51 protein-coding genes (2 of these 51 running past the window's edge) are annotated in these 57,671 nt (G+C 59.7%); 15 read left to right on the top strand and 36 right to left on the bottom strand.

What is annotated here, in order from left to right; translation table 11 throughout:
• On the top strand, nt 1-281 hold the 3' portion of the coding sequence (locus tag ACUTQW_RS13695; protein WP_020438411.1) for an MFS transporter. 913 nt of this gene lie to the left of the window's left edge; only the last 281 of its 1,194 coding nucleotides appear in the window; its start codon lies beyond the left edge, outside the window; its stop codon occupies nt 279-281.
• Nucleotides 282-326: 45 nt separating this feature from the next.
• Here the strand turns inward: ACUTQW_RS13695 and fucP are convergent, their stop codons facing one another.
• From fucP to ACUTQW_RS13660, 7 genes are read right to left on the bottom strand one after another with little or no spacing between them, the layout of a single operon-like run.
• Nucleotides 327-1,556 carry an L-fucose:H+ symporter permease gene (gene fucP, locus ACUTQW_RS13690; protein ID WP_006323480.1) on the bottom strand — a complete coding sequence of 410 codons (1,230 nt, stop codon included), beginning with the start codon at nt 1,554-1,556 and terminating at the stop codon, nt 327-329.
• Nucleotides 1,557-1,589: 33 nt separating this feature from the next.
• Complete coding sequence (locus ACUTQW_RS13685) at nt 1,590-1,949, bottom strand: L-rhamnose mutarotase (protein WP_020438410.1); 360 nt, start codon at nt 1,947-1,949, stop codon at nt 1,590-1,592.
• Nucleotides 1,946-2,722, bottom strand: a complete 777-nt coding sequence (locus tag ACUTQW_RS13680; protein WP_004949885.1) for an SDR family oxidoreductase — start codon at nt 2,720-2,722, stop codon at nt 1,946-1,948. The genes ACUTQW_RS13685 and ACUTQW_RS13680 overlap by 4 nt, the downstream gene beginning before the upstream one ends.
• A 23-nt stretch (nt 2,723-2,745) precedes the next feature.
• On the bottom strand, nt 2,746-3,585 hold the full coding sequence (locus tag ACUTQW_RS13675; RefSeq protein WP_020438409.1) for an amidohydrolase family protein: 840 nt from the start codon (nt 3,583-3,585) through the stop codon (nt 2,746-2,748).
• Between the two features lie 14 nt (nt 3,586-3,599).
• A complete protein-coding gene (locus ACUTQW_RS13670) occupies nt 3,600-4,877 on the bottom strand; it encodes an L-fuconate dehydratase (protein ID WP_006323477.1) in 1,278 nt (425 codons plus the stop codon).
• A 14-nt stretch (nt 4,878-4,891) separates the two neighbouring features.
• Nucleotides 4,892-5,737 (bottom strand): fumarylacetoacetate hydrolase family protein, encoded by an 846-nt coding sequence (locus ACUTQW_RS13665; protein WP_006323476.1) that lies wholly within the window; start codon nt 5,735-5,737, stop codon nt 4,892-4,894.
• Between the two features lie 54 nt (nt 5,738-5,791).
• Nucleotides 5,792-6,532, bottom strand: a complete 741-nt coding sequence (locus tag ACUTQW_RS13660; RefSeq protein WP_006323475.1) for an SDR family oxidoreductase — start codon at nt 6,530-6,532, stop codon at nt 5,792-5,794.
• A 236-nt stretch (nt 6,533-6,768) separates the two neighbouring features.
• Between ACUTQW_RS13660 and ACUTQW_RS13655 the strand changes: the two genes are divergently transcribed.
• Complete coding sequence (locus ACUTQW_RS13655) at nt 6,769-7,527, top strand: FadR/GntR family transcriptional regulator (protein ID WP_004949875.1); 759 nt, start codon at nt 6,769-6,771, stop codon at nt 7,525-7,527.
• Nucleotides 7,528-7,757: 230 nt separating this feature from the next.
• Nucleotides 7,758-8,900, top strand: coding sequence for a D-alanyl-D-alanine-carboxypeptidase/endopeptidase AmpH (ampH, locus tag ACUTQW_RS13650; RefSeq protein ID WP_020438408.1), 1,143 nt, complete (start codon nt 7,758-7,760; stop codon nt 8,898-8,900).
• 46 nt (nt 8,901-8,946) lie between these two features.
• On the opposite strand, the gene hpaC is transcribed toward ampH, so the two are convergent.
• The 11 genes from hpaC to ACUTQW_RS13595 form a co-directional block, all read right to left on the bottom strand.
• A complete protein-coding gene (gene hpaC / locus ACUTQW_RS13645) occupies nt 8,947-9,459 on the bottom strand; it encodes a 4-hydroxyphenylacetate 3-monooxygenase, reductase component (protein WP_004949872.1) in 513 nt (170 codons plus the stop codon).
• A 17-nt stretch (nt 9,460-9,476) separates the two neighbouring features.
• Entirely contained in the window at nt 9,477-11,039 is a 1,563-nt protein-coding gene (gene hpaB / locus ACUTQW_RS13640) for a 4-hydroxyphenylacetate 3-monooxygenase, oxygenase component (RefSeq protein WP_004949871.1), read from the bottom strand.
• Nucleotides 11,040-11,218: 179 nt separating this feature from the next.
• Nucleotides 11,219-12,115 carry a 4-hydroxyphenylacetate catabolism regulatory protein HpaA gene (gene hpaA / locus ACUTQW_RS13635; protein WP_197912181.1) on the bottom strand — a complete coding sequence of 299 codons (897 nt, stop codon included), beginning with the start codon at nt 12,113-12,115 and terminating at the stop codon, nt 11,219-11,221.
• Nucleotides 12,116-12,162: 47 nt separating this feature from the next.
• Nucleotides 12,163-13,533: a 4-hydroxyphenylacetate permease gene (gene hpaX / locus ACUTQW_RS13630; protein ID WP_020438407.1), complete on the bottom strand. Its 1,371-nt coding sequence runs from the start codon at nt 13,531-13,533 to the stop codon at nt 12,163-12,165.
• Between the two features lie 11 nt (nt 13,534-13,544).
• Nucleotides 13,545-14,345, bottom strand: coding sequence for a 4-hydroxy-2-oxoheptanedioate aldolase (gene hpaI / locus ACUTQW_RS13625; RefSeq protein WP_020438406.1), 801 nt, complete (start codon nt 14,343-14,345; stop codon nt 13,545-13,547).
• A 9-nt stretch (nt 14,346-14,354) separates the two neighbouring features.
• Nucleotides 14,355-15,158 (bottom strand): 2-oxo-hept-4-ene-1,7-dioate hydratase, encoded by an 804-nt coding sequence (gene hpaH / locus ACUTQW_RS13620; protein WP_004949866.1) that lies wholly within the window; start codon nt 15,156-15,158, stop codon nt 14,355-14,357.
• Between the two features lie 10 nt (nt 15,159-15,168).
• The gene (locus tag ACUTQW_RS13615; RefSeq protein ID WP_004949865.1) at nt 15,169-15,555 is read right to left on the bottom strand and encodes a 5-carboxymethyl-2-hydroxymuconate Delta-isomerase; all 387 of its coding nucleotides are present in this window, start codon (nt 15,553-15,555) and stop codon (nt 15,169-15,171) included.
• Nucleotides 15,556-15,607: 52 nt separating this feature from the next.
• Complete coding sequence (gene hpaD, locus ACUTQW_RS13610; protein ID WP_100220742.1) at nt 15,608-16,681, bottom strand: 3,4-dihydroxyphenylacetate 2,3-dioxygenase; 1,074 nt, start codon at nt 16,679-16,681, stop codon at nt 15,608-15,610.
• A 37-nt stretch (nt 16,682-16,718) separates the two neighbouring features.
• Nucleotides 16,719-18,173, bottom strand: coding sequence for a 5-carboxymethyl-2-hydroxymuconate semialdehyde dehydrogenase (gene hpaE, locus ACUTQW_RS13605; protein ID WP_064798649.1), 1,455 nt, complete (start codon nt 18,171-18,173; stop codon nt 16,719-16,721).
• A complete protein-coding gene (locus tag ACUTQW_RS13600; RefSeq protein WP_006323467.1) occupies nt 18,170-18,934 on the bottom strand; it encodes a fumarylacetoacetate hydrolase family protein in 765 nt (254 codons plus the stop codon). The genes hpaE and ACUTQW_RS13600 overlap by 4 nt, the downstream gene beginning before the upstream one ends.
• Entirely contained in the window at nt 18,931-19,563 is a 633-nt protein-coding gene (locus ACUTQW_RS13595; RefSeq protein WP_006323466.1) for a fumarylacetoacetate hydrolase family protein, read from the bottom strand. The genes ACUTQW_RS13600 and ACUTQW_RS13595 overlap by 4 nt, the downstream gene beginning before the upstream one ends.
• Before the next feature lie 357 nt (nt 19,564-19,920).
• Here ACUTQW_RS13595 and hpaR point away from each other — a divergent pair, with 357 nt between their 5' ends.
• On the top strand, nt 19,921-20,373 hold the full coding sequence (hpaR, locus tag ACUTQW_RS13590; protein ID WP_006323464.1) for a homoprotocatechuate degradation operon regulator HpaR: 453 nt from the start codon (nt 19,921-19,923) through the stop codon (nt 20,371-20,373).
• Nucleotides 20,374-20,613: 240 nt separating this feature from the next.
• Here hpaR and ACUTQW_RS13585 read toward each other — a convergent pair whose 3' ends face one another.
• The 5 genes from ACUTQW_RS13585 to ACUTQW_RS13565 are packed head-to-tail and all read right to left on the bottom strand — an operon-like array spanning nt 20,614 to nt 25,044.
• A complete protein-coding gene (locus ACUTQW_RS13585) occupies nt 20,614-21,402 on the bottom strand; it encodes an SDR family oxidoreductase (RefSeq protein ID WP_064798648.1) in 789 nt (262 codons plus the stop codon).
• A gap of 3 nt (nt 21,403-21,405) precedes the next feature.
• Nucleotides 21,406-22,203, bottom strand: a complete 798-nt coding sequence (locus ACUTQW_RS13580; RefSeq protein WP_006323462.1) for a MoaF C-terminal domain-containing protein — start codon at nt 22,201-22,203, stop codon at nt 21,406-21,408.
• Nucleotides 22,204-22,213: 10 nt separating this feature from the next.
• Nucleotides 22,214-22,996 (bottom strand): SDR family NAD(P)-dependent oxidoreductase, encoded by a 783-nt coding sequence (locus tag ACUTQW_RS13575; RefSeq protein WP_006323456.1) that lies wholly within the window; start codon nt 22,994-22,996, stop codon nt 22,214-22,216.
• Nucleotides 22,989-23,576 (bottom strand): DUF3156 family protein, encoded by a 588-nt coding sequence (locus tag ACUTQW_RS13570; RefSeq protein WP_006323454.1) that lies wholly within the window; start codon nt 23,574-23,576, stop codon nt 22,989-22,991. The genes ACUTQW_RS13575 and ACUTQW_RS13570 overlap by 8 nt, the downstream gene beginning before the upstream one ends.
• Complete coding sequence (locus ACUTQW_RS13565; protein ID WP_006323453.1) at nt 23,551-25,044, bottom strand: APC family permease; 1,494 nt, start codon at nt 25,042-25,044, stop codon at nt 23,551-23,553. Before ACUTQW_RS13565 ends, ACUTQW_RS13570 begins: the two co-directional genes overlap by 26 nt.
• 563 nt (nt 25,045-25,607) lie before the next feature.
• Here ACUTQW_RS13565 and ACUTQW_RS13560 point away from each other — a divergent pair.
• The 4 genes from ACUTQW_RS13560 to ACUTQW_RS13545 all read left to right on the top strand — a co-directional run bounded on the left by ACUTQW_RS13560 (nt 25,608) and on the right by ACUTQW_RS13545 (nt 29,589).
• Nucleotides 25,608-26,255 (top strand): response regulator transcription factor, encoded by a 648-nt coding sequence (locus ACUTQW_RS13560; protein WP_006323452.1) that lies wholly within the window; start codon nt 25,608-25,610, stop codon nt 26,253-26,255.
• Between the two features lie 141 nt (nt 26,256-26,396).
• Complete coding sequence (locus ACUTQW_RS13555; protein WP_006323451.1) at nt 26,397-27,566, top strand: MFS transporter; 1,170 nt, start codon at nt 26,397-26,399, stop codon at nt 27,564-27,566.
• 14 nt (nt 27,567-27,580) lie between these two features.
• Nucleotides 27,581-28,693: a class II histone deacetylase gene (locus ACUTQW_RS13550; protein WP_006323450.1), complete on the top strand. Its 1,113-nt coding sequence runs from the start codon at nt 27,581-27,583 to the stop codon at nt 28,691-28,693.
• Between the two features lie 89 nt (nt 28,694-28,782).
• A complete protein-coding gene (locus ACUTQW_RS13545; protein ID WP_006323449.1) occupies nt 28,783-29,589 on the top strand; it encodes an alpha/beta hydrolase in 807 nt (268 codons plus the stop codon).
• Nucleotides 29,590-29,630: 41 nt separating this feature from the next.
• Here ACUTQW_RS13545 and ACUTQW_RS13540 read toward each other — a convergent pair whose 3' ends face one another.
• From ACUTQW_RS13540 to ACUTQW_RS13530, 3 genes are all read right to left on the bottom strand, one after another.
• On the bottom strand, nt 29,631-29,996 hold the full coding sequence (locus tag ACUTQW_RS13540; protein WP_006323448.1) for a cupin domain-containing protein: 366 nt from the start codon (nt 29,994-29,996) through the stop codon (nt 29,631-29,633).
• Between the two features lie 21 nt (nt 29,997-30,017).
• Nucleotides 30,018-31,319 (bottom strand): NAD(P)/FAD-dependent oxidoreductase, encoded by a 1,302-nt coding sequence (locus tag ACUTQW_RS13535; RefSeq protein WP_006323447.1) that lies wholly within the window; start codon nt 31,317-31,319, stop codon nt 30,018-30,020.
• 100 nt (nt 31,320-31,419) lie between these two features.
• On the bottom strand, nt 31,420-32,178 hold the full coding sequence (locus ACUTQW_RS13530; RefSeq protein WP_006323446.1) for a response regulator transcription factor: 759 nt from the start codon (nt 32,176-32,178) through the stop codon (nt 31,420-31,422).
• Between the two features lie 276 nt (nt 32,179-32,454).
• Between ACUTQW_RS13530 and ACUTQW_RS13525 the strand changes: the two genes are divergently transcribed.
• Nucleotides 32,455-33,582, top strand: coding sequence for an iron-containing alcohol dehydrogenase (locus tag ACUTQW_RS13525; protein WP_006323445.1), 1,128 nt, complete (start codon nt 32,455-32,457; stop codon nt 33,580-33,582).
• A gap of 258 nt (nt 33,583-33,840) precedes the next feature.
• Here the strand turns inward: ACUTQW_RS13525 and ACUTQW_RS13520 are convergent, their stop codons facing one another.
• Complete coding sequence (locus ACUTQW_RS13520; RefSeq protein ID WP_445654877.1) at nt 33,841-34,770, bottom strand: LysR family transcriptional regulator; 930 nt, start codon at nt 34,768-34,770, stop codon at nt 33,841-33,843.
• Nucleotides 34,771-35,029: 259 nt separating this feature from the next.
• On the opposite strand from ACUTQW_RS13520, the gene ACUTQW_RS13515 reads away from it, so the two are divergent.
• The 4 genes from ACUTQW_RS13515 (at nt 35,030) to ACUTQW_RS13500 (ending at nt 40,540) form a co-directional block, all read left to right on the top strand.
• Complete coding sequence (locus ACUTQW_RS13515; protein ID WP_006323443.1) at nt 35,030-36,370, top strand: aspartate aminotransferase family protein; 1,341 nt, start codon at nt 35,030-35,032, stop codon at nt 36,368-36,370.
• A gap of 12 nt (nt 36,371-36,382) precedes the next feature.
• On the top strand, nt 36,383-37,891 hold the full coding sequence (locus ACUTQW_RS13510; protein ID WP_006323442.1) for a CoA-acylating methylmalonate-semialdehyde dehydrogenase: 1,509 nt from the start codon (nt 36,383-36,385) through the stop codon (nt 37,889-37,891).
• Between the two features lie 160 nt (nt 37,892-38,051).
• The gene (locus ACUTQW_RS13505) at nt 38,052-39,428 is read left to right on the top strand and encodes an APC family permease (RefSeq protein ID WP_006323441.1); all 1,377 of its coding nucleotides are present in this window, start codon (nt 38,052-38,054) and stop codon (nt 39,426-39,428) included.
• 2 nt (nt 39,429-39,430) lie between these two features.
• Entirely contained in the window at nt 39,431-40,540 is a 1,110-nt protein-coding gene (locus tag ACUTQW_RS13500; protein ID WP_006323440.1) for a DmpA family aminopeptidase, read from the top strand.
• 40 nt (nt 40,541-40,580) lie between these two features.
• Here ACUTQW_RS13500 and ACUTQW_RS13495 read toward each other — a convergent pair whose 3' ends face one another.
• The 9 genes from ACUTQW_RS13495 to ACUTQW_RS13455 form a co-directional block, all read right to left on the bottom strand.
• Nucleotides 40,581-41,831, bottom strand: coding sequence for a phospholipase D-like domain-containing protein (locus ACUTQW_RS13495; RefSeq protein ID WP_020438398.1), 1,251 nt, complete (start codon nt 41,829-41,831; stop codon nt 40,581-40,583).
• Nucleotides 41,824-42,474: a MotA/TolQ/ExbB proton channel family protein gene (locus tag ACUTQW_RS13490; RefSeq protein WP_004949824.1), complete on the bottom strand. Its 651-nt coding sequence runs from the start codon at nt 42,472-42,474 to the stop codon at nt 41,824-41,826. Before ACUTQW_RS13490 ends, ACUTQW_RS13495 begins: the two co-directional genes overlap by 8 nt.
• 19 nt (nt 42,475-42,493) lie before the next feature.
• The gene (locus tag ACUTQW_RS13485; protein WP_006323436.1) at nt 42,494-44,737 is read right to left on the bottom strand and encodes a TonB-dependent receptor family protein; all 2,244 of its coding nucleotides are present in this window, start codon (nt 44,735-44,737) and stop codon (nt 42,494-42,496) included.
• Nucleotides 44,738-44,778: 41 nt separating this feature from the next.
• On the bottom strand, nt 44,779-45,525 hold the full coding sequence (locus ACUTQW_RS13480) for a biopolymer transporter TonB (RefSeq protein WP_020438397.1): 747 nt from the start codon (nt 45,523-45,525) through the stop codon (nt 44,779-44,781).
• A gap of 1 nt (nt 45,526) precedes the next feature.
• Nucleotides 45,527-45,934, bottom strand: a complete 408-nt coding sequence (locus ACUTQW_RS13475) for an ExbD/TolR family protein (protein ID WP_004949818.1) — start codon at nt 45,932-45,934, stop codon at nt 45,527-45,529.
• Nucleotides 45,935-46,168: 234 nt separating this feature from the next.
• Nucleotides 46,169-46,492, bottom strand: coding sequence for a helix-turn-helix domain-containing protein (locus ACUTQW_RS13470; RefSeq protein WP_006323433.1), 324 nt, complete (start codon nt 46,490-46,492; stop codon nt 46,169-46,171).
• Nucleotides 46,476-46,835 carry a type II toxin-antitoxin system RelE/ParE family toxin gene (locus ACUTQW_RS13465; protein ID WP_006323431.1) on the bottom strand — a complete coding sequence of 120 codons (360 nt, stop codon included), beginning with the start codon at nt 46,833-46,835 and terminating at the stop codon, nt 46,476-46,478. The genes ACUTQW_RS13470 and ACUTQW_RS13465 overlap by 17 nt, the downstream gene beginning before the upstream one ends.
• A gap of 246 nt (nt 46,836-47,081) precedes the next feature.
• Entirely contained in the window at nt 47,082-48,002 is a 921-nt protein-coding gene (locus tag ACUTQW_RS13460; RefSeq protein WP_006323429.1) for a L,D-transpeptidase family protein, read from the bottom strand.
• 174 nt (nt 48,003-48,176) lie between these two features.
• Entirely contained in the window at nt 48,177-49,055 is an 879-nt protein-coding gene (locus ACUTQW_RS13455) for a helix-turn-helix domain-containing protein (protein ID WP_006323427.1), read from the bottom strand.
• Nucleotides 49,056-49,169: 114 nt separating this feature from the next.
• Between ACUTQW_RS13455 and ACUTQW_RS13450 the strand changes: the two genes are divergently transcribed.
• Together ACUTQW_RS13450 and ACUTQW_RS13445 are read left to right on the top strand one after the other, a co-directional pair.
• Nucleotides 49,170-49,988, top strand: coding sequence for an AraC family transcriptional regulator (locus ACUTQW_RS13450; protein WP_193378396.1), 819 nt, complete (start codon nt 49,170-49,172; stop codon nt 49,986-49,988).
• A gap of 753 nt (nt 49,989-50,741) precedes the next feature.
• Nucleotides 50,742-57,671, top strand: the 5' portion of a protein-coding gene (locus ACUTQW_RS13445) for an amino acid adenylation domain-containing protein (RefSeq protein ID WP_445654876.1). Its footprint extends 1,266 nt past the window's final position; the window shows 6,930 of its 8,196 coding nt (coding positions 1-6,930); the start codon lies at nt 50,742-50,744; its stop codon lies beyond the right edge, outside the window.

Below are 57,671 nucleotides of genomic sequence, written 5' to 3'. Positions count from 1 at the left end.
TAAGCGGCGGTCTTATTACCCTGCTGTGGGGGCTTGCCTATGGCGGGGTTTCCGTATCGTTGATGACCTGGATGATGATCGCAGCCCCCCGGTCAATCGAGGTCGCCACCTCTCTCTATATCGCCACCTTTAATATCGGTATTTCTCTCGGCGCCGTAACAGGAGGGCAACTTGTCGATAAATATGGTCTGGTAACCAACGCCCTGATGGCCGGCGCCGCCACAGGTCTGGCATTGCTGGTTATCGCGAGGGTAAAAATCAGGGCTGAACCTACACCCTGATGGCAACCTGCGGCCCGCCGCTGCCCGAGCCGGCGGGCCGTGGGTCTAGCGGCGGCGCTGCTGCATGCCGTAGACAAACACCACGGCAAAGCACAGCAACGGCAGCAGGTACGACAGCGCCGTACTGTACCTGTCCGCCAGCGCCCCCATAAAGTAAGGCATGATGGCGCCGCCGACGATCGCCATGATCATAAAGGAACTGGCGCGCTTGGTGTGTTTACCCATATTTTTCACCCCCAGGGCGAAAATGGTCGGGAACATGATCGACATAAAGAAGAACACGCCAATCAGCGCCACCACCGAGATCCCGTCGATACTGAGCATCACCACGCCGCACAGCAGAATATTGATCAGCGAGTAAAGCATCAGCAACGTAGCGGGTTTCACTCTGCCCATCAGCCAGGTGCTGAAGAAGCGCCCGATCATAAAACAAATCATGGCGATGGAGAGCAGGTAGGAAGCGCTCTGGTTGGAAACGTCGCTCCAGTGTTCGGTGGCGTAGTTAATAAAGAACGCCCCCACGCCGACCTGCGCCGCCACGTAGAAGAACTGGGTAATCACCCCGCCGACAAAGTGTTTGTGCTGCCACAAGCCTTGCGCGATTTCGCCCTGTTCCGGCCGCTCTTCCTCACGGATATCCGGCAGCCGGGTGCGGCTGAACAGCAAGGCAATCAGCAGCACCAGCGCGGCGATCGCCACATAAGTCACCTTCACCGCGCTCTGGTCACCGCCGCTTGCCCCCTGGGTTGCGGAGAAAAACAGCGTACCGCCGATCATCGGCCCGATGAACTGTCCCAGGCCGTTAAAAGACTGGGCGAGGTTGAGCCGCCGTTCCGCGCCCTGCGTATCGCCCAGCACCGTAGCGTAAGGGTTGGCCGCGGTTTCCAGGCAACCCAGGCCGCAGGCAATGACAAACAGCGCAAACAGGAAGGCGCCGAAGCTATTGGCGGAGGCCGCCGGCACAAACAACAGCGCCCCCAGCGCATACAGGCACAGCCCCACCAGAATGCCGGCCTTGTAACCTTTCCTATCCATAAAATAGCCGGCGGGCAGCGCTACCAGGAAATAAGCGCCGAAATACGCCGCCTGCAATAACCCCGACTGCGCCTTGGTCACGTGCAGGGTTTCCTGAAAATGTTTATTCAATACGTCCAACAGGCCATACGACAGCCCCCACATAAAGAACAGGCTGGTGACCAGGATAAAGGCCCAGCGTAAATTGGAGGTCGCCTTGACGCCCAGTTGTGGCGGGGCCGCACTTTTTTCAGCAAGCATTGATATATCCTCGGGTAGGGTAGTGAGATGTTGTTATTGCTGTTGCAAAGAGAATATCCGCTCCATCGCCACCCATTTTTCGCCCTGCGACGTCCAGGGGGTGGCCACCTGGTATTTCCACATCAGGGCTTCCCAGCGCTGCACATGGGGATTGCTCAGACCGGCGGCGTCAAACTGCCCGGCATCGAACGCCGGGCTGACCTCGACGATCATGAACAGCCGGGTGCCCAGCCGGTAAATCTCCATATCCAGGATGCCGTGCTCACGCAGATGTTCGGCAATTTCCGGCCAGATGCGTTGGTGGTGGCGCTGATACTCCTCAATCAGCGCCGGTGAATCGACCAGATCGAGCGCCTGGCAAAAGCGCCGCGGCAAACCCGCAGAGCCCTTCATGTGAGCGCCCGATCAAGGTGCAGGTAGCCGCCGTCCACCGACAGCCACTGCCCGGTGGTGTGCGACGACCGCGATGAGATCAAAAACACCACGGTGTCGGCGATTTCCTGCGGCGTGGTCATCCGCTGTTCGAACGGAATGCGCGCGGTAATTTTCTCAAGCTGCTGCTCCGGCTGTTCGAAGGTATTGATCCAGCGCTGATACTGCGGCGTGATCACTTCCGCCGGTACTACGGCATTCACTCGCACCCCGTCATGGCGCAGCGATACCGCCCACTCGCGCGTCAACGCCAGTACCGCCCCCTTGGCGGCGGTATAACCGCTGGTGCCGCCCTGCCCGCTGAGCGCAGTTTTGGAGGCGATGTTGACGATGGCCCCCTTGCTGCGTTGCAACGCCTGCTGGCACAGGTGCGCCATCAGATAGTAATGAATCAGGTTTTTCTCCAGCGATCCGACAAACGCCTCTCGCCCCGCCTCCAGCCCGACGCCATCGTTCACTCCGGCGTTATTCACCAATCCGTCGAGGCGGCCGAAGGTTGCCAGAGTTTGCGCCACCGCTCGCCGGCAGTCGTTTTCTTCACAGAGATCGGTGATGATCACTTCGCTCTGCGGCTGCAACCGGCGCAGTGCCGTCAGGAAATCCGCCTCCGGCTCCGCGTTGGTGACAATCACCGGAATCGCCCCTTCTTCCGCCAGCAGGCGGGAAATGGCCGCGCCGATGCCGGAACCGCCGCCGGTGACAATCACCACTTTCTCTTTCAGATACAAATCCATCACTCAACTCCGTTAATCCGTAGCTAGCCCATAGCCAGGCTGTAAACGCGGCTGGCTGTCCCGCCCCAAATTGCCGCCTGCTGTGCGGGGCTCAGCGCGGCGACGGCCTGTTCGCACAGGCGATAAACCTGGCCGTAATCGCCGGCCAGCAGGCACACCGGCCAGTCGGAGCCGAACATCAGCCGCTGCGGGCCGAACGCCTCCAGCGCCGCCTCAAAAAACGGCAACAGCTGCTGCGCCTGCCAACCGCCGCCTGGCACTTCGGTAATCAACCCGGACAGCTTGCAGGCCACGTGGGGCAACGCCGCCAGCGGCTTGATTTGCTGCGCCCAATGTTGCGCGCCCCGGGCGATATCCGGCTTGCCGAGATGATCCAGCACCAGCCAGTAATCGTCGTGCCGGGCGGCAAACTGCGCCGCGGCCGCCAGATCCCGGTGAGTGACCAGAATGTCGTAGACATAACCGTGCCGCTGCAGTGCCTGCATGCCGCACCGCACCGCCTGTCGCTCCAGCCAGGCCGCCGGTTGCGGCTCATCCTGAACCAGATGGCGCAGACCGCGCAGCAGCGGCTGTTGGCGCAGTTCATCAAGCCGTTGCGGCAACCGTGGCGAAGCAATATCCAGCCAGCCCACCACGCCGGATACGCCACGGCTTTGCTGCACCTGCGCCAGCAGCGTCCGGGTTTCCTGCTCGCACTGGCGGGCCTGCACCACCAGCGCGCCGTCGAAACCGTGGCGTTCCAGCAGCGGTTCGAGCTGCGCCGGGCCGTAGTCCTGGCGCAGCACCGCCATCTGTTCGCTAATCCACGGATACTCTTGCGGCCGGTAGCGCCAATAGTGTTGGTGAGCGTCGATGCGCAACATGCCGTGCTCCCGCTTCAACCGCGGAACCGATACTGTTCGATCGACGCAGGATGCATCTCGATCGAATACCCAGGGTGTTGCGGCGGCATGTAGGCCGCGCCCCGGATATCGCAAGGATGAATAAAATGCTCATGCAGGTGGTCAACGTATTCGATCACTCGCCCATCGTGGGTGCCGGCGATGCACAGGTAATCGATCATCGACAGATGCTGCACGTATTCGCACAGCCCTACGCCACCGGCATGCGGGCACACCGGCAAGTTGTATTTCGCCGCCATCAGCATCACCGCCAACACCTCGTTGACCCCGCCAAGGCGGCAGGCGTCGATCTGCACCACGTCAATCGCCCCGCGCATGATGAACTGCTTGAACATAATGCGGTTCTGGCACATCTCGCCGGTGGCGACCTTGACCGGATGGATCCCTTCGCGGATGCGGCGATGCCCCTCAACGTCGTCCGGGCTGGTCGGTTCTTCGATAAACCAGGGTTTGGCGAATGCCAGGTGCTTCACCCACGGAATGGCGTCGTTGACTTCCCACACCTGGTTGGCGTCGATCATCAGTTGGCGGTCGGGGCCAATCACTTCGCGAGCGATGCGCACGCGGCGGATATCGTCTTCCAGGTCACGGCCCACTTTCAGCTTCAGGTAGGAGAAACCGGCGTCGACCGCTTCCTGACACAGCCGACGCAGCTTGTCGTCCGGGTAACCCAGCCAGCCGGCGGAGGTGGTGTAGCACGGATAGCCTTCCTCCAGCAGCCGCGCCAGACGCTGTTCTTTACCCTCGGCCCGCTGGTTCAGCAGGTTGAGCGCCTCCTGCGGCGTAATGCAGTCGGTGATGTAACGGAAATCGATGCAGCGCACCAGTTCCTCCGGCGACATCTCCGCCACCAGCCGCCACACCGGTTTGCCCACGGATTTGGCCCACAGATCCCATACCGCGTTCACCACCGCCCCGGTCGCCAGGTGGATAGCGCCCTTGTCCGGCCCAATCCAGCGCAGTTGGCTGTCGCCGGTAAAACGCCGCCAAAACGCGCCCATGTCGGCGGCGATCTCCTCAAGCCGAACGCCGACAATCTGATGCTCCAGCGCGCGGATCGCCGCGCAGCAGATCTCGTTGCCGCGGCCGATGGTAAAGGTCAGCCCGTGGCCGCGCAGATCGGCGTGGTCGGTCTCCAGGATCACGTACGCCGCCGAATAGTCCGGATCCGGGTTCATCGCGTCGGATCCGTCCAGCCCCAGCGAAGTGGGGAAACGAATATCTTCAACCCGCAGTGCGGTAATCGTCGTCATGGTGCGGCTCCCCATCAGGCCTGTACGGTTGTTTGACGCTGTTCACCCAATCCCTCGATACCCAGACGCATCGTCTGCCCGGCCTTCAGGTAGATGGGTTGCGGCTTCTGCCCCATACCCACGCCCGGTGGCGTGCCGGTGGAGATCACGTCGCCCGGCTGCAGGCTCATAAAGCGGCTCAGGTAGCTGATGATGTGCGGAATGCGGAAGATCATGGTGCCGGTGTTGCCGTCCTGATAGCGTTTGCCGTCCACCTCCAGCCACAGGTTCAGGCGGTGAGGGTCGGCAATTTCATCGGCGGTTACCAGCCAGGGGCCGGTGGGGCCGAAGGTGTCGCAGCCTTTGCCCTTGTCCCAGGTGCCGCCGCGCTCAATCTGGAATTCACGCTCGGAAACGTCGTTAATCACGCAATAACCGGCGACGTGGCGCAGGGCATCCTGCTCACTGATATAACGCCCGCCCTGGCCGATGATCACGCCCAGCTCCACTTCCCAGTCGGTTTTGACCGAATCGCGCGGAATTTGCACGTCGTCGTTTGGCCCCACCACCGCGCTGGTCCATTTGCTGAACACCACAGGTTCGCCGGGGATCGCCGCACCGGTCTCCGCCGCGTGATCGGCGTAATTGAGGCCAATGCAGATAAACTTGCCGATCTGGCCGACGCACGGCCCCAGGCGCGGTTGCCCCTCGACCAGGGGCAGTTGGTTGATATCCAAGGCACGCAGCTTTTCCAGTGATGCCGGCAGCAGCGCTTCACCGCTGACATCGGCGATATGCTGCGAAAGGTCGCGGATCTGGCCGTTATTGTCCAACACCCCCGGCCGCTCTTGCCCCGGTGCGCCATAGCGTAAAAGTTTCATAGATTCCTCAATCCTCCGTAGAAGCGCCTTCGACGACGCCGCAAAACGTAAAAATCAGTTGCTCCAGCCGCCGTCGATAATCTGCACCGTGCCGGTGGTATAAGAGCTGGCGTCCGAGGCCAGATACAGCGCCAACTGGGCAATCTCGGCGGTAGTGCCGATGCGGCCAATCGGCTGGCGGGCGACAAACGCCTGATACACCTCTTCTTCGCTGCGCCCCTGTTCACGCGCCTGCTCGGCAATGCGCTGACGCAGCGACGGCGATTCCACCGTGCCGGGACAGATGGCGTTACAGCGGATGCCCTGGGTAACGTAATCCGCCGCCACCGAACGCGTCAGGCCGATCACCGCCGCCTTGGTGGTGCTGTAAGCAAAGCGGTTCGGCACCCCTTTCACGCTTGAGGCGACCGAAGACATATTGATAATCGAGCCGTTTTTACGCGCCAGCATGCCGGGCAGGAAGGCGCGGATCATACGGAACATCGCCGTCACGTTCAGCTCGGTGGCGAACGCCCACTGCGCTTCGCTGCACGTCAAAATCGACCCGCTGTGCACCACGCCTGCGCAGTTAAACAACACGTCGACGGGTCCGAGGGTTTCCGCCGCCGCGGCTATCGCGGCCGGGTCGGTCACGTCAAGCGTCAGCGCCTGGATGCCGGGCAGCCCCTGCAGTTGGCCGGTGTCGATATCGGTGGCGATCACTTCCGCGCCCGCCTCGGCGAACAGCCTGGCGGTGCTGAAACCGATCCCCTGTCCGGCGGCGGTGATCAGTACGCGTTTCCCGGTTAAATTCATTTTCGCTCCCTTGGCCTAAAGGTCCAATGGTCAGGCCATTAAAGGCGGTTAAAGGTCAGGCCTTTAACATGACAAAAGACGCTTTACGCGTTATCGTTTGGTGAGAATGTTATGAGACACAGTTAAAACAGCATTTTTGATTAACCAACTTTTTACACTTGATTAACCATTACTCAAGCGAGTTGACTAATAACTGTGCGCTGAATCACTTATCGCTAAACAGCTCAAGGTAACCCATGCCCATTACCCGACTGGAAAATCCTCGTATTTACAGACAGATAGCCGATCAATTAAAGCGGCTCATCGAAAACAACGAATTCCCCCCGGGCAGCCGCCTGCCGTCCGAGCGGGATCTGGCCCAGCAGTTACAGGTCAGCCGCGCCTCGGTACGCGAGGCGCTGATTGCGCTGGAAGTGATTGGTCTGGTCGACGTAAAAGTCGGTAACGGGGTGATCGTTCGGGCACAGGCGCCGATTTTGGCCTCGCAGGAACCGGTAATGGCGCAGGCCGGGCGCGACCAATGGGCGGAAATCGATGACGAACTGAATATCGAGCTGGATTTTAACGCCGAGTTGCCGCCGTTCTCGCTGCTGCAAACCCGTTTGTTGATCGAACCGGAAACCGCCGCACTGGCGGCACGCCATGCCACCGACGAAGAGCTGGCGGGCATTCGGGCTGCCTATGAGCAAAACTGCCGCGATAACCGCGCCGGATCGGCCACCCACCCCGGCGACCGGCTGTTCCATATCCGCATTGCCCAGGCCAGCGGCAACCCGGCCTACGCGTTCGTTATCGGCCACCTGCTCGGCCACCGCTACGGCAGCATGTTCCGCGTGCTGCAACGTCACTATACGCCGGACGATATGCCGCACCGTTCAGAACAGGAACATAGGGCGATCCTGGAGGCGATCGAGGCGCGTGACGTGCGCGGCGCACGCAAGGCGATGAAAGCGCATCTGGATGAAGTGATCGCCATCTTTACCCGCGCGCAATAGGCCGTTTCGGTACGGCGGGGGCAAGGGTAAAAATTTTTGACGGACCGCTCTTTTTTCCACATGCAGCAGGGGCCAAGGCACATTACACTGGCAGCATATTGCACCCAATGGCTTTCAAGTTGCAGCGAGCGCAGGTAACAACGCCGCAGCGCGAAAGACGACGGGTATAGGCCGTGTCACGCCACGGCCCGGGCCCTTTCCCTGCAGCCTTTTAACATGGATAACGATCGTTGAAGAACTCTTTCCGCGCTTCATTGCTGGCGCTGAGCCTGTGCGCCGCGCCACTGGCCGCTCAAGCCGCCGACCCGCAACTGGCCTCGCAAATCGTCGACCAGTATGCCGAACACATTTTCTTCAACAGCGGCGCCACCGGCATGGCGCTGGTGGTAATTGATAACAATCAGGTGGTTAACCGCAGCTTTGGCGATACCAAGCCGGGCAACGATCTGCGCCCGCGCCCGGATTCGCTGATCCGCATCGCCTCGATCACCAAGCTGATGACCAGCGAAGTGATGGTCAAAATGGCGGCGGAAGGCCGGGTCAAGCTGACCGATCCGCTGCGAAAATACGCCCCGCCGGGCGCCTTCGTGCCGGCTTATAATTCGCGCCAACCCATTACCCTGCTGAACCTGGCGACCCACACCAGCTCGCTGCCGCGCGAGCAACCGGGTCAAAAACCGGCGAAAACGCCGGTGTTCACCTGGCCGACCAAGGCACAGCGCTGGCAGTGGCTCAAACACGCCAACGTCACAGTGCCGCCGGGCGTGCGCGCCGCCTATTCCAACCTGGCCTATGATCTGCTGGCAGACGCTTTGTCGCGAGCGGCAAACAAACCTTATAGCGCTCTGCTGCGCGAAAAAATCACCGCGCCGCTGGGCATGGTCGACACCACCCTGACCCCCAGCGCCGAACAGTGCTCGCGCCTGATGGTGGCGGCCGCCGGGCCAAGCGCCTGTCGCGATACCACCGCAGCAGCCGGCAGCGGCGGGGTTTATTCCACCCCGCGCGACATGCAGCGCTGGATGCAACAGTTCCTTTCTTCCAACACCGCCGGCGCGCGCAAATCGACGGCGGCCAGCGAACAAACCATGTACTTCCAGCGCAACGATCTGGTGTCGCTGAAAGGCATGGACGTGCCGGGTGAAGCAAGCGCGTTGGGATTGGGTTGGGTGTATATGGCGCCGAAGGACGGCCTGCCGGGCATTATTCAGAAAACCGGCGGCGGCGGCGGCTTTATTACCTATATGGCGATGATCCCGCAGAAAAATATCGGCGTCTTCGTGGTGGTAACCCGTTCAGAACTGACCAAATTCACCAATATGAGCGATCCGGTTAACCGGCTGGTGGGGGATTTGGCGGCCAACAAAAGCTAGCGCCGCGGCGTGAATGTCGGGGCGAGCAGGCTCGCCCCGACAACACTCAGGCCAAAGTCATTTCGTGCATCACCGGATGGAAGTTGCGTTTGAAGTAGATCAGGCCGTTACCGGCGGCGCTCACCAGGATCTGGCGGATCTGCACCAGATACACCTGATGGGTGCCGATGCTCTGGATCTGCGCGATCTCCCCTTCCAGGCTGGCCAGCGCATTGCGCAGGGCCGGCTGGCCCAATGGGCCGCTTTGCCATTCCTCCAGCCGGAAGCGATCCTCCATGCTGACGTCGGTCATGCCGGCGAAATGGCGCGCCATCAGCTCCTGCTCGTGGTTCAGCACGTTGACGCACAGCCGCTGATTCTCCTGGAAGACCGGGTTCATCGCGCTGTTGCGGTTAATGCATACCAGCAGCGTCGGCGGCGTATCGGTCACCGAGCAGACCGCCGTGGCGGTGATGCCGCAGCGCCCCGCCGGGCCGTCGGTAGTCACAATATTCACCGCCGCAGACAGGCTGGCCATGGCGTCGCGAAACCGCAGACGGTGTTCATTTTCCTGAGACATACAACCCTCCTCCTGAATTACTTCAGCAGATTATCCAGCTGATTAATATCGCCATTGTTATGCAGGTGCGGCACTTTCCAGCCGTGCTGATCGTAATCGGACAGGCACTTGTCGACCATCTGCATCATCTGATCCATGGTGCCGGATCCCTGCGCGTGGCGCAGACACTGCAGGCGGATCTCATCCTGGCTGCCGGCATAGTTGATCTCATACAGCTCATGACGGCCGCCGAACTCGCTGCCGATCGCATCCCACATCAGCTTGAGGATCTTGATCCGCTCGACGTGATCCATACCGTCCGATCCGCGCACATAACGCGCCAGGTATTTGTCGATCTCCGGATTGTTCATGTCGCGCACGCTGGACGGCAGATAAATCAGCCCGCTGGTGACGTTCTTTTCGATGATGTGCTTCACCTTGGTGTAGGCCATCGGCGCCATCACTCGGTAGGTCTGCAACGCGGCGGAATCCGGCAGATAGGCGCCGTTTTCCCATTTTGTGGACTCCGCGCACATCGCATCGCTCAGCGACCAGAACAGGTTGCGCCAGGCCACCACTTCGCCGAGATCGGCCTGCACGCCGCGAAACTCCAGCACGCCGGTGCAGGACAGGCTCTTTTGCAGCAACGCGGTGATAAAGTCCATCTTCACTGCCAGGCGCACGCAGGCCTGCAGCGGGAACAGCCGGGCGAAACCGCCCTGGGTGCTCCAACGGCGACAACGATCGAAATCGCGGTAGATCAGCACGTTTTCCCAGGGGATCAATACGTGATCCATAATCAGGATCGCATCGTTCTCGTCAAAACGGCTCGAGAGCGGGTAATCGAACGGCGATCCGGTCGCGCCGGCCACCAGCTCATAGGAGGCGCGGGAGATAAGCTTCACCCCTTCGGCATCCATAGGCGCCACAAACATCAGCGCAAAGTCCGGGTTATCGCCCATCACCTGGGCGGAGCCGAAGCCGATAAAGTTGTAGTGGGTCAGCGCCGAGTTGGTCGCCACCACCTTGGCGCCGCTGACGATAATGCCGGCGTCGGTCTCTTTCTCCACCTGGATATAAACGTCTTTCACTTCGTTGACCGGCTTGTGGCGGTCAATCGGCGGGTTGACGATGGCGTGGTTAAAGTACAGGCCGGTTTCCTGAATGCGCTTGTACCAATGGCGGGCGTTATCGGCGAACTGACCGTAAAACTCCGGGTAAGCCCCCAAAGCGCAACCGAAGGCCGCCTTGTAATCCGGGGTGCGCCCCATCCAGCCGTAGGTCTGGCGCGACCAGTCGGCGATGGCGTCACGCTGCTGGCGCATTTCTTCCGGGCTGCGGGCGTAGCGGAAGAACTTGTGGGTGTAACCGCCGTTGCCGGTGTCGGTATTCCAGCACAGGCGATCCTGGCTGACCGGATCGTGCAGCGCGTCGTACAGTTGGCCGACCGAAGCCGCCGCATTGCGGAACGCCGGGTGGGTGGTGACGTCCTTCACCCGCTCGCCGTAAATATAGATTTCGCGGCCATCCTGCAGGCTTTTCAGGTATTCGGCGCCGGTGAACGGGCGTTTGCTGTCGGCACGAAAGTCTTCTGGTTTCATTTAAGTCTTCCTCGTAATCGGCATTTTCCAGACCCTGGATTTGGTCGTCTGTTAAATATATGTTTCTTTTTGGTTGCTTAATTGAAGCTGCCAACGCCGGTTTCGAGAAGAGACTTTTGCGGCAATCGCCGGTACTTTTCAGGCGGATTGGCCGCAATGGCTGCGAATTGTGATCCAGGTTACGAAAGGGGATGTTGTGCGGCGCGGTAGGTCGAAGGCGAGCAGCCTTCCAGGCGATTGAAAAAACGGGCGAAGTAGGCCGGGTCCTTGAACCCGAGGCTGTAAGCGGTCTCATGCACGGTACAGGCGCTGAACAGCAGCATACGCTTGGCCTCGCGCAGCAGCCTGTCGAAGATCAGCCGTTTGGGGGGCTGGTTGGCGAAGCGGCGGCACAGATCGTTCAGCCGTGATTCGGTCACCCCCAGCGCCCGCGCATAGTCCGGTACCGACAGGTGATCGCGGAAGCGTTCATCCACCATTTTGTTGAAACGCTGGAACAATTTCAGCTCGCCGCGCACCCCGCCGGTGGCGGTATCCTCCAACGCGGCATTGCGCAGCAGCAGGGTAAACACCGCCTGCGCCAGCAGCCCCAGCGTCTGCTCGCGGCCGGCCAGCTGCTGGCCGAATTCACGGCGGATCAGTGCCCAGTAATGGCTCAGCGCCGCCAGCTCCTGCGGGGCGTCCGCCATCGACAGACAGATGCCCGGCATATCGAGCGCCAGATTGCTGCCGGGATACAGCCGCTCCAGCAGCGGCCAGATCAGCTCTTGGCGCACCGTCAGCACGTGGCCGTCACTGATCGGCTCGGTGAAGAACGCATGCGGTACCGAGGGCGGCGTCAGGATAAACAGCGGCGCCTGCACCGAATAGTGCTGGCTGTCCAGCTGCAACTCAATCTTGCCGGTCTCCAGAAAATGCACCTGGAAGAAACGGTCGTGCCAATGCACCTGCATGTCGCGGCCAAAAAACGCCGCCAGCCCGGCGAAGGTTTCGTAATGCACCTCATCGGCGGCGTAGCGCGCATCGTACTCTTTGCAGATGTCGATATTGGCGATAAAGCCGGTACTTTTCTGCACATCCTCCTCCCTCAGCGATGAGATCAGTGATAAGCCTGATATCAGGCTTATGGCGTGGCCCGCGGACGCGAGCCCTGCATCGGAATGCGCCAGACGATCAACGCCCCGATGACCAACAGCGCCGCCACGAAATACAGCCCGGCGTTAAAGCTGCCGGTCAGATCCTTAAACCAACCGATCAACAGCGGGCTGAGCGCCGATCCTATATTGCCGGTGGCGTTGATCACCGCGATCCCTATCGCGCGCGCCTCCAGGCTGATGGATTGATCCGGCGTGGTCCAGAAGATCGCCATCGCGGTGAAGGACCCCACCGAAGCCATGACGATCCCCAGCAGTTGGATCAAGCTGTGATCGGTGGCCGAGGCCAGCAACCAGCCGGCGGCGGCAAACAGGTAGGGCAGCGCGGTATGCCGCTTGCGCTCCTGCAGGCGATCCGATCGCTTGCTCCACCACATCATGCCGGCGATGGTGCAGATCTGCGGGATCGCCGCCAGAATGCCGATCACGATATTGCTGCTGCCCTGGTTGAAGCTCTGCAGGATCTGCGGCGTCCAGATGTTGATGGCGCTCAGGGTGTTGGTCAGGCAAAAATAGGCCAGCGTGTACATCAGTACGATCGGAGTGAACACCTCACGCCACAGGCTGCGCTGCTGCATCGCCCGGTGGCTGCGCGGCCCGTTCGGCTGCACCAGTTGCAGCTTGTCGGCGTCCATCATCGCCCTCAGGCTGGTTTTTTCTTCGTCGGTCAGCCATTTGGCCTTGGCCGGCGTATCGTCGAGATAGAACCACACCACCACGCCCAGCAACACCGAAGGAATGCCTTCCAGCAGGAACAGCCATTGCCAGCCCTTGAGGTTCATCACCCCGTCCAGCGCCAGAATGTAGCCCGATACCAGGGAACCGATCGCCATGGTCACCGGCATGGCGATCATAAACAGCGCGTTGGCGCGGGCGCGGTAAAAGGCCGGGAACCAGTAGGTGAGATACACCAGAATGCCGGGCAGGAAACCGGCCTCGGTGATGCCGACGATCATGCGCAACACGTACAGGCTGGTCGGGCCGGTGGCGAACAACGTGCAGGTCGAGGCAATGCCCCACAGCACCATGATGGTAGCGATCCAGCGCCGCGCGCCGACGATCCCGAGCATGATATTGCTGGGAATGCCGAAGATCACATAGGTGACGTAAAACAGCGTCGCCGCCAGGCCAAACATGGTCGAACTGAGGCCGAGATCCTTGCCCATCGTCAGCCCGGCGAAACCGATGTTGATGCGGTCGAGGAAAGAGAAAACAAACAGCACGAACAGGAAAATAATCAGTCGCCGAAACAGCTTTTTAATCACCGATTGCTCGGCGGCGGTTAACGCTTTATGTTGCTGCGCCGGGTTGGCCGGCGGCAGCGAATCGACGTTGCTCATGGTAGCTCCGATTAATAAACGCCCGGGGATTGCGGTTGCGCCGGCGGCAGATCCTGTTTAAAACGGCTCGCCAGGGATTCCGCCGCACGCGCCAGCAAGGTGGTGTCCACCCCAACGGCGACAAACAGCGCGCCGGAGGCCAGGTAATGCTGCGCCAACTGCGGATTGGCCATCAGGATGCCCGGCGCTTTGCCGGCCGCGCTGATGCGCGCGATGGCGTCGTCAATGGTGCGTTGCACTTCGGGGTGCTGCGGGTTGCCGGCAAACCCCATGTCGGCGCTCAGATCCGCCGGGCCGATAAACACCCCGTCGACGCCTTCCACCTGCAAAATGGCGTCCAGATTTTTCACCGCCTCGCGGGTTTCGATCTGCACCAGCACGCACATCTGCGCATCGGCCTGCTGCAGATAATCCGGCACCCGATTCCAGCGAGAAGCTCGCGCCAGCGCACTGCCGACGCCACGTACGCCGTGCGGCGGATAACGGGTGGCTCGCACCGCCTCGCGCGCTTGTTCGGCATTCTGAATCATCGGGATTAGCAGGGTCTGCGCACCGACGTCCAGCAGTTGCTTGATGATCACCGCATCGTTCCAGGGCGGGCGCACCACCGGGTGGCTCGGGTAAGGTGCTATCGCCTGCAACTGGCCCAGCACCGTCTGCACGTTATTGGGCGCGTGTTCACCGTCGATCAGCAACCAGTCGAAACCGGCGCCGGCCAACAGTTCCGCGCTGTAACTGCTGCACAGACCCAGCCACAGGCCAATCTGCGGGCGCTTTTCCTGCAATGCCCGTTTGAAATGGTTGGTTAACATTGAACCCCCTTAAACGAACCGGCAGCTGATACAACCCATCGGGCCATAATCAACGTGGAAGGTATCGCCGCGCCGCGCGGGCACCGGCCGGGTAAAGGAACCGCCGAGGATCACCTGTCCGGCCTCCAGCTCTACGTCATACGGGAACAGCTTGTTGGCCAGCCAGGCGACGCCGTTGGCCGGGTGGTTGAGCACCGCCGCCGCCACCCCGGACTCTTCGATCACCCCGTTGCGGTACAGCAACGCACTGATCCAACGCAGGTCCAGCGCGTCCGGTTTGATCGGCCGGCCGCCCATCACCACCCCGGCGTTGGCGGCATTATCGGAAATGGTGTCGAACACCTTGCGCGGCCGCTGGGTCTGCGGATCGACGTTATGGCTGCGCGCATCGATGATCTCCAGCGCCGGAATGACGTAATCGGTGGCGTTGTACACGTCGAACAGCGTGCAGTTCGGCCCGCGCAGCGGTTTGGCCAACACGAACGCCAGCTCCACCTCGACGCGCGGCACGATAAAACGATCGACTGGAATGTCGCTGCCGTCGTTGAAGAACATGTCGTCCAGCAGCGCGCCGAAATCCGGTTCGGTGATCTGCGAGCTGACCTGCATGGCGCGCGAGGTCAGGCCGATCTTATGGCCCTTCAGCGTACGGCCTTCGGCGATCTTCAGCGCCACCCACTGCCGCTGAATGGCATAAGCGTCTTCAAGGGTGATCTCGGGATGATCCAGCGACAGCGCGCGGATCTGTTCGCGGCTCTGTTCCGCCTGGTGCAAGCGCTGCACGGCGCGGCTAATCAGCTCTTTATCCAACATTTACGGCCCCTTACTCTTTGCGAAATAGCGCATGGACATTGTTCTGCTTATAATTCAGCACCGGATCCAGCTCTTCAAGGGTGAAGGACAGCGCCAGATAACGGCTGGCCATCAACGCGGCAAAGTGTTCCTTGATCAGCGCAAACAGCATCTCGCCGACCTGCTCGCGGCTTTCCAGACTGCGGCCGTGTCCGATCTTCAGCGTCATATGCACGAAGGCGTAATCCTGCTTGCCGTCGGCCATCTGCCAGGTGTCCAGCCAGAGGGCGCGGCTGCGTACCCCGGCCAGCGGGAAGATGCCGGTGTCCGCCAGCGCCTGATTGACCTTGGCGAACAAGGCGGGAAGATCGGCCTCTTCGCGGATGTTGTTGGTGCATTCAGCATAAAAATGCGGCATAGCAATCTCCGAACGGCGAATTTGCGCGGGCAAGCTGCCCGCGCGGCGGTGGTTACAGGGTGTTGCCGAGCTTGAAGCCTTTTTCCGTATCGCCCTCGCGGGTGTAGGAAAAACCGTCTGCGCCGATGGTGACGGCCATTTCGCTTGGCGCACTGCGTTCGATGACCGGCTGCGGCCGGCCGTCGAGATCCAACACTTGCGATCCTTCGGTGTACCAGCTCGGCACCACCGGGTTACCCCACCAGTCGCGGCGCTGGTTGTCGTGCACATCCCAGGTCACGGTCGGGTTATCCGGATCGCCGGTGTAGTAGTCCTGGGTATAGATCTCCACCCGGTGTCCATCGGGATCGCGCAGATAGAGATAGAAGGCGTTGGAGACGCCGTGGCGGCCGGGGCCGCGTTCGATCAAATCGGATTTACGCAGCGCGCCGAGCTTGTCGCAGATGGCCAGAATGTTGTGCTTTTCATGGGTGGCGAAGGCGATATGGTGCATGCGCGGCCCGGCACCGCCGGTCATCGCGGTATCGTGCACCGTGGCTTTGCGGCGCATCCAGGCGGCGTAAACCACGCCGTTTTCATCGCGGATATCTTCCGTCACGCGGAAACCCAGCCCCTGGATGTACTCCACTGCTCGCGGGACGTCGGGCGTAATTTGGTTAAAGTGATCGAGGCGCACCAGCGCACCCGGCGTGTAGAGATCGTAACGCCAGGCCAGGCGTTCGACGTGCTGCACGTCGTAGAAAAACTCGTACGGAAAGCCGAGCGGATCTTCAACCCGCACCGCATCGCCGATGCCTTTGACGAAGCCCTTCACCCGGCGCTCGGTGCGGCAGCCCAAGGCGTTGAAATAGGCTTCGGCGCGGTCGACGTCTTCCGGCGTGCGCACGCGGAAAGCAAAGGCCGCAACGGCGGCCACCGGGCCTTCGCGCAGCACCAGGTTATGGTGAATAAACTCTTCCATCGAACGCAGGTACAGGGTTTTCTCATCCTCGGCGGTGACCACCAGGCCAAGGATGTCGACGTAGAATTCGCGCGCCGCTTTAAGGTTGGTTACCTGAATTTCCATATAGGCACAGCGCACAACGTCGGGAGCAGGGACAGCATGGGTGGTAAGTTTTATCGTCATCGTTCTCATCTCTTTCGTTTTTGTTGTGGCCTGAGGCTTAGACGCCCCATTTCGGGATTGGGTGGTCCCCCATGGAAATACAGACGTTCTTCATCTCGGCGAACACCTCAAAGCTGTATTCGCCACCCTCGCGGCCGGTGCCGGAGGATTTCACGCCACCGAACGGCTGGCGCAGATCGCGTACGTTTTGGGTGTTGACGAACACCATGCCCGCTTCAATATTGCGGGCCAGACGCAGAACCTTGCTCACATCCTGCGTCCAGATGTAGGACGCCAGGCCGTACTCCACGTCGTTGGCCATGCGCAGGCCGTCTTCTTCCGATTTGAACGGCAGCAGACAGGCCACCGGCCCGAAGATCTCCTCCTGCGCGACGCGCATCCGGTTGTCGACATCCGCCAGCACCGTCGGGCGCAGGAAGTTGCCGTGGCTCAGCCCGGCCGGTTTTTCCGGGCCGCCGGCCAACAGGGTCGCCCCTTCTTCCATCCCCAAGCGGATATAGCCGGAGACTTTTTCCCAGTGCTGCGGGCTGATCAGCGCCCCCACCTGGGTGTTGGGATCCTGCGGATCGCCCACGCGCAGGCGGTTGGCGCGTTCGGCGAAACGTTTGACGAATTCCGGGTAAATGCTTTCCTGAATGAAAATGCGCGAACCGGCAGTGCAGCGTTCGCCGTTGATCGAGAAGATGGTGAACAGCGCGGCGTCCAGCGCGCGTTCGATGTCCGCATCCTCAAAAATCAGCACCGGCGATTTGCCGCCCAGCTCCATGGAAAATTTCTTCAACCCCGCGCTCTCGATGATGCGGCGGCCGGTGGCGGTGCCGCCGGTGAAGGACACCGCCCGCACGTCTTTATGGCGCACCAGCGCGTCGCCGGCGGTAGCGCCGTAGCCCTGCACCACGTTGAGCACCCCGGCCGGGATGCCGGCTTCCAGCGCCAGTTCACCCAGGCGATCGGCGGTCAACGGCGACAACTCGGACATTTTCAACACCGCAGTATTGCCCAGCGCCAGGCAGGGCGCGGTTTTCCAGGTGGCGGTCATGAAGGGCACGTTCCACGGCGACACCAGCGCGCACACCCCGACCGGCTGGATCAGCGTGTAGTTGAGCATTTTGTCGTCCACCGGGTAGGTGCGGCCGTTCATCTGCTGGCAGATTTCGGCGAAGAACTCGAAGTTATGCGAGGCTCGCGGGATCAGCACGTTTTTGGTCTGGTGGATCGGCAGGCCGGTATCGGCGGTTTCCATCTCGGCGATCTGCGGCACGTTCTCGTCAATCAGCTCGCCCAGACGGCGCATCAGACGCGCACGCTCTTTCATCGGCATATTGGCCCATTTCGGGAACGCGGCCTTGGCGGCGGCCACCGCCTGGTCGATCTCCCGTTGCCCGCCGGACGCCACCTCCGCCAGCACCTCGCCGTTGGCCGGGTTGCTGGTGGTGAAATACTCTTTGCTGGCGACGTTCTTGCCGTTGATCCAATGGTTGATGGTTTTCATCTCAGGCTTTCCTCGTAATCTTTTTCACTGATGATGTGGTTAACCAGACGGCCGATGCCCTCGATTTCCACCACCACCTCGTCGCCCGGCTGCACGTCGGCCAGCCCTTTCGGCGTGCCGGTGGCGATCATGTCGCCCGGTTGCAACGTCATAAATTCGCTCAGGTAGGCGATCAGGAACGGGATATCGAAAATCATGTCGGCGGTGCTGCCACGCTGGCGCAGCTCGCCGTTGACGTAGGTGCTGAGCGCCAGGCGGTGCGGATCGGCGATATCATCGCGATCGACGATGTACGGTCCAATGGGCGTCAGGGTGTCGCGGCTTTTCACCCGCAGGTTCGGTCGATAGTAATTTTCCAGATAGTCGCGGATGGCGTAGTCGTTGCACAGCGTATAACCCGCCACGTACTCCATTGCCCGTTCGCGGCTGACGTTGCGGGCGGTTTTACCGATCACTACCACCAGCTCGGCTTCGTAGTGCATATACGCCACGCCGGCCGGGCGTACCGACACCTGGCGGTGGCCGGTCAGGGTGTTCGGCGCCTTGAGGAACACCAGCGGTTCTTCCGGAGCCTTGAATTCCAGCTCGCTGGCGTGGTCGGCATAGTTGAGGCCCAGGGCAAACACCGTGCCCTGCGCCGGGGGCAGCCACTCGGCGTCCCGTTCCTGCAACACAGTGCCGTCCGGCAGGGTAACGTGCAGCTGCTCATCCACGCGGGCGTTAACAATCTGGCCATGATGGCGAATACGGGCGTGTCTCATGATAATTCTCCTGCCTGCGTCACGCGGTTGGTCAAAGTGGGCAGACCGGCGGCGCGCACCGTCACTTCATCCCCAGGTTTGATCTCCACCCGCTGGTGCGGGGTGCCAATCAGCACCGCATCGCCCGGTTGCAGGGTAATGAAATCGCTGATGGCGGCGATCAGTTCCGGCACCGAGCGCACCAGATCGGCGGTCGACCAACGATCCTGCTCCACGCCGTTGATTTCGGTGACGATCTCCAGCCTATCGGTCGCCGCCAGCTGGCCGATATCCCCCAGCGGGCAAAAACCGTCGCGACACTTGGCCTTGATCGCCGGGCGGTAGAAGCTGCTTTCCGGCAGGCTGACGTCGTTGGCCAGCGCATAGCCCGCCAGATAGTCCGCCACCCGCTCGGCCGGTACCTTGCGGGCGATATCGCCGATCACCACCGCCAGCGTAGCGCCGCTTTGCACCTTCTCACCGGCCGGGAACGGGATCGCCCCGCCGTTGGCGAGGTGGGTATTGCGCGGTTTGATAAACCACACCGGGGTCTTGGGCGGGGTGTTATAGGGCGGCTGATGGAACGCCTGATCCCAGGCGTCAATCTGGCTGCGGTGGTTCAACGCGACGGAAAATACGGTGCCTTTCATGCAAACTCCTCTCGTGACAGAACATGACAACCGGCATTCATTAATATATTAACGATTAGTTTTATACGCTGTTTACGATTTACGCAACGCGGTTGGATTGATTTGTGATCCTGATAACAAAATATTCACAACTGCGGAACATTGGCGTTATTATTCAAAGAATTAATCATTTTTTGGCGTATTTTTACCCGCAAGCCGCTTTTTCGCTTTATACGTTGGGGTAAATCTGGCTATTATTAAGTTATTAATAAATCAGGCCTGGCAGGGGCGTACTCTATTGCGCTCGTGGTCCCAGCATGCTGGGGCCCCAGAATCAGGGCCGACATACCGAACACCTTGACAGTAAAGGCCAAATCTATGCATGAATCCTTAACCATTGCCCTGTTGCAGGCGCGTGAAACCGCCATGGGGTTTTTCCGCCCGATCCTGAAAAGCCACAATCTGACGGAACAGCAGTGGCGCATCATCCGCGTGCTGGCCGACAGCCGTTCGATTGAATTCCACGAACTGGCGGCGGAGACCTGCATCCTGCGCCCCAGCCTGACCGGCATTTTGTCGCGCATGGAGCGCGATAAGCTGATTTTCCGCCTGAAGCCGGTCAACGATCAGCGCAAGCTGTACGTTTCGCTGACCCAGCCGGGCCAGGAGTTGTACGACGTGGCACGCCATCAGGTGGAACAGGGTTACCGCGAGATTGAAGCCGCGTTTTCGCAGCAGAAGATGGATCAACTGATGACGTTGCTGGACGAGCTGATCACCCTGGGCGACAAACTGCCGGCCAACGTGACGGCCCATCCCACCAAGAAATGATTCAATGAATCGGCATCCTCAAATGAACGGGCGTTGCAGCTAAATAGCTGTGTTTAATACCGCTACACCCTAAGCTTGAGGTGGGTGGGCGTCATGGCAGGTTAGCCGAGCGTTGAGCGCAGGGATGCACGATACGAGCCCCCAGGGACGGGTTCACGGCGCGTCGGCGTTCTGCATGACCCCCACCTGTAGCACTATTCGGCGCAGCTAGTTACGCCTGCAGCCAACCACGCTGCAGCGTCAAGTAAGAAGAGAATTCGCTTCCGGCAGCAGTGCGCCGCCGTCCACCACCAGCGTCTGGCCGGTGATATAAGCCGCCGCCGGCGAGGCGAGAAACACCATCGCCGCAGCGATGTCTTCCGGCTCCCCCAGCCGCCCAAGCGGGACGGCGGCGGCAATCGCCTGATTGACTGCCGCGCCGCCCAAATTGGCCATCGCCGGCGTGCGGATCATCCCCGGCTCCACGCCGTTAACCCGAATGCCCACCGGTGCCAACTCCAGCGCCGCCGCGCGAATAAACCCGTTCACGCCCGCCTTTGAAGCGGCGTAGTGTGCCAGCCCCGGATAAGCCACCCGCGGCCCGGTCACCGACGAGGTCACCAGCATGCAGCCGCCCAGGCGGCGCATCCACGGCAGCGCCGCCTGGGCCAGAAAGAACGGCGCCATCAGATTAACGCTCAGCGTGCGTTGCAACAGCGGGGCGTCAATGTCGGCAAACGGCGTCAGCGGGAAGTAGGCCGCATTGTGGACAACCACGTCCAGCCGCCGATACTGCTCCCCCACTGCCGCGACCCGTTCGGCAATCTGCGTCGCATCGGCCACATCGCAGGCCACGGCCTGCACCCGCCAACCTTGCCGCTGCAAGCTCTCCGCCGCGTCCTGCGCCTTGCGCAGTTGCAGATCGGCCATCACCACCGTCGCGCCCAGGCGGGCAAAAGCTTCGACAATCGCCAGCCCGATGCCCTGAGCGCCACCGGTCACCAACACCACCTGGCCACTGAAGGCATCGGCCGCATAGGTTGCGTTCATCGGCTACCCCCTGGGATGACGGGTGGTATTCAGCACCTGCGCATGAGCGCCCACCGCAAAATTGCTCAGCGCGCTGAAGTCGCTGCCCTGATAGCCGAGGATCTTGCCGTCGGTCCGCATCGCCTGCAGATCGATCATCACCACGCCCAGTGTCGGCACGATCTTCTCGCGCCACACGAACAGGTAAAGCTGCTCGGCGACTTTCACGTAATGACAACGATCGACGTCCGCCAGCCCTTTCTCGACGCCGTCCAGACACTGCCAGGCGTAAAAATTGTCGTTCAGGTAGATGTGCTCGTAACGTTCGGTCGGGCTGTAGGTGTACATATTGCGCATGCCGATCAATTCGTCGGTGAAATGCGGCAATGCGGCCGCCGCATTATCCAGCGTGCCGAAGCGGAATTCGGCGTTGACCGCCGTGAGCGGCAAGCCTTGTTCAACGCGGCTGAAAGCATCCAGCCGGGTTTGCCGTTCATCCGGCAATTGGCCGTACACCAGGGTGAAATTGCCCTGATTGCGATCGCACACCAGCGTCATGCTGGCGTTGTCTTGCGAGGGATCGAGAAAATCGATAAACAAAATGCCGGAGCGAATGCTGGTGGCGCGATAAGCAATACCTGCGCGCGCGCCCCAGCTCAGCGTTTGATCATCGGTAAAATGGCACTTCAGCGTTTCGCCCTCGGCAAAATGCAATGTCAGCGTGCTGCCGCTCAGCCCGAGCTGCCGTTCCAGCGTGTTGCTGTGCGGCGCAAAGCCTTCCGCCAGTGCGCCAACCTGAATAAATACCGCCTCTGTACTCATCTGATTCTCCTTAAAGGGAAGTAAAAGCCAACGTCGGCACGTCGACGATGGTAGAGCCGCCATCGGCCACCAGCGCCGCACCGGTAATGATTGACGCCTCGGCCGAGCAGAGAAAACGGCAGACGCCGGCAATGTCTTCCGCGCTGGCCGGGCGACGCAGCGGCACGTCGCGGCACACCATCCGGTAAGCCTGCTCCAGCGAGATCTGATGGGCGTCCATCAGCGGCTGCATCTCCTCGTCCGCCATCGGCGTAGTCACCCAACCGGGGCACACCGCATTGGCGCGTACCCCGAGCGGGCCATAATCGCGGGCGATGGAACGCATCAGCCCGATCAGCGCGTGCTTGGCGGTGACGTAACCGCACACCTCCGGTCCGGCGGCCAGCGAGGCGATAGAGGCGACGAACAGCAGGTTGCCGCCGGTTTTCACCAGTTCCGGCAGGCAGGCGCGCGCACTGGCGAAAGCGCTGTTGAGATTGCTGTCCAGCGCGCCTTGCCACTGCGCGTCACTCATGTCGGCAATGCGCCCAACCCCCATGCCGCCGGCGCAGCCGATCAGGCAATCGATGCGCCCGCCCTGCCGCAAAATGGCCGGCAGCAGGGTGGTGTTCCAGCTTTCGCCGCTCGACGCGTCGCCCACCAGCGCCACGGCGCCGATTTCCTCGGCCAGCAGCGCCAGCGGTTCGCGGCGACGGCCGATGATAAACACCCTGTCGCCCTGGGCGGCCAGCTGCCGGGCACAGGCGGCCCCCACGCCGGTGCCGCCGCCGGTAATCACCACCACTCTATTCATCCAGTTTCTCCATCAGTTGGCCGATCATCAGCAGGCTGCTCAGCAACAACCGCCGCTGTTCCGGTTCCAGCCGCAGGTAGCGACGGCCGGCCGGCAACCGGCTGACCACTTCAGACGCGGCAAAATGTTCGATATCCAGCCACCAGCGGCCGTCGGCCACCCTCAGTTGGATGCTGCGGAAATCAAGCTGCGTCAGCGTCTGGCCAATCTGCGGATAACGCTGCAAGGCGCCGATCACCCGCTGCGCCGTGGCATTGTCGCGGGTGGCGCGATAAACCACACCCCGCCGCCGCAGCCACCCCCCGGCGGTGATGCGCAGCGTCAGCGGCTCGGCCAACGTGCTTGCCCCCTGCAGGCGGAAGCGGTGGCTGACGATATGCGCCATAAACAACGAGCTGACCCGTTCGCTAATCTCAATCTCCGGCCCCTGCGGCAGCGTCAAGCGCAGTTGGCACGGCGCCAGGCGTTCGCAGGCATAGGGCTGAAGATTTTGCGCCAACCGAGTGAGCGTCGCCCCCGGCTGATAACCCGCCGGCTGTCGCCGCCACACGCGATTAAGTGAGGGAAGTAAGCCGATCAAACTGCGCCTCCTCGTTTTCCGTTTTGGCGAAGGCGGTTTCCAGCACCTGTTCGACCGGCACCGGTTTGAACGGGTTGACCTTCTGCACGCACAGCGTCCAGAACAGCGCATAGGCGGCGGTCAGGCCGATCATGATGCTGAAGGGGATATAAACGTCACGCGGGTTCATGCCCGGCGGAGTGATGTAGATAATCGCCAACACAATGCCGATGCTGGAGACGATTTGCGGCAGCGGGAACCACGGCGATTTGTAGGCGCGCGGCAGATCCGGCCGCCGAATACGCAGGATCACCACCGAGCAGGTCACCAGCAAGTAGGCCACACCCCAGGCGCACACCGCCGCCAGCACCAGCGGGAGAATGCGCTCGAGATTGCCCTGAATGACGAAGGCGTGTACGCAGGGGATCAGCACCGCCACCAGAATGCCCACCACCGGGGTTTTAAAGCACGGGTGCAGATAAGCGAAGATGCGCGGCAGCGCGCCGTCCAGCGCCATGCCGTACAGAATGCGCGGCACCGCCGCCATCAGCGTATTAATGGTCGCCGCCCCGGCCAGCAGCAGCCCGATACCGAGCCAATATTTGCCGAACTCGCCCATCACCTGCCCGGCAAAGGCCGGGATCGCCATCGGCGTGTCCAGCAAGTGAACGCCGTTGGCGGCATCCACCACCACGTTCTCCACCTGATGGCTGAGCGCGGCGCCGTAAAGCGCCATGCAGACCGCCACGCCGCACAGCCCCAGCGACATGGCGCGCGGGATCACTCTGGCGGAGCCTTTGATCTCCGGCGCCATCGGCGTCACCAGTTCGCAGCCGACGAACATAAACATCGCCATGCCGATCAGGCTGAACACCGCAAAGGGATCGCTCAGGCTCAGCGTGCTACCGAACCAGCCTTCCAGCGGCACCGCATGCGGCGACAGCAGCCCGGCGATACCGAAAATCACCAGCGTGCTCCACATGGCGAAAGTCAGCACGATCTCCGCCTTGCCGAATGCCTCGATGCCAAACGCATTGAGCAGACCGAACAGGATCACCAACCCGACGCCAATCATCCAGGAGGCGTTGTGGGTTTCCATCAGGGTGTTGAGGTGTTCGAAATTCACCAGCGCCATGATGCCGGAGAGAATGGTCTCGGCGGTGCCGGCAAAGATATGCACGATCAGATAGGCCGACAGCGCGCCGGTAATGGCAAAAAAACGGCCCATGCCGCAGGCGATATAGTCATACACCGAGCCGGAGGTCGGCAGCATCGCCGCCGCCTCCGAGAAGGTGGTGAGCTGGGCTTGCATCATGATGAAGGCGATCAGCATCGCCAGCGCGAAGGTATCGCCGCCAATACCGAAACCGCTGGTGACGGTGAGGATCACCGGACTGGCCATAATCACCCCGACCGAGCTGGCCAGCGTAGTGGGGAATCCGACCTTGCCCCGTTCAAGGTGGGCATGAAGCCGCGACGACAGGTTCATGGGTAGTTCCTCTTATAGTTTTTGCCCTGGTGTTGTTTGTGCAGGTTTACGCCGCAATTAGCGGTGATCTCACTATAGAGAGGAAAGGAAAATACTGGCTATCGTCCTTAAGGACGAGGCCGAACCATAGCTTTTTCCTCTTATCTTTTTAGCCCGGCCAACCGTTATGGTTTGAATCTCGCGGAGGGGATTTTCGAGAGAATGCGGGGAACAGCGCGTCTGTCCATCGTTCTTAGGAACGAGCCGCCGGCAGCGAGCGAAGAGGGGTCGCCACCCGGCGATACGCGCAGCGCCGTCCCCCTGGCAGGGGAAATCACTTTAAATTCAGCGGGAAGGAGGCATGCCGTTCGTTAATATATTAACTAAATATTGACGCAAGGCCGCCCATCCCCCAGCCAACGGAGGGGCGTTGCCTTGTTATTTATGTATTTTATTGCAATCAGGCTCACGTTGTTAATATGTTCTTATTGTGTTACCGAATTGCTACAACTATGCTGGGATCGTTCATATATTGAACGACGCATTCTCCAGAACGCAGGGTAGGTAAAGGAGGGAAATGAATCATGCACAGCACATCATCCGATGCCTTTATCAACAGCTGTCTGACCACCATTGCGCATTTGATCCCGGTGTCCGCCGGGGTGTTTTACCTGGTCAATCAAGATCTGCGGCCAGACCACTATATTCTGCACGGCATTTCCGATAAGACGCATCAGCAGTATTTGACCCATTTTCAGCAGATTGATCCGCTCAAACCCGCCAATTTCCATCAGCAGGATATCAGCATGGTCGGCATGAGCCCGGCGGCGATCGCCAATAACCGCCATTATTATCATGACTTTATGCTGCCGAATGACATGCGCGATATGACGGAGATTTTTATCCGCCAGCGTAAACGCATTATCGCCGGGGTGTCCTTGATCCGCGATACGCCCTTTACCGAGGTGGAGCGTGGCCGCCTGCGGGCGGTACTGCCGCTGATAGAACTGGCGACGCGCGATCTGCTGCCCGGCGGCGAAGCCCAGTTGCTGACCGCCAAGGAGCAGGAGATCGTCAATATGGTGCGCGAAGGGGCCAGCAATAAACGCATCGCCCTGAAACTGGGCATTTCACTTTCGACGGTGAAAACCCATATGCGCAATATCTTTGCCAAAACCGAGGTAGCAAACCGCACCGAATTGGTGGCCAGCAGCTTTATTGCCCTGGGTTAATGAATACAGCCATAACGATGGCTTATAACAGGTAAAAATAAACTCGTTAATTATTCGCCATCCATGGCGCGGTTTCCGCCTGCCCAAAATACGGCATCGCGGCGATATCTGATTCAGGTTTAACCTGCGGGAATAATTATTATGTCCAGTGATTCAGTTTCTGTACCCTCAACCGGGGCGGCTATCCCCTGCCCGCCACGGCTGCTGACCGCCATTATTATTTTTGCCGCCATTGCGCCGGGCATCCTGATGACCGCCCCGGCGATAGCGGCGCAGTTAGCCGGCCAGTGGCAGCTCACCCCAGCGCAAATCGGCCACTTGTTTTCGACCGAATTGGGTGCCATGAGCCTGGCGACCTTGCCCGCCTGGTGGTGGATAAGCCGCGTTAACTGGCGCCGGGTCGCTGCGTTGGCGGCGGCGGTGTTTATCGCCGGCAATCTGGCCTCGGCGCTCATCGGCGATTTCACCCTGCTGCTGGGGCTGCGTTTTATCGCTTCGATGGCGGGCGGCACCTTGATGATCCTGTGCATCACCTGCGCGGGCGGCACCGCCAACCCCAGCCGGGTCTACGCCTTCTGGGTGTTGGGCCAACTGGTGCTGGGTGCGGTCGGGCTACTGGTGCTGCCCCCGCTGTTCGCTCATTTCGGCCTGATGGCGGTGTATCTGATTCTGGCGGCCATCATGCTGTGCTGCCTGCCCCTGATCAGCGCCTTCCCAGCCGGGTTTCACCCGACGCACGCAGCGCTGCGCTCCGCCGCCTCTCCCTGGTTCCGCAAAGCTTTCGCCGTGATGGCGGTACTGAGCTTTTATATCAGCCTGAGCGCGGTCTGGACCTTTATCGGCAGTATCGCCGCCGCAGCCGGCCTTTCGCCGGTCAACAGCGGCCAGGTGCTGGCTGCCGCCACCCTGTTTGGCATCGTCGGCGCCGGCAGTGCCGCGTTTATCAGCGCACGCCGCCGTGGCAACGGGCTGATTTGGCTGGGCTACGGCCTGTTGAGCGCCGGCGTTGCGCTGCTGATCCGTGACCCCTTGCTGCTGCGTTTCGCGGTGGCGGCGGTGCTGTTCAAGTTTACCTGGACCTTTGTCCTGCCGTTTATTCTGGCCCGCGTCGCCGGGCTGGATAATAACGGCAAGCTGATGAATAACATCAATTTGGTGATTGGCGGCGGCATGGCGATTGGCCCAACGCTGGCCGGCTACCTGATTGAATCTTCGGGTGGCTTCGACGCCCTGTTGATCGGCGCGCTGGGCTGCGCGCTGCTGTCGCTGTTATTGATTTTGTTAGCTTCACCGCGCACGCCGCGCCATTGACCAGGAGTAAAAAGGTGAAAAGAAAAACCGGTTTCTTCTTTGATGAACGCTGTTTCTGGCACAGCACCGGCCTGCATGCCACTACGCTGCCGGTCGGCGGTTGGGTTCAACCCCCTTCGGGGGCGGGCCATGCGGAATCGCCGGAAACCAAACGGCGGATGAAAAACCTGATGGACGTTTCCGGCCTGTCGCGCCGGCTCAGGCTGCTGAGCGCCGAACTGGCCACTGACGAAGACCTGCTGCGCATTCACCCGGCCGACTATTTGCAACGTTTCAAACAGTTAAGCGACAACGGCGGCGGCATGCTGGGGGAAGAAGCCCCGCTGGGCCCGGGCAGTTATGAAATAGCGAAACTGTCCGCCGGGCTGGCCTGCGCGGCGGTCAAGGCGGTGCTGCAAGCTGAGCTGGACAACGCCTATGCGCTGTCGCGTCCGCCGGGTCACCACTGCCTGCCTGACCAGTCGATGGGTTTCTGCTTTCTGGCCAATATCCCGATTGCCATCGAGCGCGCCAAGGCCCAATACGGCCTGGGCAAGGTGGCGGTGCTCGACTGGGACGTGCATCACGGCAACGGCACCCAGCATATCTACTGGCAGCGAGATGATGTGCTGACGCTGTCGTTGCATCAGGACGGCTGCTTCCCGGCCGGCTACTCCGGTGAGCAGGACCGCGGCGCAGGCGCGGGGGAAGGCTTTAACATCAATGTTCCGCTGCTGGCGGGCGCCGGTGACGACGGCTATTTATATGCCATGCGACAGATAGTGATCCCGGCACTCGAGCGCTTCAAACCCGAGCTGATCATTGTTGCCTGCGGTTACGACGCCAACGCCATCGATCCCCTGGCGCGCATGCAGTTGCACAGCGACAGCTTTCGCAGCATGACCGCGCTGGTGCAAGACGCCGCCGATCGCCTGTGCGGCGGCAAACTGGTGATGGTTCATGAGGGCGGCTACGCCGAATCCTACGTGCCGTTCTGCGGCCTGGCGGTGATGGAACAGCTCAGCGGCATTCGCACCGAAGTGCAGGATCCGCTGCTGGATTTTATCCGGCAACAGCAACCGCGTGACGCCTTCAACCTGTTTCAACGCGACGCCATCGATCGGTTGGCGCAGCAGTTCAAACTGTAGTTTCCCTCTGGGGCGCCGCAGGTTGTGCCCCTACGCCATTGCCGCTACGCTGAATAGGGTTTCCGTTATCCTGCCGACGAGAAAATACTATGTCTGAACAAAAGATTAGCTTTATCAAAGGTGGCCATGGCGATATTGCCGTACATGACTGGAGCCGCGATCGGCCGCGCTTTCTGGCGCTGCTGGTACACGGCTACGGCGAGCATCTCGGCCGTTATCAGTACGTGGCGCGTACGCTGGCGGCACAGGGCGCACGCGTGTTTGGCCCCGACCATCTCGGCCACGGGTTATCGCAGGGCGAGCGCGTATTGATTGAGGATTACGACGCCGTAGTCGACGATGTTCATCGCGTAGTAGAGCATTTTCAGCAGCTACACCCAGGCGTGCCGCTGGTGGTCATCGGCCATTCGATGGGCGGCATGATCGCCACCCGTTATACCCAGCGTTATCGCGAAGGTATCCGCGCACTGGTGCTATCCGGCCCGCTGATCGGCGAAAGAACCCTGATCTCCGACTTGCTTGATCTGCCCGCTATCCCGAACGAACCGCTGGATACCGCCACTTTGTCGCGCGATCCGGCCGTTGGCGAAGCCTATCAGGCCGATCCTTTGGTGTGGCACGGGCCATTCAAACGACCGACGCTGCGCGCCATGCAGCAGATCCTGGCAAAAATCAACGCAGGGCCGGGTTTCGGCACGCTGCCTACGCTGTGGATACACGGCGATGACGATCGGCTGGTGCTGATGGCCGAATCGCAGACCGCCATCGATCGGCTGAAGGGCAGCGATTTCGACGCCATGATCAATCCCGGCGGGCGGCATGAGAGTTTTAACGAAACCAACAAAGATCAGATATTGAAGCGGGTCACCGACTTTATCGAGCGGGTGCTGGGATAGCGGATTTCCCCTCTCCCGGCGGAGAGGGGCTAACGGTGAGATCAACCTTCGACGATGGCGAGATAGTGTTTTACAAAACGATCGGAGGTGATTTCCCAGCGCACCGGCGTGCCCTTCTCGACAAACCACGAATCCCCGGCCTGATACTGCACGGACTTCCCGGTGTTCTCATCGGTCAGCGTCGCGGTGCCTTCCCACACGGTGGCGTGTTCGGCAAACGGATACTCCATCACAAAGGTGCCGCGCGTACAGCTGAAAACGCCGCAGTTCAGGTTATCGGTCGGCTCACCGAAAAGGCTCGCCACACCGACGTTGGGTGAACCTGCGATCACTCTGGCACCCAGGTTGCTGACGCTGCCAATGTCCAACAGTTCAGGCAGCGGTTGCTTAAGCAGTAATGGTTTCATGTTTCTCTCCTGTGATAAAAATTAGCGACGGCCTTTCCAGTAGCCGGACGTCTGGTGCCAAACCTTGCCGGCAGTGGTCATTACCCGTCGCAGCTTGTCTTTGCCGAAGATGTTGACGTGCGGGATCGAACTCATCAGATCGTAACGATCGGATCCCTCGCTCATGCCCTCCGCCAGCACCTTGCAGACGATATGGCTTGGCGTTACGCCAAAGCCGGAATAGCCCTGCACATAAAACACGTTGTCATGCTGCGGCAAGGTACCGATCTGCGGGAACAGGTTGGCGCTGCAGCACAGCGGCCCTCCCCAGGCCAGATCGATCTTCACGTCATGCAGGTACGGGAACACTTTCAGCATCAGGTTGCGGTTCCAGGCTTTGAGATCCGCCGGGATGTATTCGATCAAACGGGTGGCGCTGCCGAACAGCAGGCGGTTTTCATTGGTGACACGGTAGTAATCGATCACCGGGCGAATATCGCTGTAAGCGCCGCGGATCGGGCTGATGCGCCGGATCAACTCCTCGGGCAGCGGTTCGGTCGCCAACTGGAAAGCGTAGGTGTTGATGGTTTTACTATGGATAAACGGCTCCATGCCGTTGAGAAAGCCGTTGCACGCCCACAGCATCTTGTTGGCGCGCACCGAGCCCATGGCGGTGCGGACCTTAATGCGCGACCCGTACTCGACGTTAAGCACGCTGCTGTTTTCGAAAATTTTCACGCCGTAGCCGCTCAGTGCCTTGGCCTCGCCCAACAGCAGGTTGAGCGAATGCACGTGCCCGCCGCCCATGTGCTTCAATGCGCAGGTGTAGGCATCGGATCCCACCACCTGCTTCACTTCCGCGCCGGTATAAAGTTCGATCTCTTCATTTGGCGATACCGCCTTGAACTCTTTCAGCCAGCTGCGCAGGGTTTTCTCCTGGCGTGCATTGCTGCCGAGGTAGCCATAGCCAAAACAGAAATCGGCATCAATCTCGTACTTCTTGATGCGTTCGCGAATAATGCCGGCACCGAGGTTGCTGATTTTGAAGATGGTTTCCAGCCCGGAGGGGCCGACGTGGCGTTTGATTTTTTCCAGATCGTGACCGATGCCGGCCATCACCTGCCCGCCGTTGCGCCCGGTGCCGCCGTAGCCCAAATGGCGCCCCTCCAGAATGGCGATGTTGGTGATGCCCCGCTCCGCCAGCTCCAGCGCGGTATTGATACCGGAGAAGCCGCCGCCGATGATCACCACGTCAACGTCCAGATCGTCTTCCAGCGTCGGGAAGCGCAGATCGTACTTTTTGGTTGCCGCGTAGTAAGTTAACGATTCGATATTATTGTTCACTGCCGCACTCCCGAAGACCCTATGCCCTACTGCGGATTATCGGGAGCGGCCGGCAAAGCCACCATGTCCCCTTAGGGACATTTGCTACAAAAAATTAACATTATGCGCTGCGGCGGTTCGGCCCGGCCAACAGCAGGTTGAACAGTTCGGCCTGCGAACCGATATCCAGCTTGCCGTAGATGTTCTTGCGGTGGTTTTTCACCGTCCCCAGGCTGATGAACAGCCGGTCGGCAATCTGTTGCGAGCCGCAGCCGCTCAGGATCAGATCGACAATTTCGCGTTCGCGCGGGGTCAACAGATAGCGCACCTGTCGGGTTTTGTCCTCCGCCGTCTCCGGCGATACCGGCGCGGCGACCACTTCGCCATGCAGGCGCGCGATGCTTTTGAGCAGCGTCAACGCACTCCTCAACTCCGCCAGTTGCGGATAGCGCATCCCCACCGTCTGGCGCGCAGAACCGAAAAACACCCCCAATCCGCGTTCCGGCGTCAGTGGCAGCAGCACGCCGGCCTCGTCGTGCCAGCCGGTTTTACGGTAAAAATTACGATAATAGTCAGTGTGATAGAAACCGCATGGCGCCAACTGACGCAGCGAAAACACCTCGCCGCTGCCGCCGCCGTTCAGCACCTGGTAAAAGGGATCCTGCAGGTAAGCGCCCCGTTGGTAGATTTGGTTGACCGCATCGCTGTTTTCTTGCTCGGTTTTGAGCAGGCAACGCGGCGCACGGCCACGTTCGAAGGCATAAACAATGGCGTTGTCGAAGGCGAAGAAAGCTTCCATCCAGGCCAGCAGGCTGGGATAAAACCTGGGCGTCGCAACCGCGTCAATCACCGCCGATAACCGTTCGACCTGAATACTCATATCCGCCCTCGCCATCATTAATAAATTAACAATTACCTTGTTTCGGATAAAACCGGCAGCGCCATGGCCCGCTTGTTATAAAAAGCATTCAACAGCGCCAAATGCAAGGTTTCGCTTGCTTGCATGTTAAACAAATCACAGCTTCGCCAGATTATGGCACCCCATCACCTACGGGCCTGGTTAATATGTTAATGAATGAGTTTCCGGCAGTGAAAAGCAGTGGTTCCTCCGACGAGGCTGGCTTATGCTGTGGTTTTACCGCGCCAAGGAGAGAACATGACCACCAGCCTGACGATCGCCAACCGGCATACCTGGTTCGGCCACGGCAGTATTAGCCAACTGATCCCATTACTGGCCGCCGATCCCCAGCCGACATTGCTGTTCAGCTGCCGTTCATTCCTCAATGGCGCGGTATATTCCTCATTGGCAGATGCCCTGACGCCGCGGCTGATCGGCACCGAGATCGTCAGCCACGAAGCCTCGCCGCAGGAGATCGACGCCTGGGTCGCACGCTGGCGCGGCAAGGCATTGCGCGTGGTGGCCATTGGCGGCGGCAGCGTGCTGGATGCCGCCAAGGCGTTTGCCGCTTTAGTGGAACATCCGCTGCCGACGCTGCGCTATATGGAAAAGATCGGCGACACCAAAATCAGCGGCGCCACCCTGCCGCTGATCGCCATCCCGACCACTGCCGGCACCGGCAGTGAAGTGACCCAAAACGCAGTGATCACCGATACCCGGATCGGCAAGGTGAAAGCCTCGCTGCGCCATAACAACTTCGTGCCGCATACCGCCATCCTGGATCCGCAACTGCTGCAGGGCGCACCGGACAAGGTGCTGGCTTACTGCGCCATCGACGCCTTTACCCATCTGTTCGAAGCCTATCTGTCCAAAACCGCCAGCGCCATGACGCGCGAGATGTCGCTGACCGGCATCCGCCATTTCCTGGATGCCTGGCCGGCGCTCAACCGCAGCGATCGCGCCCGTGAAGCCATCATGCAGGCCTCGTACCTGGGTGGGCTGACGCTGAGCGCCGCCGGGCTGGGGGTGATCCACGGCATTGCCGGCGAGATTGGCGCGCTGCACGATTACCACCACGGCCAGGTCTGCGGCCGCCTGCTGTTGCCGTTCCTCGAACTGCTGGCGCAAAGCGAACAGCCGCAACAGCGCGCGCTGATGAGCGATCTGGCCGCACGCCTGTTCCCCGAACAGCAAGACAGCCCGGAACGCTATCTGATTGAGTTTATTACCCGCAACGCCATCGCGCCGTTCTGGCAGGATGACCTGCCGATTTCCGGCGACGAACTGGCGGTGACGCTGGAAAAATCCAACAGCAAGAACTCCTTGATCGACTATACCGCCGCCCAACGGCAACTGATGATCGAAGGCGCATTCCGCGTCGAATGATAATATAATGAGATCAAAGCAATAGCGGGAGATCGGAAATGGGTATCATCGGCTGGATTTTCACCGGCATCGCCATTGGCATTCTGGTTGGCGTACTGCTTAAAATCTTCAGTAGGAAGAAAAAGCAGTAAACGGATTTTAAAGGTCGGCAGCGCCGAAAGCCTGTTCGAATAAACCGTCTTTACGCAGCAGGTAACGGCGGTTTTGAGCAACTGATAGGCGATTTCTGGCAAGGCGCCGAAGGCCAGAAATAAGCGTTCATCCCCCCTCATGCGCCGCCAGCAGGCACTCGTGGAACACCTTCACCACCCGTTGCGGGCTGGGTGAACGCCGTACCACGCAGGAATATTCACAGTGGTAGCGGAACAGCTCCGGTTTTATCGCCCGCATCATATTCTGTGCGACGAAAAACGCCGCATAGTGGTCTGGAAGAAAGCCGACATACTTGCCGGAGAGGATTAAGGTCGCTATCGATTCCTGAGCAAAACCCGTCGCCTTGCGCTGCAAATGCTGCTGAAAACTTAACGCCATATTCGGCGAATGGTAGCCCAATCCTGCAAAGGCATAATTGTGCAACAGATCCCAATTCAGCATGTCGTGATGAGCGGAAAATAACTCATGCTGCGCACCGCAATATAAGAACATCCTCTCATTGAATAAAGAACTATAAGATAAACTTTCCGCACTGCGGTGCATTGGAATAACGCCAATCTGAAACTGCCCGTCAATAACGCCGCGCTCAATGGTATTTATCGGCTCCACGTACATTTGCAAAGACACGTCCGGCGCACGCTCGCTGAATAACGCAATTGCCCGGCCAATGTGCGCCTGCGGATTACTGACCGTATGATCAAATATTGCCACGTGCAGCTGGCCGCCCATGCGTCGATGCACGTCATCCACCCCACGGCGAAAAGCCTCGGTGGCCGCCAGCAGGTTGATGGTTTCCTGGTAAATCAACAGCCCTTCGTCGGTGACGGCGAAGCCCTCCCGCCCGCGCTGGCACAGCGTCAGCCCCAGCCTTTGCTCCAGATCCTTGATATGTTTGCTGATGGTCGACAGGCTGATATTCAGCTCCAGCTCGGCGGCGCTCATTCCTCCGCAGTCGACCACCGCTTTAAACACCCGCAGCAACCGCAGATCCATATCCGACAACTGCCCTAAAAGCGCGCGCTTTTTTACTTGCATAAAACCTTAAGTAAGTTTCGACATATGATTATTCACATTAGTGAAGAAGCGGAACATAGTCAATTTCACTCAACAATTCATTAACACGTTTATTTATACCCTATAGCTTTTAAGTTGCGGCCAGGCGGCCAGCTCGCTCACTCCAGGCGCTTACTCAAGTAAGTAACTGGGGTGAGCGAATGCAGATAACAACGCTGTAACTTAAAAGATGACGGGTATATTTAATTAACCGCACCTATTCTCCCCCTCGGAGGGAAAAATGGCTGATTTAAATCACCGCGAAAATAAACCCGATCGTGAATGGTTAGAAGCACATTGGATGCCATTTACCGGCAACCGTAATTTTAAAGCCAACCCGCGAATGATAAGTCACGCTGAAGGCGCTTATTATACCAGCCAGGATGGGCGTAAAATCTTTGACGGTTTATCCGGCCTATGGTGCTGCGGATTAGGCCACGGCCGCCAGGAAATTGCCGATGCGGCCCACCGTCAACTTTCTCGGTTGGATTATTCCCCGGCGTTTCAATTCGGCCACTCGTTATCCTTCGAACTGGCGAATAAAATTAAGGCCATGACGCCGGCCGGGCTGGATTATGTATTTTTTACCGGCTCCGGCTCAGAAGCGGCGGACACCTCGTTAAAAATGGCGCGCGCCTACTGGCGAGCCAAAGGCCAGGCAGGAAAAACCTGTTTTATCGGCCGTGAAAAGGGCTACCACGGCGTTAACTTTGGCGGTATTTCGGTAGGCGGCATCGCCGGTAACCGCAAGGCTTTTGGCGCAGGAGCGGAAGCGGACCACCTGCCGCATACCCTGCTGGCGGGCAACGCCTTTTCGCGCGGCATGCCCGCGCAGGGCGCCGAACTGGCGGAAGAGCTGAACCGAATTATCGCGCTGCGCGATGCGTCGACCATCGCGGCCGTGATTATCGAGCCCTTCTCCGGCTCCGCCGGGGTGATAGTGCCGCCAATCGGCTATCTGCAACGCATCCGAGAAATTTGCAGCCAAAACAACATTCTGCTGATTTTTGACGAAGTGATCACCGCCTTCGGCCGCTGTGGCGCGTTGACCGCCGCCGAGGCGTTCGGCGTCACGCCGGACATCATGAATATCGCCAAACAGGTGACCAACGGCGCGCAGCCGATGGGCGCGGTGGTGGTCCAACCGGCGATTTACGATGCCTTCATGCACACCGACGAGCCTGAGTACCTGCTCGAATTCCCGCACGGTTATACCTATTCCGCCCACCCGGTCAGCTGTGCCGTGGGGCTGGCGACGCTGGATATCATCGAGCGCGAACAGATGATCGAACGGGTACGGCAGCTTACCCCCTATTTCGAGCAGGCGGTGCATGGCTTGCAAGGCTGCAAGCACGTCACCGATATCCGCAATATTGGCCTGGCGGCAGGCATCACGCTGGCGGCGCGGCCAGGGGAAGCGGCGCGCAGGCCATATGAAGCGGCGATGCACTGCTGGGAAAACGGATTTTACGTCCGCTATGGCGGCGACACCCTCCAGCTGGCCCCGCCGTTTATCAGCAGCGAGGCGCAGATCGACTCGCTGATCAACGCCCTGGGCGACGCCCTCAACGCAACCGAATAAGGAGCGAATGCCATGCCCATTTCACATTGGATCAACGGCCAGCCCGCCGCCGGCGGCACCCGCAGCCAATCGGTGTTCGATCCGGCTACCGGGCTGTCGCACCGGCAGGTGCTGCTGGCGGACCCCGCCACGGTGGAAAGCGCCATCGACGCCGCAGAACGGGCCTACCCAGCCTGGCGAGACACCCCGCCGCTGAAGCGCGCCAGGATCATGATTCGCCTGAAAGCGCTGCTGGAACAGCACGCAGAGCATATCTGCCGGCTGATTACCGCTGAACACGGTAAGGTACTCAGCGATGCCATGGGCGAATTGCAGCGCGGCATCGAGAATATCGAATACGCCAGCTATGCGCCGGAATTGCTGAAAGGCGAGCACAGCAAGGACGCCGGGCCGGGTATCGACAGCTGGAGCGAGTTCCAGCCGCTGGGGGTGGTGGCGGGCATCACGCCGTTCAACTTCCCGGCCATGGTGCCGCTGTGGATGTGGCCGATGGCGGTCGTGTGCGGCAATACCTTTGTGCTGAAACCGTCCGAACGCGTGCCCTCCTCCACGCTGTATATCGCCCAGTTGGCTTCCGAAGCCGGGCTGCCGCCTGGGGTGCTGAACGTCGTCAACGGCGATCGCGAAGCGGTAGACACCCTGCTGCACGATGCGCGCGTCAAGGCGGTGAGCTTTGTCGGTTCGACGCCGGTGGCGGAGCACATCTACCATACCGGCTGCGGCCAAAATAAACGGGTGCAGGCACTGGGCGGCGCGAAAAACCACGCGGTGGTGCTGCCGGACGCCGACATCGCAGGCAGCGTCAACGCCTTGATGGGCGCGGCATTCGGCTCCTGCGGCCAGCGCTGCATGGCCATCCCGCTGGTGGTCGCCGTGGGGGATGATACCGCCGACGCATTGATTGCCGGGCTGCGGCAGCACATGTCCGCCATGCGTGTCGGCATCGGCAGCGACAACCGCAACGACATGGGGCCATTGGTCACTCAACAGCATTATCAGAAAGTGAAAGGCTATATCGAACAAGGCGTTGACGAAGGCGCAACCCTGGTGGTCGATGGCCGCACGTTGGCGGTGCGGGATGACGACGGGCAAATCAGCCAGGGCTATTTCCTCGGCCCCACGCTGTTCGATAACGTGCGCCCCGGCATGCGGATTTACCAGGAGGAGATCTTTGGCCCGGTGCTGGGCGTGGTGCGCGTCGGCACGCTGCAGGAGGCGATGGCGATGATTGACGCCCACGAATACGGCAACGGCACCTGCCTGTTCACCCGCGACGGCGAGGCGGCGCGTTATTTTTCCAGCCATATTCAGGTCGGCATGGTAGGAATCAACGTCGCGCTGCCGGTGCCGGTGGCCTACCACTCGTTTGGGGGGTGGAAGCGATCGCTGTTTGGCGATCTGCACGCCTACGGCCCGGATGCCGTCCGGTTTTACACCAAACGCAAAACCATCACCCAGCGCTGGCCTTCGTCCAGCGACACCCAACATGCCACCTTCAGCTTCCCGTCCGGGCAGGGGTAATTTCATCATAAAAATAATGATGTTATGGGGGCGAAGACATTCGCCCTCTTTTTCCACGCGCTCCATTTAATCAGGCCCGGGCAGCGGCATGCCATCGCAATGCTCTACCGCACGACCGCCGTCCGTAAAATAATCCACTAACGCGTTAATGGAGTTTTGAATGACTGAGTCCACACCAGAACATAAATTCAAAGGTAATCTCAGCGTCCTCGACGTGGTGATGATTACCGCTTCCGGCGTCACGCCGGCCAGCTCGATCTTCGTCATTGCCCCCCTGGCGATCGCCAGCGCCGGCAGCGGTGCCTTTATCTCATTCCTGATCGCCGCCTTTATCGCCGCGACCATCGCCCTGTGTTATGCCGAGCTGGGGGCCGCCCATCCCAGCGCCGGCGGCGAATACAGTATTATCAAACGGCTGTTCGGCACCCTGTGCGGGCTGCAAACCTATTTGTTTATCCTCAGCGCCGCGCTGTTTGTGCCGGCAGTGCTGGCCACCGGCGCAGTGCCCTATCTGAACACCGCCTTGGGTACCCAATTTGACGCCTCCACCGCCGGCATGATCACCATCTTGATCGGCGGTGGCTGCGCTATTTTCAATATCAAAGCCAACGCCCTGCTGACCGGCACCTTCCTGGTGGTCGAGATCGCGGTGCTGGGGTTAATCGCCTGGTTGGGCTTCAGCAACCCGCACCAAAGTGCGGACATCCTCGTCGCACCGGTGATGCTAAACCCCGAAGGCGTGTTGGCGCCGGTTTCCGTACCGCTGATCGTCGCCATGGTCGGCGTCGCGCTGTTTTCCTATAACGGCTACGGTGCCGCGGTGTATATGGCGGAGGATATGCGCGAACAGGGGAAACCTATGGCAACCGCCATCATGCTGACGCTGGCGATCGTGGTGCTGGTCGAACTGTTGCCCTTCACCGCCCTGCTGATCGGCGCCCCCTCGTTAGCCGAGATGGCCAAACAGGCCGATCCGGTCGGCTATGTGGTCAGCCAACTGGGCGGGCCGACGCTGGCGCGGGTGGTCAGCGGCGCCATTTACCTGTCGGTGTTCAACGCCATTATCGCCATCGTGGCGCAGTTCAGCCGCATGATGTTCTCCAGCGGGCGTGACGGTTTTTGGCTGCCGCAGGTGAATCGGGCGCTGAAAAAAATCCATCCTCGCTTCGGTACGCCGTGGATCGCCACCCTGCTGTTCGGCATCCCCTCAGCTTTGCTGGCCTTTTGCTCCAACCTTGGCGATCTGACCTCCTTTACCGTGATCCTGCTGCTGCTGGTCTACATCATCATGGCGGTAGCCGCGCTGATCAGCCGCCGCCGGACGCGCTTCCACCACCCGTATCTGATGCCGCTGTGGCCGCTGCCGGTGGCGATCGCCCTGATCGGCTGCCTGTATGTACTGTGGACAATTTTAATCGCCAGCAGCCTGAAAGACTTTATTATCATTGCCGGCATCCTCTGTTTTGGTCTGACGCTGAACTACATGCGCAACCGGCAGGCCGCCCCCCTTGTTGAACCCTCGATTGAAGGAGAATAGCCATGTCGCAACGCGCTCAGGAGTTGGGTATTAACATCGGCCACGGCACACCCGGTCCGCTGAACGCCATCACCGACGTGCCCGGCGTGCGCGTAGGCCACGCCGGCATCCACGCCGATCTGGCCGATGGCCGCAGCGTCCGTACCGGCGTCACGGTGATAGAACCCCGTCCCGGCCAGGCGCGGCAGTCGCCCTGCTTTGCCGGCGTTCACGTGCTTAACGGCAACGGCGACGCCACCGGCCTGGAGTGGATCCGCGAAGCCGGCCTGCTCACCAGCCCGATCGCCTTCACCAACACCCACAGCGTCGGCGTCGTGCGCGACAGCCTGATCGCGCTGGAGCGCGAAGCCTTGCCGCCGGACGACGACGCGGTGTACTGGAGCATGCCGGTGGTAATGGAAACCTTCGACGGCCTACTGAACGACATCAACGGTTTTCACGTCAAACCCGATCACGTTCGGCAGGCCTTGCAGGCAGCGCATGACGGGCTGCCGCAGGAAGGAGCGGTAGGTGGCGGCAGCGGCATGATCTGCCATGAGTTCAAAGGCGGCATCGGCACCGCTTCGCGCCGCCTGCCCGCCGAACGCGGCGGCTGGACGGTTGGCGCCATCGTGCAGGCCAACCACGGTAAACGCCAGTCGCTGCTGGTCGGCGGCTACCCGGTAGGCCGCCATCTGGGCCATATCTCCTCGCCGTTCACCCCGCAACTGCCGCATCCGGGCATGGGGTCAATTGTCGTCACGCTGGCTACCGACGCGCCGTTGTTACCGCATCAGTGTACCCGCCTGGCCCAACGCGCCAGTATCGGCATCGCCCGTACCGGCGGCGGCACCGAGGACTCGAGCGGCGATATCTTCCTCGCCTTCGCCACCGGCAACGACGGCCTGCCCCCCGCCGACTACGCCAACAAGGGCGCGTTCACTACCCCGCTGCGCATGGTGAATAACGATTACATTTCCGATCTGTTTGCGGCGGCGGCCGAAGCGGTGGAAGAGGCGATTATCAATGCCCTGCTGGCGGCGAATACCGTTTCCGGCAATGGCCATCGGGCGGAAGGGCTAAGCGCGGAGCAGTTGCTTATCGCCCTGGAGAAGGCCGGCTGGCGGCGGTGAAAGGGTATCCTGGGCGCGGGTTGCCCGCGCCCAGGATAAATCAGGATTCGCCGCCCGGTTTGGGTGCCGGATAGTCGTAATCCAGTTTCAGCGGTTCGGCGTAAACACTGTCCCACAGCTGGCTGTAGAGTGTGTCCAGCCGCTGGCTCATCGCCGGGCTGTGCAGCACCAGCTCCAGGTTGCGCGAATTGTCCAGATAGCCGCCGGTCCAGTTGCTGGTGCCCACCCAGGCGGTTTCGCCGTCGATAGTCATCAGCTTGCTGTGGATCACCCGCGCGAACGGGATAAACCCTTGGCTGGCCGGCGGAATGGTCACCACCTTTATCTGCACGTTCGGCACCAGCGCCAGGCTTTTCAGCCAGGCGATATCGGGCTTTTTGGTGTTCCAGTTGGCCACCATCAGCTCGATCTGCACGCCACGCGCGGCGGCGCTGCGCAGGGCATTGTCGATGACCGCGTAATAAGGCCGGCTGCGTTCGGGGCCGTAGGATAACGGCGCATAGTCCATCACCTGCACCCGCACCCGCTGTTTGGCGCTCGCCAGCAGACGCGGCAACTCAACCTGCGAGTCAATCACGCCGGCCGGGTTATAGGCGCGCGGGCTGGCGACCAGATAGTTGCCCTGCGGCGTTGCCGCCGTGGGCTGATACGCCAACTGCGGCACCGGTTTATCCGCCGTCAGCAACGCCTGCGCCCGCCAGTCCTGCTCGAAGATCGCCTGAATCTGCCCGACAACCCCGGCATCGCTGATGCGCAGCCCGGTTTCATGAATATGCTCCAGCGCCCGCCAGTCGAAGTTCTGGCTGCCGACAAACGCCTGCTCGCCGTCCACCAGCAGGTATTTGGCATGCAGAATGCCGCCGCTCAACCGCTGGTAAGGAATAATCCGCAGCTCCAGGTTGGGGATCGCCTTCAGCTGTTCCAGCGTCTCCGGGGTGGAGATACGAATCCCCTTCTCTTCCATCAGAAAACGGATTTTCACCCCGCGCTCGCCCGCCGCTTTCAGGTGTTGCAGCACGCCGTCCAGCAGCGAACCCTGTTGGTTCGCCACATAGAACTGACCCAGATCGATGCGGGTTTTCGCCGCATCGAACATCTGCTGCCACACTTCGGCGGTGTTGCGCAGGTCATCCGCCTGCAACGCGGTTTCCACCGGCGCGGTATACACCAGCTCGTAGCCGGGAATCGCAAAACGCGCCGCCGCACTTTGGCTCAACATCAACAGACAGCCACCCCATAACGCAGTGTAAAGGCGGCCTAATGGCCGCCGTGGTTGACGGCCATTAGGCATAGCGCGGTGCCTCACTGTCAACCCATTGCTCGCGGCTGCCGTTTTCCGGGCGGCTGGCCGGCGCACCGGCGCGGATCAACAGAACCTTCAGCAGTTCGTTGATGCGCTCCATGCGGCTTTGCAGGTAGTTGTTGCCCACCAGGCACAGCAGCGCAATGGCGATCCCCAGCCCGGTGGCGTACAGCGCGGTGCCCATGCCGGCGGACACCAGACTCGGCTCCGACACCCCGGAAGCGGCCAGCGCCTTAAAGGTTTCGATAATCCCCATTACCGTGCCCAGCAGCCCCAGCAGCGGGGCGGCGGTGACGATGGTTTCCAACAGCCACAGGCCACGCGCCATCAGCGGTTTGCTCAACAGGTACTGCGCGTCGACCAAATCGCCTATCGCTTCGCGGTCACCGGCGCGGTGCTTCTGCTCCAGTACCGGCGCGATCACCGCCAGCGGCAGGCTGTTGCGCTGGGTCAGTTCGTCCGGCAGATCGGCGGCGCGGTGCACGTCCGGCGTCAGCGCCTGCTCCAACCGACGGGCCTGGCGCTGGGTGTAGGCGAAATACAGCGCGCGTTCGATAATGATCACCAGCGCAATCGCCAGCGCGGCGTACATTACGTAGAAAATAATGTCGTGCAATAAATTGGCATTCATAACATACCCCTCAGATTAGTTAAAAGGTGGCTTCCAGCGACACGCTAAAGGTGCGCTCTTCCCCGACGTTGTAATACGGCGTGCTGGCTTTCACGCCGCCATAAGGCGCGGCGTTGAAGGTGGTGGTACGCACCGAGGTCAGGTATTCCTTGTCAAACAGGTTGCTGACGCCAAAGCGCAGCGCTGCGCTTTTGATGATTTTCTTGTCCACCGGCAAATGCACCCCCGCCGCCAGATCGAACACCGTGCGGCCGCCGATCTTCTCGTCGTTGGTCAGATCGCCGTAGAACGAACTGACGTATTTGCCGCTGACGCTGCCGTAATAGAGGCCGTCGTCGTAGCCCAGCGTCATGTTCAGCAGATTTTTCGGCACGTTCGGCACCTCTTTGCCGGACGTCGGCAGCGGCAGCCCGCCGTTGCTGACGATGTCGTTCTTCTGCTTCGACTGGGTATAGGTGTATGAGGTGTAGTAGTTAAAGTTGTGCGGCAGTTGGCCGCTCCACTCCAGCTCCAGCCCTTTGTTCTCCACGTTGCCGATGTTCATCATCTCGTAATCGCCGGACGAGTTGGTGGTGGAGACTTGACGATCGCTGTAGCGCATATAGAACAACGTGGCGCTCATCAGCATGTCTTCCTGCTGGAAACGCCAGCCCAGCTCGTGGTTCCAGCTCAGCTCCGGCTTGGTGCTGATCGAGTCGCCGACGTTGTACAGCACGTAGTTCGGTGGGGTGCGCATGTTGCGCGTCAGGTTATAGAACACCTGATTTTCCTGGTTCAGCTTGTAGCTGGCGCTGAAGTTAGGCAGGAATTCGTGGTAAGTGGCATCGCGCTTCTCCGGCACGTTGTACAGGCTGCCGCGGTTGTCCCCTTTACGTTCCACGTACTGATAGGCCAGCCCGCCGACGAAGGTCCAGTCCGGCGTGGCGTACCAGGTGTCCTGCAGCCACACTTTCTGCGCCGGGGTGATGGTGTATTGGTTACGCCCCTGCACGGTCTTGCCGTTGGCGTCCTGCACCTGATCGGAACCGCCCGGTTTGCCCGAAATCTGCGCCGGGTTGCCGTCGTCCTTGATGCCGATAAAGGGCTGGGTCTGTAGCTGACGCGCACGTTCATACCAGTAGCCGATATCCAGGCTGTGCTGATCGTTGATGTCCCACTTCAGCTTGGTGGTAATGCCGGGGCGCCAGGTCTGGGTCCAGGAAGGGCGGTAATAGGTGTTGGACTTCAGATTGCTCAGATCGTACTGCCCGGCCTTGTCCGACGTATTGGACAGCACCGACGCCGTCTGGCCGGTAAAGCTGCCGCCGTTGCCCCAGTAGTAATACGGCTGCAGGGTCAGCGACAGATTGTCGCGCAGTTGCAGCTTCTGGGTGAATGACAGCGTGAAGGTATCGAACGGGTTGCGGTTGAGTTTGTAGTACTTGTTCAACTGGCCCTTGCTGTTGTATTCCGGCGTGGTGGCGTAGTCGGTATCGCGCCCGTCGTTTTCGAACTGCGCCTTGCTCAGGGTGTTGTAGTTGACGTTCTGCTGGCGGTTGTACTTCATGATCAGGTTACTGCTGTTGCCGTTGCCGTCTTCGTACAGCGAGTTCATTTCGAACTTGTTGGAATATTCGCGCCCTTCCCCGCGCCACTTTTTCGCCTCGGTGTGCGAGTAGGAGAGCCAGTTGCTGAAACCGTTGTACTCGCCGGTTTCCAAACGGGCAAAGGTTTTGCTCAGGTTGTTGCTGCCCAGCGTCTGCTTGACGAAGCCGCCGAAATCTTTTGCCGGGCGGCGCGTCACCATGCCGATATTGCCGCCGCTGGAGCCGATGTGCGGGCCGTCCGCCTCGGATGATCCCTGGGTGACGAACACTTCCTCCAGGTTCTCCGAATCGCCCAGCAGGTTCGGATAGACGGCATAGTTGCCGGAGTCGTTGATCGGGATACCGTCCATCGACAGGCCGATCTGATCCGAGTTCATGCCGCGCATGGTGTAATCGACGCCGCTCAGGCCGCTGGCGTCGTTGCTGTTGACGTTCAGGCCTGGCGTGTATTTCAGCTTGTCGATGGCATTGGCCGCTGCGGGCATTTTGTCCATCGCCTCTTTAGTGACGGTGGAGCGCGCCTTGGCGCTGTCGTCCTGCACCATCATGCCGCCGCCCAGCGACTGCCCCTTCACGCTAATGGTACCGACGTCGGTGGTGTCCGCCGCCAGCGCCGCGCCCGGCAGCATCGCCGACATCACCGCCAGATAAATCCCAGATCGATTGAAAGACTTCATTGTTTCCATCCCCTAAAAAATCAAACTGTTATGCCAGGTCGCTACGGCGCCTGATAATTGAACGTGGCTGAAAATCGTTTGGTTGCTTGCCCGGCAAAAGCGTCGCTCGGGAACGCCTTCACCTGGCTGATGCTTTGTAAACTGCCCATCGCCGCGCGGTTCAGCAGCATGCTGGCAGCCTTGTTGGCGATGCCGGAAGAGAGCACGCGGCCGCTGCGATCGACCTCCAGCCAGACCTCGACGTTGCCCTGCGGCCGTTCGAGCGATGCCTGCCGTCCGCTCGGGTAGCGCTTGCGCTGTTCCAGTTCGCGGCGCAGTGCCTGCAAATAACCGTTTTCGATCGCCTGGGCGTTGACCTTCGGCGCGGCAGGTGCGGCCGGCGTAGGCGCAGGCTTGCTGACCAGCGCTTTCGGCGCAGGCTGTGCGGATACCGGTTTGGCCTTTTCTACCGGTTTGGCTTTCTCTTTCACCGGTTTGGGCTTGGGTTTGGGCTGCGGTTTGGGAACCGGCTTGGCCTCGATAATCGGCTCCGGGGCCGGCACCACGGGTTCAGGAACGGGTTGCGGCTCCGGTGGCGGGGGGTCGGGTTGCGGCGGGGTTTCCACCAGCGGTTCCGGCTGAGGCTGAGGTTCAGGCTCCGGCTCGACCAGCGCCAGTTCCATGGTAGTGTCGTCATAGCGTGGCTGGATTTTCAGCGCAGCCTGCTGGCTGGCGAACAGTAAACAGCCCGCCACGATCAGCGCCGGCAGCCAGCTGAAAAGGTGACGTGAACGATAGAGCAGATACATGTCACAGCTTCCGTGTAGCGATCGAGACGGAATAGAATCCGCCCTGGCGCAGGTTATCCATCACCGCCACCAGTCGCTCCACCGCAACGCCCTTGTCGCTGTTGACGATAATGGTGGTGGTCTGGTTTTCCTGCTGCTGCTGTTTGAGCGTGCTGACCAGCGCGTTAAGCGCCACCGGTTGGCCGTCCAGCTGCAATTGTTCTTCAGCCCCCAGCGTGATGATCGCTTTCTTCTGCGGCTTCAGTTGCTGAGCGCTGCCGGCAGACGGCAACTGGGTTTTCAGCCCCAGCGCCGGGATCACGTTCAGGCTAATCAGCACAAAAAACACCAGCAAAAACATCATCACGTCGATCATGGGGATCAACTCGATGTGCGCCTTGTTCTTTTTCGGTTCGTTCCAGTTACGCATGGCACTCCCTCCCAAAAGCAAAGCAGCCAATATAGGAGGCCTTTGTTTACCTTTCGTTACGCTTTTGTGATCTTATTATCACAGAGAGGGTATTTTGCGAGGATTGTTTCAGGCAGTAACTGGCCAGACGGGTTATATAACCAATTAATTAACTGATATTTTTTATTAATCGGTCGCAAATGTGCATGAGAGGCAGGAAAAATAACGGGGGATGAATGTAATTAACCTAACAGATTACAGCAAGATCTTCAGGCCGTATTTTTGCACGATGGAGAGCAGTTTAAGGGATGGGCCTCCCGGTAGTTTCGCACCGGACTCCCATTTTTGAATGGTTGAAAGACTGGTATTTAAATAGCGGGCAAAAACCGGTTGGCTCAGATGCAACTGTTCACGAAGCGCCTTGATCTCTTTCGGTTGCAACTCTTCCAGCGGGACCAGACAAGACTCATCGAAACTGCGCATGGTTTCCTGTGAAATAGCCCCAACCTGATGTAAACCTTCAGCGGCGCTATGGATAGCCTCAAAGGCAGTGCTGCGAAAATCAGATTTTTTTTTCATGGCAAATCTCCACCCATTCGTTTTGTTCTATCAGTGTGGCGATGGTTCCAACGCTCAGTTGGTCATATTGCGCCGCCAATTTTCGGAATGCCTGTAATTCCGCCGAACTGATACCAGCCCGATCCTGCTTGGCAAACAAAAAGGTATACACCCAGCTATCTCCGCTCTTTGCCAACACCAGCGCCCGATCGCGATTACAATTCAAGCGTTTCTTAAAAACGCCACCGCCTAAATCAATAGCTAAACCACGTTGTATATCCTGAACCGCCTCGCACAAGGCAATATCCGCTATGCCATGAGCAGAGGCTTTTTTAGCAAACCACTTGGTTTTAAACGTACGCATGACGATGAGGTCCTGTCCGTAAAAATATAGCACTTAGTGATAGACTTTCCAAGTGCAACCGGGTTTACCAACATCGTCGCAATACCGGATGGCGGCAACGAGTAAAATCTAGAATTGCCTGAGGTGTCGAGCGTTGAAATCCGTAGAAGTAACGAGAAGAAAATAGTTGCGGCGAGGTGCGCAAAATAGCGATTTTGAAGCAAAAAAAAGACGCCCGCAGGCGTCTTGTTCACAGCACTGAATCAATCAGTTCACTTTAACCGGCATACCGGAACGGGCTTTGATCGCCGCGTCCACTTCGCTCTGGTTAACGGCAGGATCCATCACCACTTTGCCCACTGGCGCAGAAATGGTTAACGGCACCGGATCTTTGGACTTCAGCTCTTCTTCGTTAGCGGAAAGTGGGTTATGCACTTCCACGTAACGGGAACCGTCCGGCTCGACGGTGGCTTTCACCGGCTCGTTGATAAACTGCACGCGGGTGCCGACCGGCACGTTGTCGAACAGGTATTTGATGTCGTCAGCACGCAGACGCACACAGCCGTGGCTCACGCGCAGGCCGATACCGAAGTTGGCGTTGGTGCCATGGATCGCATACAGGCGGCCAACGTACAGCGCATACAGGCCCATCGGGTTGTCCGGACCGGCCGGGAACACCGCAGGCAGGATCTCGCCGTCTGCCGCGTATTCTTCACGCATCTTGGCGGTTGGCGTCCAGGTTGGGCCGTCTTTTTTGCGCTGTACCGAGGTAATCCAGTTCAGCGGGGTGTCTTTACCCAACTGGCCGATACCGATTGGCAGCACGACCACGGTGTTACTGCCTTTCGGGTAGTAGTACAGACGCATCTCGGCGCTGTTGATGATGATGCCTTCACGCGGTGCGTCCGGCAGGATCAACTGCTGTGGGATGGTCAGGGTGCTGCCCGCTTTCGGCAGGAACGGATCCACGCCCGGGTTGGCTTCCAGCATATTGCTCAGGCCCATCTGGTATTGAGCGGCAAAGCTCTCCAGCGGCAGCTTGCTGTCTTCGGGTACGGTGATTTGGATGTTTTCACCGACCAGACGGCTGTCTTTGGCAGGCAAAGGGTATACGACGGCGAAGGCAGACTGGCTGAATGCAACCAGCGCCGTACACAGGGTTAATAACGCGCGAATGTTCATTTTCATCTTCGTGTTGGTCGTGGCCACTGGCAGATTATTGATATAGGTTATTTTCGGCCATAAATGACCGGATGCGCATTATATGTGCACATTGACCTAAGTGCGAAACATTCCCTGTGTCATGACGCACTTTTTTGTAACCTGCTGCGGTATGAAGATGACTTACTGTAAAAAATGCCGCTAAAGCGCGACGTCCGGCGGCGTCATTCGGCGTATGGGGATCAGGTATTCACAACGGATCGCCGTGCTTGCTCCGTTGCAAACGCCGCCCGCCGCCGGGTAAAAGCGCTCGATATCCTGCCCCGGCCGCCGCACTGCTTTCATCATCGGGATCGCGGTATCGTACAGGCGGGCGATAAAGTTTTGTAATTCCTCCACCCTGCCCTGATAAACAAAACTGGCGTAGTCGCCTTGCTCGATGAGCACCCTCTCGCCTTCCGCCTGTTCATCCGCCAGCGCCACGGTATAGACAATGCGCTTGCCGCCGCGTTGGCGGCTGTCCGCCTCCAGGCTGGTGAGGCCGTACACCACCGCCGGCGGCTCGGCTTGCGTGCGCACCATCTGGCGCCAGGCGTGTTGACGCAGCTCGTGTTTAGAATGCGGCAGTTGCCCCAGAGTGCAGTTGCCCCGCTGGGAGCGCCCCACCAGTTGCATGGCAGGCAGGGTAACGATGTCCGCCTGCGGCAACGGTCCTTCGCTCAAACGCAGCGGCGGCTGCATGCCGTGGCTGGCCCAATCCGGGCTGCGGCGATAACCGGCCGGCGGCAAACCGAACTGCTTCTTGAAGCAGCGGGTGAAGGTCTGCTGGGAATCAAACTGGTACTTATCGGCAATGCAGGCCACGCTGATGTGGGTTAGCCGCAACTCGCGCGCGGCGGCGCTCAGCCTTCTGCGCCGGGCGTAGGTCCCCAGAACGTGGCCGGTTAACTGCTTGAACAGCCGCTGCAAATGCCATTTGGAATAGCCGGATTTGGCGGCGATATCGTCCAGCGTCAGCGGCTGGTCAAGATTTTGCTCAATCCAGTCCAGCAGTTGCATGATTACCTGTTGCTGATACATTGCGCCCCCTCAAAGAGCCAAGACTGGCGCTTACTTTATCGACTAACGCGCTAGACCACATTGCACAATCAGGACATAATGTTTTTCAAACACGCCAAACTGAGAATAATTCTCATGCCAGTTATCACCGAACCGCGTTTCGATATCGATCAGGTACCGCGGGCGATTTTTGCCGTACAGGGCTCCACCATCAGCAGCGATTGGGAGATGGCCCCTCACCGGCACCGCAAGGCGCAGCTGATTTATACGGTGCGCGGCATGATCCGCTGCGAGGCGGAAAACGGCCTGTGGCTGGTGCCGCCGCAATGCGCGCTTTGGATGCCGGGCAACGTGCTGCATAACGCCCAGGGGGCCGGCGACACCGAATGCTATTGTCTGTTTGTCGATCAGGACGCTACCGCCGGCCTGCCCACCCATTGCTGCACGCTGGCGGTATCGCCGTTGCTGCGCGAACTGCTGTTGCAGGCCAGCAGGTTCGATCCGCTCTATGACGAGCAGGGCCCGGAAGGGCGGCTGACCGCCGTGCTGCTGGATCAGGTGGTTAATGCGCCGATCGAAAATCTGCATTTGCCGGTCTCTCAGGACGCGCGCATTCGGCAACTGACCGAGCGGCTGCTGGCCAATCCGGCGGACAAAGCCACCCTGAACCAATGGGCGCAGCGCATCGGCATGAGCGAACGCTCCCTCAACCGTACCCTGCAGCAGCAAATGGGCATGAGCTTCGGCCACTGGCGCCGCCAGTTGCACGTGATGCTGGCGCTGCAACGGCTGACCAAGGGCGACAGCGTGCAGAAGGTAGCGCTGGATCTGGGCTATGAGAGCGCCAGCGGCTTTGTCACCATGTTCCGCAAAGCGGTGGGCAAACCGCCGGCGCGTTTTCTGGCGGAAAGGAATGCCGCAGGCCAAATGGCGGGGAGCGGCATCGCCATGTAGCGGACGGCGGTGCGGATGGCGGTTAAGCACTAAATTCTAATTGCTGCGGTAAAAATAGCTTTATGTTCAGTAGTGAAGGTGACGATGTTTATATTCGCTCCGAACAATACCGCCGTATTTTTAGGAATAACCTCATTATTGATGATGAGAAATTGCATTCTGAAAATGCAATTTTTTATATTTACATGCACATCCTAATGATTCCAAAAGAGTTTACTACCGAGCCGCATTATTCCGCATTCAATTGATTAGCATGGTAAATGATTCCCCGACAAACCCAAAAATCAAAATAAAAGCCAAAAAACAGAATAAAAATCCAAAATAATTTAAAATTAAAGAACTTAAAGTCAAAATAAAAATAAAATTCAGTTTAATTGCAATGTTAACATTTTGTAATGTTTTTATCCCCCATCGATTTGATGTAAATTTTCTTTATGTCTATAGTCAATCCCTGACCTTTAATGACCGGTAAATCGCCCTGAGAAAATGATCTTTTATTGATGACTTCATCGGCATTAATTGCCCTGACGCTCTCTGACGATGCGTCTGAGTCAATGATTTATTACAGATCTGTTTTTCTGTGTGAATAGCCTAATGGAAAGAACGCCATATTTATTGGTGCGGGCGCCGCTACGCCATTTTATTACCTGCTGTGCGCCAGGCGTACTGAGCGAGTTTTAAATTATATTTCATTACTATTTATATCGGAGCAGATGCGTTTAATTCATATCGGGCTAAATCGGTAAGAATGTCATGGTCTGTATCCAAACCAACAACACAATTGGAATGACAATGTCATTAAATAAACTTACCCCAGCGCAACGCGCTATTTGGGCCGCCGCCCAAATGGAACCAGAGAATTTCCGCTTTAATGCCTGTTTCTTTCTGAAGCTCGGAAAAAATATCAATCAGGAAGCGTTGCACGACGCTTTGCTGCAACTCAACCAAGAAGCCGAGCTGCAAAGAATTTCCCTTGCGGCAACCGAGGAAGGCCCTGTTCAATTCCCGCATTTTCCTGCGGATGCTTTGATTTCCCGCCATTCATTCGCTGATCAACACCAGGCGCAATCCTGGATGGAACGGCAAAACCAACTCCCTTTCCCCCTGGACGGCTCCGTGCCCTTGCTGCAATGGCATCTCATCGCATTGCCCGCCGGAGACCTGCTGCTGTATGGGAAATATCATCATTTGGTGCTTGATGGCTTTGGCCAATCGATGCTGATCGAACGTCTGGCGCAAATTTACACGTCCGGCGTGCAACATGCGACATGCCCCGCCAGCGAGTGGGTCACGCGCGAAGCCTATTTCGAAAGCCTGGACAATTACACCGCCGGCACGCAGCACCAGCGCGACATGGCATTTTGGACAGCTAAACTGGACTCGACGGAAGGCGCCACCACGCTGGGCAAAAACCGGTCCAGCATGGCCCAAGGCCTGTTGCAAACTCGCTGTACTCTTGCGCAAGACCTTTATCGCCAAATCAACACCTTCGCCTCTGAGCACGGCCTTACGCTGCCGCAATTGCTATTGGCGCTGTTTTCCGCGTACAGCCACCGTTTAACCGGCCAGGATATCGTGCAATTGGGGCTGGCCGTGACTGGCCGCGCCACGCTTGTCGCGCTGAAAAAGCCCGCGATGCAGGCCAATGAAATTCCCCTGACGCTCCCCGTCGCGGGGATTTCAGACCTGTCTCAACTGTTGCGTCTGACCCGGCAGGAATTGGCGTTGGCGATCAAACATCAGCAATGCCGCAATGAGGATATTCATCGCGCCATCGGGCTGGGCGCCCCTGAAGACAAGCTGACCAAAACGCTGATAAATATCATTTCATTTGAACATGATGTTTATTTTGGCCATGAAAAAGCCCTCTGCCACCAATTCACGACCGGGCCGGTGGCCGATCTGACTCTGACGCTGTTTATTGGCGCCGATCGCATTGAGCTGCTGTGGGACGCCAACCCGGAAAACTATTCCGCCACCTTGCTCGATCATCATGCTCAGAGATTGATGCAGTTTATCGGCTGGTGTTTGACCCACCAGCGAATTGATTGCCCGGCGGAAACGCTGCTGCTGCCCGAAGATCGTCTGGCTATCCGGCAATTCAATGCCAACCCGCAAGATTACGATCTTCAGCAAACGCTGCCGGCGCGCATTGACCACCAGGCGCAATGCACCCCCGACGCCATTGCGCTGCAATTCGCCGAGGAGACGATCACCTATAGCGAACTGGTGCAGCGCAGCGAACGCTGGGCCTGCGGCCTGGTGGCGCAGGGTGTACGCCCCGGAGATGCGGTGGGCGTTTATGGCGAACGCTCTCTGGACATGACTCTCGCACTGCTCGCCATTCAAAAAGCCGGCGCGGCCTATGTGCCGCTGGATCCGGATTTGCCTATGGCTCGTTTGCAGTCTCAGATCGCCCAGGCCGGCATCCATACTCTGCTGTATTGGGATACGCCGCCCGATATCGGAACGGCGGTATTTGCATTGCAGACCAGAGAGTTAAACGATGCCGTGCCGTTCTCCTTGCCGTCGGTCTCGCCGGACGCCATCGCCTATATCATCTTTACCTCAGGTTCGACCGGGCAGCCTAAAGGGGTGGCCGTCAGCCATCGTGCCGTAACGAACCGCATTTTATGGATGCAGGCGGCCTACCCGCTCGACGCAGGGGATCGCGTCCTGCAGAAAACGCCGTTTACTTTTGACGTGTCGGTATGGGAATTTTTCTGGCCGCTGACGGTGAGCGCACGGTTGGTGATCGCGCTTCCGGGCAGCCATAAGGATCCCCGCCAACTGATCGACATCATTCGCACGACGCAGATTACGACGCTGCATTTTGTTCCTCCGATGCTGGATCTGTTTTTAGCCGAGCTGGACGGCCGGCCGTTACCGTCGCTGACGAGAATGTTTTGCAGCGGCGAGGCTTTGAAATTGGCCAGCGTGACGCGCGCCAATCAGTCGTTGCCCGACTGTCGTCTGCATAACCTGTACGGCCCTACCGAAGCGGCCATCGACGTCAGCTATTGGGATTGCCTCCCCGGCGTGGCCTATGCCGGCAGCGTGCCGATCGGCTATCCGGTGGCCAACACCCAGCTCTGGGTGCTCGATGCGCAATTGCGCCCCTTGCCTCCCGGCACCGTGGGAGAACTCTATATCGGTGGCGTGCAGGTTGCGCAGGGATACGTCAATCAGCCCGAACTGACTGCAGAACGCTTTATTCCGCAACCCGATGGGCTTATCCCGCTGGCCGCCGCCGGCGGCCGTCTGTACCGAACCGGCGATCTGGTGCGACTGACCGAGCACCACGGGCTGGAGTTTCTTGGCCGCCTCGATCATCAGGTAAAAATCCGCGGGCTGCGCATTGAACTGGGGGAAATTGAAGCCCAGTTGGTGGCGCTGCCGCAGGTGGAACAGGCGCTGGTGTCAACCCATCGCGATCCTCTCGGTCAGGATCGTCTGGTGGGTTATCTGGTCTTGGCCGAACGCGACGCGGCCGGCGACTCGCTCCCCGAGATCGAACGGCAGCTCAGGACGACACTGCCGGAATACATGCTCCCCGCGCAATGGGTGATCCTGTCGGCGCTGCCGTACCTCAGCAACGGCAAAGTGAATCGCAAAGCGTTGCCGAGCCCCAAAGCGGTGCCGGAAAACGGCGGCGGTGAGTTGAATGACCAGGAACGCCTGGTCGCCAGGGTGTGGCAAAGCGTACTGCAACGGCCGACGCTGTCGCCGGATACGCCCTTCTACAGCCTGGGCGGCGACTCCATGCTGGCCATTCGCGTGCGCAGCGCACTGGAAAAACGCGGCTACGCGCTCGATTTGGCGACGCTGTTTCGCAACCCGACGCTGCGCCAACTCGCAAAGCAGCTGACACCGGCGGCCACGGCAACGACGCCGCCCGCGTCTCCGGCGCCTTTCTCACTGCTCACGCCGCAGGATCGCCAGCGCCTGCCGCAGGGGTTGGAAGACGCTTATCCCCTGTCCGCCATGCAAAAATCCATGGCCTACCAGGCGGAAATTGAACACGAGTCCTCGGTATATCGCGTGGTCACCTCATTGACCGTCGAGCTGCCGTTGACGCTTGCGCTGTTGCAGCGCGCCATAGAGTACACATTGGCGCGCCATCCTTTGCTGCGCAGCAGCTTTGACCTTTCAAATTACAGTCAGCCGTTGCAGTTGGTTCATCAACGGGTAACAGCCCCGCTGACACAGGCGGAGGATCTCACCTCGCTGGCACCGGAACAGCAGCGGCAAGCCGTATCGCGCTGGGTGGATCAGGCTAAATATCACCGTTTCGCGTTGGCTGAAGCCCCGTGTCTGGCCTTTTTCAGCCACGCTCTGCATCCGCAGCGCTTCCAGCTTTCGGTCATCGAGCACCACGTGGTGCTCGATGGCTGGAGCGACTTATTAATGCTGGATGAGATTGTGGATAATTACCGGCAGTTGCTTGCCGGCCGCGAACCGCAGCGCACCGAACTTGCAAGCCACTATCGCGATTTTATCGTTGCCGAACAGCAGATTGCCGCGGACCGCCAGGCGGCGGCTTTCTGGCAATCGCAACTGAGCGAGCTGGATCCCGCGCCTTTGCCACGCCCGGAAAAAACCGGCCCCACGCGGCACAAATCCGTACGCGCCGAGCTGCCCGCCACGCTGGCCAACAAGCTCGGGCAATTAGTGCAAACTCACTCATTGCCGCTCAAAGCGTTACTGGTTGCGGCTCACCTGAAGGTGCAAGCCGTCTTGACCGGCCAGGATCGGGTCGCTACCGGGCTGGTTTTCAACGGCCGCCTCGGGGTGCAGGATGCAGATAAAACCATCGGCGTGTTCCTCAACACTCTGCCCCTGGCTCTGTCTATCGAACAGGCGTCATTTATTGAATTGGCGCAGAGGATCGCGCAGTTTGAAGCCGATGCCTATCCTTATGGCCGTTACCCCTTCACCGCCATGCAACGCGATTACGGTCAGGAAATCGTGTTGGACAGCTATATCAACTACATGGATTTCCACCGCGATTGGGGCGATGAGAACTCACCGATTTCGCATGCCTATGGCGTTGCAGACACCAATTTTGCGCTGGCGGTCAATTATCTGAAGGATCCGGTCAGCCAGTCGTTGTCTTTGTGGTTTGACTGCAACCTTGCGCAGCTTAGCGAGCCGCTGTGCGATCTGCTGCCGGAATATTACCTGCAGGCACTGAGTCAACTGGCGGACGCCCCGCAGCAGCCGGTATTCGCCGCTGCGCTGGAGGCCGGGCGCCAGCAGGCGCTGATTCGAGAATGGAACCGCACCGATGTGGCCTATGAGGCCGACGCCTGCGCCTATCGGCAGTTCGAGCGCCAGGCGGCGCTGAATCCGCAGCGTGAAGCCTTGTGCTGCCGCGACGACAGCCTCAGTTACGCCGAACTTAATCAGTTGGCCAATGCCATGGCGGCGCGCCTGCGCGAAGCCGGCGTCATGCCCGGCTCGCTGGTGGGCATTTGCTTGCGACGCAGCGTGACGCTGGTGGCCAGCCTGTTGGCGATCCATAAAGTCGGGGCGGCTTATGTTCCTCTCGATCCCGACTACCCGGCGGAGCGTCTGGACTATATCGTCAAAGATTCGCAGCTTTCCTGCCTGATCACGCAGGCCGACGTACCCGAACTGGCCGCAGCCACACGCATCGAATGGCCGGAATATCGGGAGTTGCTGCGTGAAACGCATCAAAACCCGCCGCAGGCGTCGTTCGGCAACGATGTCGCCTATGTCATTTACACCTCCGGCTCGACGGGCAAACCCAAGGGCACCCTGATCCTGCAAAAAAACCTGACGAACTTCCTGGTCGGCATGGATGAGGCAGTGGGGTGTCGTCAGGAAGACAGCCTGTTGGCGTTGACCAGCATCTCGTTTGACATCTCGATTCTGGAAATTTTCTGGCCGCTGAGCCGCGGCGCCAACGTGGTGCTGGCCCCGGAACACCAGATCAACAATCTGGCGTGGCACGGCGACACCGGCACCGTCCCTCTGGAGTTCAGCCTGTTCTTCTTTGGCGCCGCCGCCAACAACGAACGGCGTCACGAAGGTTATCAACTGGTGCTGGACGCCGCGCGTTATGCCGATAGCCACGGATTCAAAGCCGTCTGGACCCCGGAGCGGCACTTCCATGCCTTCGGCGGCCTGTATCCCAATCCTTCCGTCATGTCCGCCGCGCTGGCGACCGTCACGAAACGCGTCGAACTGCGCTGCGGCAGCGTGGTCGCACCGCTGCACGACAGCCTGCGCCTGGCGGAAGAGTGGTCCCTGGTGGACAACCTGTCGTCCGGCCGCGTCGGGCTGGCGTTCGCCTCTGGCTGGAACACCAATGACTTTGCTCTGGCGCCGGACAACTACCCGGCCAGAAAAGCCGTGATGCTGCAAAAACTGCAGGAACTGCGCACGCTTTGGCAGGGCGGATGCCTGCACCGCCTCAACGGTGACGGCAAAGAGGTCGGCCTGACGGTTTATCCTTCCCCGGTTCAGCCTCAGTTGCCGATTTGGTTCACGTCCTCCGGCGACGTCGCCACGTTCGAATTGGCGGGGACCTACGGCGTCAATCTGCTGACCCACCTGCTGGGCCAGGATCTCGAACAACTGCAGCAAAAAATCGCCGCCTATCGCCAGGCCTGGCAGGCTGCGGGCCATGCGGGGAACGGCCACGTCACCTTGATGATACATACCTTCCTGCTGCCGGACGAACAACGCGCCAAAGCGGTGGCTAAAGGCCCCTTCCGCGACTACCTGCGCACCTCCACCGGGCTGTTGCGCGAGCTGTCCGCCAGCATGGGGCTGGAATTCCAGCAGGATCTGCCGCAGGAAGATCTGGAGTCGCTGCTCGACAGCGCGGTGGAGCGTTACTTTGAACGTTCGGGCCTGTTCGGTTCGCCGGAAAGCGTGCTGCCGCTGTTGGCGCAGTTGCAGCAGGCGGGGGTCGATGAGCTCGCCGGGCTGATTGACTTCGGCATCGCCAACGAACAGGTGCTGGAAGGATTGCAGGCGCTGAAACAGCTGCAAAGCTTGCATCGGAACGAACTGCGCGATGCGCCCTACAGCTTTGCCGCGCTGCTGCAACGCCATCGCATCAGCATAGTGCAAAGTACGCCGTCCTTTATGGCTGCGGTAATGGCGGAGCCCGCGGCGGTAAGCGCGATGGAGCATCTGCGCGCCATTTTGATCGGCGGCGAGCCCTTCCCCGCCGGCCTGGCCCAGCAGTTGTCTCAGCGCCTGGACGCGGCGGTGTACAACATGTACGGCCCGACGGAAACCACCATCTGGTCAAGCGTCCATCGCTTGCCGGGCAAAGGATCGCAGGCCGCCAACCGTATCGCGATCGGCAAGCCTATCGCCAATACCCAGATGTTGATTCTCGGCCCGGCCGGGCACCCGAGCCCGATCGGCGTCGCGGGTGAATTGTGGATTGGCGGCGACGGCGTCTGCCAGGGATACCTGGGCCGACCGGAATTGACCGCCGAACGTTTCGCGCTGCAACCGGCTGTCGGCCAGGTTTTCTACCGCACCGGCGACCGCGCGTTATGGAATGCCTCCGGCGACATTGAATTTGTCGGCCGTATCGATCGGCAGGTCAAAGTGCTGGGTCATCGCATCGAGCTTGATGAAATCGAAAGCGTGATCTCACGGCATCCGCTGGTACAAAACGCCGCCGTCATCGCCGTT

This window comes from Serratia sp. TSA_7, from assembly GCF_052692135.1.
This window is presented reverse-complemented; position numbering and strand designations above follow the sequence as displayed.

Excerpts from the sequence above, each read along its gene's own strand:
- hpaD (WP_100220742.1), bottom strand. The coding sequence starts at position 16,681 with ATGACGATAAAACTTACCACCCATGCTGTCCCTGCTCCCGACGTTGTG.
- ACUTQW_RS13585 (WP_064798648.1), bottom strand. The coding sequence starts at position 21,402 with ATGAACGCAACCTATGCGGCCGATGCCTTCAGTGGCCAGGTGGTGTTG.
- ACUTQW_RS13495 (WP_020438398.1), bottom strand. The coding sequence starts at position 41,831 with ATGCCTAATGGCCGTCAACCACGGCGGCCATTAGGCCGCCTTTACACT.
- ACUTQW_RS13500 (WP_006323440.1), top strand. The coding sequence starts at position 39,431 with ATGTCGCAACGCGCTCAGGAGTTGGGTATTAACATCGGCCACGGCACA.
- ACUTQW_RS13600 (WP_006323467.1), bottom strand. The coding sequence starts at position 18,934 with ATGAGACACGCCCGTATTCGCCATCATGGCCAGATTGTTAACGCCCGC.
- ACUTQW_RS13670 (WP_006323477.1), bottom strand. The coding sequence starts at position 4,877 with ATGACGACGATTACCGCACTGCGGGTTGAAGATATTCGTTTCCCCACT.
- ACUTQW_RS13530 (WP_006323446.1), bottom strand. The coding sequence starts at position 32,178 with ATGAGTATTCAGGTCGAACGGTTATCGGCGGTGATTGACGCGGTTGCG.
- ACUTQW_RS13680 (WP_004949885.1), bottom strand. The coding sequence starts at position 2,722 with ATGGATTTGTATCTGAAAGAGAAAGTGGTGATTGTCACCGGCGGCGGT.
- ACUTQW_RS13505 (WP_006323441.1), top strand. The coding sequence starts at position 38,052 with ATGACTGAGTCCACACCAGAACATAAATTCAAAGGTAATCTCAGCGTC.
- hpaX (WP_020438407.1), bottom strand. The coding sequence starts at position 13,533 with ATGAGCAACGTCGATTCGCTGCCGCCGGCCAACCCGGCGCAGCAACAT.
- ACUTQW_RS13470 (WP_006323433.1), bottom strand. The coding sequence starts at position 46,492 with ATGAAAAAAAAATCTGATTTTCGCAGCACTGCCTTTGAGGCTATCCAT.
- ACUTQW_RS13450 (WP_193378396.1), top strand. The coding sequence starts at position 49,170 with ATGCCAGTTATCACCGAACCGCGTTTCGATATCGATCAGGTACCGCGG.
- ACUTQW_RS13455 (WP_006323427.1), bottom strand. The coding sequence starts at position 49,055 with ATGTATCAGCAACAGGTAATCATGCAACTGCTGGACTGGATTGAGCAA.
- hpaI (WP_020438406.1), bottom strand. The coding sequence starts at position 14,345 with ATGTTAACCAACCATTTCAAACGGGCATTGCAGGAAAAGCGCCCGCAG.
- hpaE (WP_064798649.1), bottom strand. The coding sequence starts at position 18,173 with ATGAAAACCATCAACCATTGGATCAACGGCAAGAACGTCGCCAGCAAA.
- ACUTQW_RS13510 (WP_006323442.1), top strand. The coding sequence starts at position 36,383 with ATGCCCATTTCACATTGGATCAACGGCCAGCCCGCCGCCGGCGGCACC.
- fucP (WP_006323480.1), bottom strand. The coding sequence starts at position 1,556 with ATGCTTGCTGAAAAAAGTGCGGCCCCGCCACAACTGGGCGTCAAGGCG.
- ACUTQW_RS13565 (WP_006323453.1), bottom strand. The coding sequence starts at position 25,044 with ATGAACCTGTCGTCGCGGCTTCATGCCCACCTTGAACGGGGCAAGGTC.
- ACUTQW_RS13615 (WP_004949865.1), bottom strand. The coding sequence starts at position 15,555 with ATGCCGCATTTTTATGCTGAATGCACCAACAACATCCGCGAAGAGGCC.
- hpaR (WP_006323464.1), top strand. The coding sequence starts at position 19,921 with ATGCATGAATCCTTAACCATTGCCCTGTTGCAGGCGCGTGAAACCGCC.
- ACUTQW_RS13515 (WP_006323443.1), top strand. The coding sequence starts at position 35,030 with ATGGCTGATTTAAATCACCGCGAAAATAAACCCGATCGTGAATGGTTA.
- ACUTQW_RS13685 (WP_020438410.1), bottom strand. The coding sequence starts at position 1,949 with ATGAAGGGCTCTGCGGGTTTGCCGCGGCGCTTTTGCCAGGCGCTCGAT.
- ACUTQW_RS13545 (WP_006323449.1), top strand. The coding sequence starts at position 28,783 with ATGTCTGAACAAAAGATTAGCTTTATCAAAGGTGGCCATGGCGATATT.
- hpaB (WP_004949871.1), bottom strand. The coding sequence starts at position 11,039 with ATGAAACCAGAAGACTTTCGTGCCGACAGCAAACGCCCGTTCACCGGC.
- ACUTQW_RS13655 (WP_004949875.1), top strand. The coding sequence starts at position 6,769 with ATGCCCATTACCCGACTGGAAAATCCTCGTATTTACAGACAGATAGCC.
- ACUTQW_RS13490 (WP_004949824.1), bottom strand. The coding sequence starts at position 42,474 with ATGAATGCCAATTTATTGCACGACATTATTTTCTACGTAATGTACGCC.
- hpaC (WP_004949872.1), bottom strand. The coding sequence starts at position 9,459 with ATGTCTCAGGAAAATGAACACCGTCTGCGGTTTCGCGACGCCATGGCC.
- ACUTQW_RS13560 (WP_006323452.1), top strand. The coding sequence starts at position 25,608 with ATGCACAGCACATCATCCGATGCCTTTATCAACAGCTGTCTGACCACC.
- ACUTQW_RS13525 (WP_006323445.1), top strand. The coding sequence starts at position 32,455 with ATGACCACCAGCCTGACGATCGCCAACCGGCATACCTGGTTCGGCCAC.
- ACUTQW_RS13460 (WP_006323429.1), bottom strand. The coding sequence starts at position 48,002 with ATGAAAATGAACATTCGCGCGTTATTAACCCTGTGTACGGCGCTGGTT.
- ACUTQW_RS13595 (WP_006323466.1), bottom strand. The coding sequence starts at position 19,563 with ATGAAAGGCACCGTATTTTCCGTCGCGTTGAACCACCGCAGCCAGATT.
- ACUTQW_RS13580 (WP_006323462.1), bottom strand. The coding sequence starts at position 22,203 with ATGAGTACAGAGGCGGTATTTATTCAGGTTGGCGCACTGGCGGAAGGC.
- ACUTQW_RS13675 (WP_020438409.1), bottom strand. The coding sequence starts at position 3,585 with ATGTTGCGCATCGACGCTCACCAACACTATTGGCGCTACCGGCCGCAA.
- ACUTQW_RS13475 (WP_004949818.1), bottom strand. The coding sequence starts at position 45,934 with ATGCGTAACTGGAACGAACCGAAAAAGAACAAGGCGCACATCGAGTTG.
- ACUTQW_RS13465 (WP_006323431.1), bottom strand. The coding sequence starts at position 46,835 with ATGCGTACGTTTAAAACCAAGTGGTTTGCTAAAAAAGCCTCTGCTCAT.
- ACUTQW_RS13480 (WP_020438397.1), bottom strand. The coding sequence starts at position 45,525 with ATGTATCTGCTCTATCGTTCACGTCACCTTTTCAGCTGGCTGCCGGCG.
- hpaH (WP_004949866.1), bottom strand. The coding sequence starts at position 15,158 with ATGTTGGATAAAGAGCTGATTAGCCGCGCCGTGCAGCGCTTGCACCAG.
- ACUTQW_RS13665 (WP_006323476.1), bottom strand. The coding sequence starts at position 5,737 with ATGAAACTTTTACGCTATGGCGCACCGGGGCAAGAGCGGCCGGGGGTG.
- ACUTQW_RS13555 (WP_006323451.1), top strand. The coding sequence starts at position 26,397 with ATGTCCAGTGATTCAGTTTCTGTACCCTCAACCGGGGCGGCTATCCCC.
- ACUTQW_RS13660 (WP_006323475.1), bottom strand. The coding sequence starts at position 6,532 with ATGAATTTAACCGGGAAACGCGTACTGATCACCGCCGCCGGACAGGGG.
- ACUTQW_RS13520 (WP_445654877.1), bottom strand. The coding sequence starts at position 34,770 with ATGCAAGTAAAAAAGCGCGCGCTTTTAGGGCAGTTGTCGGATATGGAT.
- ACUTQW_RS13485 (WP_006323436.1), bottom strand. The coding sequence starts at position 44,737 with ATGAAGTCTTTCAATCGATCTGGGATTTATCTGGCGGTGATGTCGGCG.
- ACUTQW_RS13575 (WP_006323456.1), bottom strand. The coding sequence starts at position 22,996 with ATGAATAGAGTGGTGGTGATTACCGGCGGCGGCACCGGCGTGGGGGCC.
- ACUTQW_RS13540 (WP_006323448.1), bottom strand. The coding sequence starts at position 29,996 with ATGAAACCATTACTGCTTAAGCAACCGCTGCCTGAACTGTTGGACATT.